This window comes from Caballeronia fortuita (assembly GCF_001544835.2).
In the GTDB taxonomy this organism is placed as follows: domain Bacteria; phylum Pseudomonadota; class Gammaproteobacteria; order Burkholderiales; family Burkholderiaceae; genus Caballeronia; species Caballeronia fortuita.
The window spans coordinates 342131-399194 of the sequence record NZ_FCNX02000004.1; the positions used below are offsets into that span (position 1 = coordinate 342131).

Genomic DNA, 57064 nt, shown 5'->3' on the forward strand with positions numbered 1-57064 from the left:
CACCGGCTTCGGCCGCACCGGTCCGCTCTTCGCGTGCGAAGGCGAAGGCGTCGAGCCTGACCTGATGACGGTCGCGAAGGGCCTCACCGCTGGCTATGCGCCGATGGGCGCGGTCCTCATGTCCGATGCGGTCTATCAGGGCATCGCCGATGGCGGCGATGTGTCCGCGCCCATCGGTCATGGTCACACGTATTCGGCGCATCCGGTGAGCGCGGCGATCGGCCTCGAAGTGATGCGGCTTTATCACGAAGGCGGACTGCTCGCGAATGCACAGTCACTCGCCCCGCGTTTCGCGCTTGGCCTCGATGCGTTGCTCGATCATCCGCTCGTCGGCGATTCGCGTCATCGCGGCATGCTCGGCGCGCTCGAACTCGTCGCCGATAAAGACAGCAAGCGCGGCTTCGATGCTTCGCTCAAACTGCCGGACCGCATCGCTGCCGCCGCGTATGGGAACGGCCTAGTGTTCCGCGCATTCGGCGACAACATCCTCGGCTTCGCGCCCGCGCTCTGCTATACGGAAGCAGACTTCGACATGCTGTTCGAGCGCCTCACGAAAACCCTCGACGATGTGCTCGCGCAAGGCGAAGTGCGCGCCGCGCTGGAAGGCGGATCGGGCTTCAAGTCCCGCGCGGCTGCGTGATAACATCGACCGACCGCCGACATGCGAGACCCGACCCGCCGCGATGAGCACCGACAGCAAGCTGGACCGAATCGATCTGCGCATCCTCGCGCAATTGCAGAAGCGCGGGCGCATCACGAACGTGGAACTCGCCGATGCGGTCGGTCTGTCGCCCAGCCCTTGCCTGATTCGCGTGAAACGGCTGGAGAAAGCGGGTTATATCGTCGGTTATGGCGCGCAGATTCAACTCGAAAAGCTCGGCGATGTACAAGTGGTCTTCACCGAAGTCACGCTCGCCGATCATCGCCGCGAAGATTTCATCAACTTCGTAAACGCGGTGAAGGATGTCGACGAGATCGTCGAATGTCATCTCGCGAGCGGCGGCTACGACTATCTGCTCAAGTTCGTCACGCGCAGCGTCAGTCACTATCAAAGTATCATCGAAGGGCTGCTGGAGCGCGGCATCGGCATCGAGAAATACTTCAGCTACGTCATCATCAAGACGTCGTTCGTGAAGACGCATTACCCGCTCGAAACGCTCTTCTCGCAGCACCATCACTGAGGCGCGCGCCTCCACTTTTGGCGCGAATGCACGCGCGCGCTTTATGCACGCGCGTGCTTTTTATCGTCGATCATTTTCACGCGGAGTAGCACATGTCCAGCACATATCGTATTGCCGTGATTCCGGGCGACGGCATCGGCAAGGAAGTGATGCCCGAAGCGTTGCGCGCGCTCGACGCGGTGAGCAAGCGCTTCGACATCGAATTCGAATACCGGCATATCGAATGGGCCAGTTGCGATTACTACGCGCAGTTCGGCCAGATGATGCCGGTCGACTGGAAGGCGCAACTGCAAGACGCCGATGCGATTCTTTTCGGCGCGGTCGGATGGCCCGACACCGTGCCCGACCACGTCTCGCTGTGGGGCTCGCTGCTCAAGTTCCGCCGCGAGTTCGATCAATACATCAATCTGCGTCCCGCGCGTCTCTTCGATGGCGTGCCCTCGCCGCTCGCCAATCGCAAGGCAGGCGATATCGACTTCATGATCGTGCGCGAGAACACCGAAGGCGAGTATTCGTCGGTCGGCGGCACGATGTTCGAAGGCACCGAGCGCGAGTTCGTATCGCAGACATCCATCTTCACGCGCAAGGGCGCCGAACGCGTATTGAAGTTCGCTTTCGATCTCGCGCAGAAGCGCGAGAAGACGATCACCGTCGCGACCAAGAGCAACGGCATTTCGATCAGCATGCCGTGGTGGGATGCGCGCGCCGCCGAAATCGCCGCGCAGTATCCCGAAGTGAAATGGGACAAGCAGCACATCGACATTCTGTGCGCGCGCTTCGTGTTGAATCCCGATCGTTTCGATGTCGTCGTCGCGACCAATCTCTTCGGCGACATTCTTTCGGACCTCGGTCCCGCCTGCACGGGCACCATCGGCATCGCGCCGTCCGCCAACATGAATCCGGAGCGCAATTTCCCCTCGCTGTTCGAGCCGGTGCACGGTTCCGCGCCGGACATCGCGGGCAAGGGCATCGCCAATCCGGTCGCGATGATCTGGTCCGCCGCGATGATGCTGGACTTTCTCGGCGAGCGCGACGCGCACGATGCGATGCTCGCAGCGATCACCGCCGTGTTGAAGGAAGGCCCGCATACCGGCGATCTCGGCGGCCGCGCGAACACGGCGGAAGTCGGCGCTGCCATTGCGCAAAGGCTCGCCTGACTTATCTGGAGAACATCATGGCGCAACGATACGAATTGAGCGAGCTGATTCGCGCGGACAATTTCATCGATGGCAAATGGGTGGCCGCTGCAAGCGGAAGACGCTTCGCCGTCACCGATCCCGCAACGGGCGAAATCATCGCGCAAGTGGCCGATAGCGGCCCCGCCGATGCCCGCGCCGCCACCGATGCCGCTGCACGCGCGTTCCCCGCATGGCGCGATACGCTGCCAAAGGATCGCGCCGCGGTGCTGCATCGCTGGCATGCGCTGATCGTCGAGAATGCGGATACGCTCGGGCGTCTCATCTCCCTGGAACAAGGCAAGCCGTTCGCGGAAGGCCGTGGCGAAGTGATGTACGGCGCGTCCTATGTTGCATGGTTCGCCGATGAAGCCGCGCGCATCTACGGCGACATCATTCCGCAGCAGCAACGCGGCAAGCGCATGAGCGCGGTGAAGGAACCGGTCGGCATCGTCGCGGCCATCACGCCGTGGAATTTTCCGCTCGCGATGATCGCGCGCAAGATCGCGCCCGCGCTTGCGGCGGGCTGCACGGTCATTGGCAAGCCGGCTGAAGACACGCCGCTCACGGCGCTCGCGCTCGTGATGCTCGCGCATGAAGCGGGCGTGCCGGCGGGCGTGTTGAACCTCATCAGCGCATCGCGCGAGCACGCGCAGGACGCGGTCGCGGACTGGCTCGAAGACGGCCGCGTGCGCAAGATCACATTCACCGGCTCGACGCCGGTGGGCAAGTATCTCGCGCGCGAATCGGCGGGCACGTTGAAGAAGCTCTCGCTCGAGCTCGGCGGCAATGCGCCCTTCATCGTGTTCGACGATGCGGATCTCGATGCCGCCGTTGCCGGATTGATGGCATCGAAATTCCGCAACGGCGGACAGACTTGCGTGTGCCCCAATCGCGTGTATGTCCAGTCGTCCGTGTACGACAAGTTCGCCGACATGCTCGCGAAGCGCGTCGCCGCGTTGAAGGTCGCGCCCGCAACCGATCCCGATGCGCAGATCGGCCCGATGATCAACGCGCGGGCGGTCGACAAGATCGAGCGTCATGTCGACGACGCGCTCAAACGCGGCGCACGCGCGCTCACCGGCGGCAAGCGTCTTGCAAATCGCGGGCCGAACTACTTCGCGCCGACCGTGCTCGTCGACGCCACGCCCGAGATGCAATTGAGCTGTGAAGAAACCTTCGGTCCGGTCGTGCCGCTCTTTCGTTTCGACGACGAAGCCGAAGCGATCCGCGCCGCCAACGACACGCCGTTCGGCCTCGCCGCCTACTTCTACAGCCAGAATCTGAAGCGCATCGAGCGCGTGTCGCGGTTGCTCGAATCGGGACTCGTCGGCATCAACGAAGGGGCGATATCGAGCGAAGCCGCGCCGTTCGGCGGCGTGAAGGAATCGGGCTACGGGCGCGAGGGCTCGAAGTACGGCCTCGACGATTACCTGTCGATCAAATATCTCTGCCAGGGCGGTCTCGAATGAACGCGTATCCGATCGAGATCGCAGTCCCCGATATCTCGGCCCATGCAGCGGGCAACGCGGGCGTGCCATATGTGCATACGTTCGATTCGGGCATCGACGGTCCGCACGTGATGATCAATGCGCTCACGCATGGCAACGAAGTGTGCGGCGCGATCGTCGTCGATGCCTTGTTGCGCGCCGGATTGAGGCCGCGACGCGGCAAGCTGACGCTCGCTTTCGCCAACGTCGATGCCTACGCGCGTTTCGATGCGGGCAAGCCCGATGCATCGCGCTTCGTCGATCAGGACTTCAATCGCGTGTGGACGGCGCAGGCGCTCGATGACACATCGCGCGATTCGAGCGAACTGCGCCGCGCCCGCGCGATGCGGCCTGTCATCGATACGGTGGACCTGCTGCTCGATCTTCATTCGATGCACGAGAAGAGCAAGCCGCTGATCGTCGCGGGGCCGCTCGATAAAGGCATCGATCTGTCGGCGAGGCTCGGCACGCCCGCAACGGTCATCTGCGACGAAGGCCATCCCGAGGGCCGGCGCATGCGCGATTACGAAGGCTTTGGCGATCCGTCGAGCGGCAAGAACGCGTTGCTCATCGAATGCGGACAGCATTGGGAAGCGAGCGCGGTCACGGTCGCGCAAGACGTCACTGCGCGCTTTCTGCTGTTGTCTGGCGTGATTGATAAGGAAGACTTGCCTGCTGGATGGATTCAGGCATCGCCGCAAGAGATGCTCGTCGTGCGCGTGACGGAACCGGTCGTCGCGAAGAGCATGGACTTCCGCTTCGCCGACGATTACACCGGGCTCGAAGTGTTTCCTGATGCGGGCAGCGTGATTGGCTGGTCCGATGGCGTTGCGGTTCAGACGCCGTATGACGATTGCATGCTCGTGATGCCGTCGTTGCGGCAATTGCGGCCGGGCGTGACCGTTGTACGGTTGGGGAAGATCGAACGGCGTGTTCGGGTTGCTTAGGGTCGCGTTGGGCGGGGGTTTTTGTTTGCCGGATCCCGATTTCTTTGTGGTCTATTAGCGTTGCCCCTGTGCGGGGCGGCAGTCACTTTCTTTGCTGCTGCAAAGAAAGTAACCAAAGAAAGCAGCTTTTCAAGCCCGCGGTCACACGCACGTTGAGTAGTTCTCTCGTCCGAGGCGGCACTCGCCTAAAGAGTGCCCTCACAATCCTACTCGGGCTTGGATCGCGCACGATCTGGCTAGCCATAACGCCAAAGGCACTGGTTCAGCACGAAATAGCATCGGCACAGCGCTACGCGCTGCCGCCGGGTATGCGAAGGAAACCGACGAGAAAGAAGCGCACGCAGACCCAGACAACCGGTCGGCCGCGTAGCGGGCCGGAGCTATTTGGTGCTGAACCAACGAGCCATGCGACGCGATGCGTCAGACCGTGCGCGATCCAAGCCGGGTGATTGTGATGAGGGCACTCGTTAGGCGAGTGCCACGGTGGACGAGAGGACTACCCAACGTGCGTGTGACCGCGGGCGTATCAGAAGCTGCTTTCTTTGGTTACTTTCTTTGCAGCAGCAAAGAAAGTGACTGCCGCCCCGCACAGGGGCAGTGCTAATAAACCACAAAGAAAACGGGATCCGGCAAAAAGCCCAAAAGCAAGAAAACCCAAAACCACCAAGGGTGGCGATACGCTCTTCTTCGCGGCGAACACCGAAGGCACATGGGAAGTCGATGAAACCATGCGCAAGCTCTAAGTGATCTTCTAAGCGCACGATTGGATAAGCCGATCACGCCGGCGTTGCTTCAGCCGAAAATCGAAGCGTCAAGCCACGCTCGCAGCACCGAACGCAAGAGCGCGTTTGCTCATGCCCGCATCGATTTCCGCGGAACGCGCTTTTCGTCTCGCACGTTCGACGAAGGCGCTCGGCGTCATGCCGCACAATCGCTTAAAATGCCGCGCCAGATGGCTTTGATCGAAGAAGCCCACTTCCGTCGCAACGACCGATCCCGGCACGCCCGCGAGCAACAACGTCTGCGCCCGCCGCACACGCAACTCGCACAGATACTTGTACGGCGACAACCCGAATCGTTCGCGAAACACGGTGGCGAAGCGCGATACGCTCAGCGCCGAAAGATCCGCGAGTTGCGCGAGGCTCACGGTCTTGTCGAAATTGGCTTCGATATAGGCGAGCGCGTCGACCAGATTGGCTTGGCTCATGGCGAAGTCTCGGAGGTTAGAGATTGCGCGTGCGTCGACGAAGCGCGCTGAAACCGGCTGATGGAGAACGACGAGAGATCGATCGGCGTACTGCCCGTATCGAGCAGTTCGGCCAGCGTTTCGCCGACACCCGGCCCGATCTGAAAGCCCGATCCGCTGAAGCCGAACGCATAGAACAGGCCATCGGCTTTCGAACTCGGACCGATCACCGGCTCCGAGTCCGGCAGATAGCTTTCAACGCCGCTCCACACACGAATTACATGCAACGGACGCATCGCGGGCACCATGCGGCGAAACTGCGCCATCTGCGCGATGGTGTTCGCGGGCAGCACGGATGCGCGCCGCGTGCTCGCATCGGCGGGACCGGGCGGGCCGCCGCCGAGCACGATATTGCCGCGCTCCACTTGCCGGAAATACACGCTCTCTTCCTTGATCGACGTGTACACGCCCATCGAAAACTTGAAGACGTAAGGCACGGGTTCGGTGACCGCCATTTGCGGGCCGCGCGCGACGAGCGGCACCGGCTCGCCGAATTGCGTCGATAACGTGTTGGCCCACGCGCCCGCGCAGATCAGCACTTGCTCCGCGCGATACACGTCCCCGCTCGCACTTTCCACGCGAAAACCGCCCGGCTCCTTTTCGATGCGCACGACCTCCGTGTTCTCGACGATGCGTGCGCCGAGCCGCGCCGCCGCACGCCCGAACGCGGGCGCGGCAAGACGCGGATTCGCATGACCGTCGAGCGGCGAAATGGATGCGGCGAGCACATCGCGGCCGAGAAACGGAAAGCGCTTGAACATGGCCGCGCCTTCGAGCACTTCGAGATCGAGATCGTGTGCGCGCGCATCGGCGGCATAGCGATGAAAGTACTCCGCATCGTGCGCGTGATAGCACACGCGCGTATGTCCCGATGGCAGGAACTCGATGTCTTCGCCGAGCAGTTCGCGCGAACGCCGCCACGTTTGCAGCGCGCGATTCGACATCGCGAGTTGTTCGAGCGCGCGGCCTTGCCGGCGCACGCCGCCAAAGTTCACGCCGCTCGCCTGCTGTCCCGTGAGACCGCGTTCGAGCAGGATCACCGAACGCTTGCGGCGGCGCAAGAAGAAAGCGGTCGTCGTGCCGACGATGCCGCCGCCGATCACGATCACATCGGCGCGCTCGTTCATTCGCTCGTCTCCATGTCTTCGTGCGGCGCGAGCGCCATCGGCAGCGGTTTGACCGGCGCCTGTCCGCGCAGACGTCCGACCGATTCGAGCGGCACGCACGCAGCCGCCGCGATGACTTCCGCGCCCGCATGCGCGCAGAAGCGGCCCTGGCATCGTCCCATGCCGACGCGCGAAAACGCCTTCGCGCGATTCGCCTCCTTCGCGCCCATCTCGCCCACGACGCGCCTCAGATCGCCTGCGGTAATCGCTTCGCATCGGCAAACGATGGCTTCATCGGGCAATGCGGCGGCAAAGCGCGCGGGCCACGGAAACGCGGTGCGCAAGCCCGATGCGAAACGTGTGAAACGATGCAATTGCAAACGCAACGCGCCCGCTGCGTCTTCGTTGCTCTCGATGCCGATATCCTTCAACACCGCGAGCGCGGCAAGACGTCCCGCGTGCTCGGCTGCATCGGCACCGCGCACGCGCGCGCCATCGCCTGCGAGATAGACGCCTTTCACGTCGCTGCGGCCGTCTTCATCGGCGATGGGAAGCCATTGCTGCAACGCCTGATCGAAGCGGAACCCGCAGCCCGCGAGATCGGCGAGTTGCGTTTCCGAACGCAGGTGATAACCGAGCGCGACGGCATCGCAATCCACTTCGAGCATCGCGCCATCGGCTTGTCTGACACGCACGCCCTGCACGCCATGCTCGGACGTGCCACGAATCTCGACCGGCGTGATACCGCGATGAACCGGCACGCGCGCATCCTTCAGCACGCGCATCAACGCGATGCCCTTCTTCAACGCCGATGGAATCGCGAGCAATTGCGGCAACGCGCGCAGACGATGCGCCATCGTGGATGTGTCGAGCACGGCGGCGACCGTCGCGCCCGCCTTCACGTACTGCGCGGCGACGAGATAGAGCAGCGGTCCCGTGCCCATCATCACGACGCGCGATCCGATTGCGCAGCCCTGCGATTTCAGCGCGACCTGCGCGCCGCCCAGGCTATACGCGCCCGCATGATGCCAGCCCGCAACCGGCATCGTCCGATCCGTCGCGCCGCTGCAAATGACGAGCGCATCGAACGCGATCTTGCGATGACGCGTGCCGCTCACCACATGCACCGCATTCGGCTCGATGTTCCATACGAGCGTATCGGGCACGTAATCGATCTTCGGTCGCAACGCATCGAACGCTGCATGCAGCGCACGCGCGCGCCCGGCTTCGGTGCCGTACAAGGTCTCATACGTGCGCGTGAACCCTTCCGGCTGCCGACGATAAATCTGTCCGCCATCGCGCCTGCCTTCATCGATCACAATGGGACGCAAGCCCGCTTCGACGAACGCCTGCGCCGCGCGCACGCCCGCCGGTCCCGCGCCGATCACGATCACGCTCGTGGCCATACGCCCTCCGCCGCCGAAAGACGCGTGACGATCGACATGCCTTCGACCGCCTGCGTCGTGCATGCGCGCACGCGATCGCCGCTTTCGGTCCACACCCAGCAGTCCTGGCACGCGCCCATCACGCAGAATCCCGCGCGGCGGCCATCGCCGAATTCGGAATCGCGCAAGGCTTCCTGCGATGTGAGCAGCGCGACCATCAACGTATCGCCTTCGGCTGCGAGCGCGCGCTTGCCGTCGATGACGATATCGAACATCCTGCGCCCCGTCTCCGCGACTCTCACGAAACGTCCGCTCATGCCGTCACCGTTTCGATCGACTGCATGCGCGCGAGATCGCCGGCGCTGTGATGACAAAGAATCTGCGCGCCCGATGGCAAGGTCTTCTTCGCGGGCGGCGTCACGTTGCACTTGCCGTCGATGCGCGCAGCACAACGCGAACGGAAGCTACACAGCTCGGGCACATCGCTTTCGGGGCCGAGCGCGGGCAATGCGCCGAGCGCCATTGCGCGGCGCGAATCGAGCCAGCCGGGACGCAGCGCGGGCACCGAATCGACGAGCAAGCCCGTATAAGGGTGATACGGCGGACGCGAAAGCGCATCGCGCTGGCCCGCTTCGACGCACTGGCCCGCATACAGCACGATGACTTCATCGCAGATCGCCCGCACCGTCGAGATGTCGTGGCTGATGAACATGTACGACACGTTCAGTTCGCGGCGCAATTCCGCGAGCAGATCGAGGATGGCCGCGCCGACGACCGTATCGAGCGCGGACGTGACTTCATCGCAAAGAATGAGTTCGGGATTCGCCGCGAGCGCACGCGCGAGATTCACGCGCTGCTTCTGTCCGCCCGAAAGACCGCCCGGCTGACGCTTCGCGATCGATGCGGGGAGCTTCACGAGATCGAGCAGTTCGAGCATGCGCTTTTGCGCTTGGGCACCGCGCAGGCCGTGATAGAAATTCATCGGCCGTGCGAGAATGTCGGCGATGGTGCGGCTCGGGTTCAGCGCGGTATCCGCGTTCTGAAACACGATCTGCACACGCCGGTACTGCTCCAGCGTGCGCGCCGACAACTTCGCGGGCAAGGGCTTGCCGTCGAGCAGCACGTCGCCGCGCGCGCGTTCGACGAGGCCCGCGATCACACGCGCGAGCGTCGTCTTGCCCGAGCCCGATTCGCCGATCACGCCGAGCGTGCTGCCGCGCGCGATCTTTAGACTCACGTCGTCGAGCACGCGCACGGCGGGCACGCCGTGCGCGTCGACGCGTCCATAGCCCGCGCTCAGATTGCGTATCTCGAGCAGCGGGACGGCGCGTGCCGCATCGGGCGTTGCGAGTTCCACTTCCGGGCGGCGCGTTGCGGCGAGCAACTGACGCGTGTATTCGTCGGCGGGCGCATCGAGCACTTGCGCGGTCGTGCCGTTCTCGCGCACGCGTCCGCCGTTCAACACGACGATGCGATCCGCCATCTGCGCGACCACCGCGAGATCGTGCGATACGTACACGGCCGTCGTGCCGAGTTCGCGCACCACGCTCTTGAACGCGGCGAGCACTTCGATTTGCGTGGTCACATCGAGCGCGGTGGTCGGCTCGTCGAACACGACGACGGCGGGATCGGTGATGAGCGCCATCGCCGCCATCAAACGCTGCAACTGGCCACCCGACACCTGATGCGGATATCTGTCGCCGATGCTCTCGGGATTCGGCAACGCAAGCGAGCGAAACAGGCCGATAGCTTTCTGACGCGCCGCGGCGGGCGTCATGAGCTTGTGCAGCAGCGCGGGCTCGGTGACCTGATCCATGATCGTGCGCGCCGGATTGAAGCCCGCCGATGCGCTCTGCGCGACATACGCGATCGTGCGCGCACGCAGCGCGCGGCGGCCCTTCGCGTCGAGCGACAATACATCCGTAGCGCCGATCTTCACCGAGCCGCCCGCGATCGAACATCCGCCGCGCGCATAGCCGAGCAGCGCGAGCGCGATGGTCGTCTTGCCCGAGCCCGACTCGCCGATCAGCGCGAGCACTTCGCCCTTCTTCACGTTGAAGTCGACGTCCTTCACGATCTCGACGACGGGATCCGGCGCCGCGCCCGCGACAACGCGCAAGCCTTTCACTTCGATCATGTTCGTCGTCATTGGCCACCTCCATGCGAACGCGCGCCATGACGACGCAAGCTGTCGATTAGCAGATTCACGCCGACGGTCAGCGTCGCGATGGCGACAGCCGGCATCAGCACGGCGGGCGCGCCTTCTGCAAGCCCGCCGATGTTCTCGCGCACGAGCGAGCCCCAGTCCGCGTTCGGCGGCTGCACGCCGAGACCGAGAAAGCTCAGGCCCGAGAGCAGCAACACGATGAACACGAAGCGCAGGCCGAAATCCGCGAGCATCGGATGAATCATGTTGGGCAGCACTTCCACACGCGCGATATAGAAGAGCTTCTCGCCGCGCGCCTTCGCGACCTGCACGTATTCGAGCGTCATGATGTTGACCGCGAGCGAGCGCGAAATGCGGAACGCGCCGGGGATGTAGGCGAGCGCGGCGACCATCATCAGCATCGGAATGGACGAGCCGAATGCCGCGATCACGACGAGCGCGAGAATCTTGCTCGGGATCGAGATGAGCGCATCGAACAGACGGCTCAGCACTTCATCGACCCATTGTCCCGACACGGCGGCGACGAGACCGAAGAACGTGCCGATGAGGCTCGCGGCGAGTGTCGCGGCGAGCGCGAGACCGACCGTGTATTGCGTGCCGTAGAGAATGCGGCTCAGCATGTCGCGGCCGAGATAATCGGTGCCGAGCAGATGCGCCGCGCTGAACGAGGCGAAAATTTCCGTCGACGTGAACGCGCCGCCTTTATACGGCGCGACGACGGGTCCGACGAACGCGACCACGAGCCAGAACACGACGATGAAAAGGCCGATCAGCCCCAGCACCGAAAAGCGGCTGACGAGGCGGCTCAACCGTCCGCGCCTGACGGCGACGTGCGCCTGCTCCTGAGGCGCATCGCCGGGAGGTTGATCGTATAGCACGGTCGTGGCGTGAGAAGAGACGTTCCGATTCATCGTTGACGCAGCCTCGGGTTGGAGACGATCTGAGCCAGATCGGCGATGAGCACGAGCGCGAGATAGGCCGCACAGAACACCATCACGCAGCCCTGCACGAGCGGCATGTCGCGATTGGTGACGGCATCGACCATGAGGCTCGCGAGACCGGGATAGTTGAAGATCGATTCGACGATCACCACGCCGCCGAAGAGATACGACAGCGACAGCGCAACCGCATTCGCAATCGGTCCGATCGTGTTCGGCAACACATGCCGCAACACGACGCGCACCGGCGACGCGCCCTTCAACAACGCCATTTCTACATACGACGCATTGAGCTGATCGAGCACCGCCGCGCGCGTCATGCGCGCCATCTGCGCGACGATCACGCAGCAGAGCGTCATCACGGGCATCGCATAGGTGCGCACGAGCGCGCCGAACGAAGAGACATCCGACAGATACGAGAGCGCCGGCAGCCAGCGCAGCTTCACCGCGAAGATCAGGACGGCGATGGTCGCGACGAGAAACTCGGGCACCGCCACCGTCGACAGCGTGAGCACGTTGAGCGCGCGATCGACGAGCGAGCCGCGATACATCGCCGACAGAATGCCGATGAACAACGCGACCGGCACCGACACCAGCGCGGTCAATCCCGCGAGCACGAGCGAATTCGGCAGGCGCGTGGCGATGAGTTCGCTGACCGGCAGATTGTTCGACAGCGACGTGCCGAAGTTGCCCGTCACGACATGCAGCAGCCATTGGAAATAGCGGGTGACGGCGGGCTGATCGAGGCCGAACTGATGACGCAGCGCGGCAACCTGCTCGGGCGTCGCCGCCTGGCCGAGCGCCTGCTGCGCGGCATCGCCGGGCAAGAGGCCGGTGATGCCGAACACGACCATCGACACGATCAGGAGCGTGAGCAGCGCGAGGCCGAGGCGCGCGGCGACGAGTCGTTGCGCATGAGCTTTCATCGGATATACGCCTCTCTCTCGTTGAAGGTTTGATTGCGCGCCACGAAGCCGTGGCGCGCGCGCTGCTAAAGCGCACTCATGCTTCGAGCCACACGTTCTCCGCGAACATCCATCCCATCAGCCCCGCGAGCGGAATGCCGCTCAGTCCCTTCAGCTTCGACGTATGCGCGTCAAGCGAGCTCTGGAACATCGGAATGCCGACGCCGCCATCGCTATGCACGAGCTCCTGCATGTCGCCGTAGATCTTCTTGCGCTTCGCATCGTCCGGCTCGCCGCGCGCGGCGACGAGCATCTGGTCGAACTGTGCGTTCTTCCAGTTCGCTTCGTTCCACGGTGCATCGGACTTGAAGAACTGCGTGAAGATCACGTCGGCGCTCGGGCGCGCGTTGATGTTGCCGAAGCCGAGCGGATGCTTCATCCAGTGATTCGACCAGTAGCCATCCGAAGGCACGCGCGTCACTTGCAGATTGATGCCCGCTTGCGGCGCGACCTGCTGCATCAGCACGGCCATTTCGACGGAACCTTCCGCCGCCGGCGATGCGTACAGTTGAATCGGCGCGCTGCCGAGCTTCGCCTTCTGGAAGTGGAACTTGGCCTTGTCCGGATCGAAGCCGCGTTGCGGCAGGCCCGCCATGTAGTACTTGTTGCTCGGATCGATAGGCTGATCGTTGCCGATCGCGCCATAGCCGCGAAAGATCGTCTTGCGCATCTGCTCACGATCCATCAGGTACATCATGCCGCGCCGGAAATCCGCATTGCCGGTGATGCCGCCGTCGTCGCGCATGATGAGGTCGGTGTACTGCCCCGTCTTCGTTTCCAGCACGTTGAAGCCAGGCGTGCCCTTGATGCGCTCGGTCGAGCGCGCGCTCACCGCGTTGATGAGCTGCACGTCGCCGGACATCAGCGCATTCACGCGCGCGGGTTCGTCCGCGATGCCGATGAGTTCCACTTCGTCCAGATGCGGCATGCCCGGCTTCCAGTACTTCTCGTTGCGCACGCCGACCGTGCGCACGCCCGGCGCGAATTCCTTGAGCTTGAACGGACCCGTGCCGATGGCCGTCTTGAAGTCCGTCGTGCCGTCCTTGATGATGAGAAAGTGCGAGTCCGCGAGAATCACCAGCAGGTCCGCATTCGCACCCGACAGCGTGATCGTGAGCTCGTTCGGGCCGGTGGCCTTGATCTCCTTGAACTGATCGGCGAGCGTCTTCGCCTTCGAGCCGACCGCCGGGTCCTTATGGCGCATCAGCGAATAGATGACGTCCTGCGGCGCGAGCGATTTGCCGTCGTGGAACTGCACACCGTTCCTCAGCTTCACGACCCACACCGTTGCGTCTTTCGTATCGAGCGATTCCGCGAGCGCCATCTTCGCGCCGAGATGATGGTCGAGCTCGGTCAGTCCGCTGTAGAACATGAACGCGCGCGCATAGTCGGTACCGAGCGCGCCCTTCGCGGGATCGAGCGTATCGGCGGCGGAGGACGATTGCGTCGCCACGCGGATGCGTCCGCCCTGCTTCGGCTTGTCCTGCGCGAAGGCCGCGCCGCTCGCGGTGAGCAACCCCGCGCCCGTCACGGACATGAGTCCGCCGGCGGCCATCGCGCGAAGGACGTTGCGCCGCGATGCGCCACGGCGCGTCAGCTCTTCCAGGCGTTTGCCGGCATCGGCGTGAACGAGTGCTTCAGGCGAGGTGTCGATGCTCATGAACTTCTCCGCGATAGGGACTGTGGGTATGCGACGGCTCGTTATTGAGTGAAGGCCGTCTTTCCTTACTGTCGATGCTTCAATAAAAGACGTCTTTGATCGAGTAGTACGCGCCGACGAGCGGCAGGAACCAGGGCTTGCCCGTATGGCCCGGAATCGCGGGCCAGTCGAAGTCGCGCCACGGGTTCGCATCGGCGTTGCCGTTCATCACGTCGGCCATGATCTGGCCCATGTGCGTCGACATCTGCGTGCCGTGGCCGCTGTAGCCCATCGAAAAATAAAGGCCGTCGTGCTGGCCCGCGCGCGGCAGGCGATCCGCGGTGATATCGACGAGACCGCCCCAGCAATAGTCGATACGCGCCTCGGCGAGACTCGGGAAAATCGCTGCGAGATTCGCTTGCAGTATGCGTCCGCTCTTTGCATCCGATGGACGCTCCGATGCAGTGAACCGCGCGCGCCCGCCGAGCAGCAAACGTGCATCGGGCGTCACGCGGAAATAGTTATGCATCAGGCGGCTCGTCGTGTACGAGCGGCGTTGCGGCAGCAGTTGCTTCAGTTGTTCCGCCGGCAGTGGCTCGGTCACGATGATGAACGAACCGACCGGCGCGAGCCTGCGCCGATACCACGCGAACGGGCCATGTTTCGAAGGGCCGGTCGCGATCAGCACCTGCTTCGCGCGCAAGGTGCCGCGCTTCGAATCGATACGATACGCGCCGCCTTCCTTCGTGATCGCCGCAACTGCGGCATGCTCGTAAAGACGCGCGCCTTGTCGTGCGGCTGCATTCGCAAGTCCGGCTGCAAACTTGCCCATGTGCATCTGTCCGCCGTGACGTTGCAGCAAGCCGCCGTGAAAGGCATCGGACTGCACTTCGTTGCGGACCTGATCGCGATCGAGCAGTTCGACGTCCGGATCGACTTCGCGCCGGATCAATTCGGCTGTGGTCGCGATGTGTTCGAGATGATGCGGCTTCGCGGCGAGCTTGAGCTTGCCCGACGCGAGATAGTCGCAATCGATGTTCTCTTCGCGTATCAGACGCTCGACCGTGCTCACCGCCGCCGCATACGCGCGATAACAGCCTTGCGCGCGCTCCACGCCAAGTTGCGAGCGCAGCGCCGCGTAATCCTGCGCGACGCCCGTGTTGCACTGGCCGCCATTGCGTCCCGACGCGCCGCCGCCGATGCGGCCGGCATCGAGCACGGCAACCGATGCGCCGTGCTTTGCCAGCGCGAGCGCCGCCGACAGGCCCGTGAACCCGCCGCCGATCACGGCGACATCGGCCTGACCATCGGCCGGGCCTTCGCACGTCGAGATGATCGAAGGCGCGGTATCGAGCCAGTAGGAGTCGAGTTTCATCGGCGTTGCTCGCGTGAAGTGGCTTGAATTACAGACCGAGCTGACCGGCCAGATCGCCGATGGTGTCCACTTCGTAATACTCGTAGTACGGCGTACCCGGCTCGTGGCCGCGCTTGACGAACGCCTTGTGCTTGATGCCCATGTCGTGCGCGGTCATGAGGTCATAGCGCAGGCTCGACGACACATGCAGCACGTCTTCCGGATTGCAGTTCAACTGATCGAACATGTATTCGAATCCCTGCATGCGCGGCTTGTACGACTGGGCCTGCTGCGCCGTGAACACGCGATGAAACGGCGCGCCCAGCTTGTCGACGTTGCTTTGAATCTGATCGTTCGATGCGTTCGACAGAATCACGAGCTTGTACTTCGTGGCAAGACGCGAGAGACCTTCCGGCACGTCCGGGTGCGGGCCCCAGGTCGGCACGGCGAGGTAAAACTTTTCTGCTTCCGCTTCGTTGAATTCGACATTCATGCGCGCACATGCACGGCGCACCGAATTGACGATCACATCGCGATACGGCTTCCATGCGCCGAGCACTTCGTCGCGGCGATAGCCCGCGAAGAACTTGACGAACTGCTCGAGGTCATCGCCTTGCAGGCGGTCGGCGTACATCTCGCGGGCCATGTCGGCCATGCGGAATTTCGTCAGCGTGCCGTAGCAGTCGAACGTGATGTACTTCGGCTCGAAATCGATCATGGTGTCAGTCCTGTCGTGTGTTGGTTGAGCAAGGAACAGCGTTGTGTCGAGAAAATTTAAACAAGGCAAAAATGACTGATGGCGTTGAATCGTGCCTCGCGACGACATAACTCATGCGTTCTGAGGCGTCGCCACAGCAGAAAATGCGGCGTACTTTTTTGCACGAACGTGCGCTTCAGACTTCCGTGTCGATGAGCACGCTCTTGAAGCGCAGATTCGCTTCGTAAGCCTGCCGCCCGAGATCCTTGCCGATGCCCGAGCGCTTGTAGCCGCCCGTCGGAATCACGAAATCGCTCGTGCGTCCATAGCGATTCACCCATACGGTGCCCGCCTCGATGCCGCGCACCATGCGCAACGCGCGGCCGATATCCGCCGTATGCACGCCAGCGGCCAATCCGTAGTCGGGATGCGACGAGAGTTCGAGCGCCTCTTCTTCCGTATCGAACGACTGCACAGTGAGCACCGGGCCGAAGATCTCGCTGCGCACGGCATCGCTTTGCTGCGTGACATCGCACAACAAGGTTGGAGCGTAAAACGCGCCAGGCGTCGCGGCATCGGCGCGCTTGCCGCCGTATCGCAAGGTCGCGCCGTTCGCGATGCTGCGTTGAACGATTCCATCGATACGTTGCGCCTGCTGCTCCGAGATGATCGGCGGCAAGGTCGTGCCCTCGGCCCACGTCGCACCCGCCTTCAGTTCGCCGAAGACCTGTGCGATGCGATCCGTCAGTTCATCGGCGATGTCGCGTTGCACGAGCAGGCGCGAGCCCGCGACGCACACTTGCCCCGCGTTGCCGGTGATCGCGCCCGCGATGCGCCGCGCGACTTCATCGATGCGCGGTGCATCGGCGAACACGATTTGCGGGCTTTTGCCGCCGAGTTCCAGCGTGACGGGCTTTGTGCCCGTTTCCGCGCACGCGGCCATGATCGCGGCGCCGGTGCGCGTCGATCCGGTGAACGTGACCTTGCCGATGCGCGTATGACGCACGAGCGCATCGCCGGTCGTGCGGCCATCGCCCTGAACGACGTTGAAGATGCCCGGCGGCACGCCCGCTTCGACTGCGAGTTCAGCGAGACGCAACGCGCTGAACGGCGTCAGCTCCGAGGGCTTGAGCACGACCGCGTTGCCCGCCGCGAGCGCGGGCGCGGTCTTCCATATGCCCATCACGAGCGGGAAGTTCCACGGTGCGATCGCGCCGATCACGCCATAAGGCTCGGCGATCGTCATCCCGAGATGCCGATGATCCGTCGCCGCCACATCGCCGCCGATCTTGTCGGCGAGTTCCGCATAAAAGCGGATGCTCTCGGCGGTGAACGGCACGTCCCAGTTGTAGGCATCGCGCACGGGACGCGTCGAGCCGATGGCTTCGAGCGGCGCGAGCGTGGCGGCATCGGCGGCGACGAGATCGGCAAACTTGCGCAGCACGCGTGCGCGCTCCCGCGGCGCGCGGCGTGCCCAATCGCTCTTCTTGAATGCGTCGTATGCGTTCTGCACGGCGTAGTCGATCATCGCGTCATCGGCGAGCGGCACCGATGCATACGCGAGTCCATCGGACGGACGCGTCACCTCGATACGCGACGCGCCCGCATCGATCAGTTCGCCGCCGATGAAATGCCCGCTCCTGATGACGACGCTGGCAGGATCGAACCGGTCCATTGCGTGAGTCCTCTTCCGTGATGTTGCGTTGACATGACTCCATCGTAGGACTAGCGCGCCGGCATTTTTCGCCGACAAAATTGCCGATACAGCACAGCGCGCGCGTTCTCGCCGCGATAACTCGCGGTTTTGCGTTGCACCACGCGAAACGCTCGGGCACCATGCGCGGACAGGAAGATCGTCCTAGCCATGCGCGTTTCGCGATGTCACAGTCACGGTAAATGTCATCAAAGTGAGGAGGCCGCGTGCCCCGCCCGAACAACCACGATCCGATCGAATACCGGGCTTTCACGCTCGACGACATCCCCGCGGCGCATGCGTTGTCGGCGTCCGTCAAATGGCGGCATCGCGCGGACGACTGGCGGTTCGCGGCGCGTATCGGCAGCGGCTTCGCGGCGGTCGACAGCGAAGGCGCGCTTGTCGGCACGGCGCTCGCATTTCAGTTCGGCACGGACGCGGCGACGCTCGGCATGTTCATCGTGGCGCCGGAGCATCAGCGGCGCGGCATAGGACGCGCCCTGCTCGACAGGCTTCGTGCGAAGTTCGATTCGCGCATGCTGCTGGTCCATGCATCGAACGAAGGCAGGCCCTTGTGCGAGGCACGTGGCTTCGCTTACATCGACACCGTTCATCAACATCAGGGCGCGGCGTTTCAGCCGCCGCTCGTTTCGCTGCCGCCGGGCGAACGGCTGCGCCCGATCGGCGCGAAAGATACGCCGCGTCTTGCCGCGCTGGCATCGCGTGCGAGCGGGCTGGACCGCACCGAGCTGATGCCGCCGTTGCTCGATATCGCGAGCGGCATCGCGCTCGATCGCGACGGCGAGCTGATCGGCTTCGCGCTCTTTCGGCGCTTCGGCGACGGTCATGTGATCGGCCCGGTCATCGCGCCCGAATCGCCCGGTCAGAGCCGTGCGAAAGCATTGATCAGCTACTGGCTCGCGCTGAACGCGGGCATGTTCGTGCGCGTCGATACGCCGTTGCGATATGGGCTATCGTCGTGGCTCGAAGGGCTCGGCCTGCCGCTCGTCGATACGATCGATCAGATGGCCGCCAATGGCAAGCCATCATCCGATGCGACGCTCGTGCAGTTCGCGCTGACGAGTCAGGCGGTGTGGTGATCGGGCTTCGCGCGCGCCGCCGAAGTCGAAACTACGATGCCGACACCGAACGCTCGCGCTGCCAGCAACGCAACCCGAACAGCGGCACGACGCCGTAAGCGTGATCGAGCATGTCGGAGAGCAGACTCTCGTAACGCTCCCAGCGTATCTCGTCGATGAAAAGGCATATCTCCAGCGCGACGACCGCGGTCGTCGATTGCACATGACGAATCACGAGCGGCATGTCGCGCCGCACCGCCGGATGCTCGCGAAAATACGCACCGAGATAGATGCGATATAAACCGAGATTCGTGCGGCGCTCGCCTTCCTCCATTGCGAGCGGTTGCGGAATCGATTCGCGCAGCCGCGCGAGCAATGCATCGTCGGGATAGCGGATGGTGTCCACGTCGAAGTGAATCGCGTGCCGCAGACGACGCGCGCCCGATGCGATCATCCCGCGCCAGTTCTTCACGCTGTTCGTCAACAGAAGCTGGCTCGGCAGCATGACGATGGTGTTGTCGAAGTTGCGCACCTTGATCGTGTTCAACGCGATGTCGATCACGACGCCATCGGCGACATAACCCGGCACTTCGATCCAGTCGCCCACGCGCAGCATGTCGTAAGCCGCAAGCTGAATGCTCGCGACGAAACCGAGCAGCGAATCGCGAAAGATGATGATGAGCAGCGCCGTGATCGCCGACAGACCCGTCAGCAGATAGACGGGCGATCGTTCCAGCAATAACGACACGACCGCGATCAGCGCGATCAGATATACGACGATCGTCGCGATCTGCAGAAAGCTCTTGATGGGCCGCTCGCCCGCGGACGGGAAGTGACTGTATCGCTCGTCGATGCTGTCACGCAATGCAAGCGCCGCGCGCACCAGCGTGTACACCATGTAGCAGGCCGCGAGAATCGCAAGGGGCTTGCCGAGCGCGGGGATGATCGGAAACGTGAGACCGGTGAGCAGCGGCGCGGACGCGTAGATGATTCCCGCCGGCACGAGCGGCGCAAGCCGATGAAACACGCGATGACGCTGTGCCGCGACCAGCCACATGCGCCCTTTCTTGCGTGCGAGCCGGCTGACGACAAGAAGCATGACCGAACGGGTCACGTAGTAGCAGATGACGCTCGCGAGCAGAATGCCCAGCAGCATCGCGGCCACGATCAGGGTCGCGACGAGCCAGCTCTCGGTGGCGACGTGGACCTGCCAGTCCGGTCCCACTTCGAAATGCAAGGTGTTGCCGAACATGGACGCTCCCCGTGGGCGAACCGATGTGATTGTTCAGGCGAATCGGACGTGACGCTTGCTGTGCGGAATATTGTAGTAGTGTCGCTGGCATTATCGACAGTGAAACGATGCCTGCGCGCCCCTTCGCTTCTCACGATTTTCCCGCTACAATTCGGTCCCCTTGCCCAGGTGGCGGAATTGGTAGACGCACTATCTTGAGGGGGTAGCGCCGCGAGGCGTTCGGGTTCGAGTCCCGACCTGGGCACCAGTCTTCTTCTCTTCCTTGCGGCCCGCTCGCGCCTTGGGCGTCTCCGGCGGCGCGGTCAACCCCGCGACAGCCGCGCCCGACTGCATCAAGAACTCCCTGAACGCATTCGCGACCTGAGGCAGCCTGCGCTCCGACATATGCACGACATGCCACGCGCGTTCTATCGGCGTCGCCGGCACGGGCAATGTCGCGAGCAGACCGGCCTGCATCTCGAGCGCGCACGCATGCAGTGATAGAAACGCGACGCCGAGCCCCGCTTCGACGAGCTGCTTGATCGCCTCGTTGCTCGATAGCTCCGATGCAGCATGCAGCTTCAATCCCGCTTCCTTGAAAAGCCCTTCGATCGCGACGCGTGTGCCCGAGCCGCGCTCTCTCACGAGCAGATTCGCCGCTTCGACATCGGTCAGATCGAGACGCTTCGCGCGCATCAACGGATGCGACGGCGCGGCGACGAACGCCATCGGATGCTTCGCGAACGCGGCGGCGCTCGTACGCAATTCGCGCGGCTGCCGGCCCATGATCGCGAGATCGATCTCGTTCGTCGCGAGCATGCGCACGATGTCATCGCGATTGCCGATGCGAAATTGCAGCTTCACGCCAGGCCGTTCCTTCGTGAAGCGCACGAGCAGCGGCGGCACGAGATATTCCGCCGTCGTGATCGCACCGATGCGCAACGTGCCACCCAGTTCGCCGCGCAATGCCGCAACCTCTTCGCCAGCCTCGTTCCACAGGCTCAGAATTTCGTTCGCATAGCGCGCCATCACTTCGCCCGCGGCCGTGAGCTGCACTTCGCGGCCGACGCGGCGCAAGAGCGGCGTGCCCGCCGCCTCGCCCAAGAGCGAAATCTGCAGCGACACGGCCGGCTGCGTGAGATGCAGTTCATCGGCCGCGCCCGAAATGCTGCCCACGCGCGCGACGGTCTGCAGCGTGCGCAATTGACGGAAGGTCGTCGTCTTTAACATTAGTGAAAACTTATGAGTCGGCGATAAATACTAAATAGCGCAAATGTTTTCGCGACCTTATATTTTTTCCGACGAGGTAGTCAAGCATTCAGACAGCACTTCCGGGAGAGCCATGATGTTGAATTCTTATGCACGGCGCCAGGTGGATTCGCCCCATCGCATCGTCATCGTGGGCGGCGGCGCAGCCGGTCTCGAACTCGCGACGCGTCTCGGCAACAGCGCCGGCAAGCGCAAGCGCGCGGACGTGATTCTCGTCGACCGCTTTCCGACGCACTTCTGGAAGCCGCTTCTGCACGAAGTCGCTTCAGGACAGATCGATGCGTCGAGCCATCAGATCGATTACGCCGCGCACGCGAAGTGGAATCACTTCCGCTTCGAACAAGGTGCGCTCGCGAACATCGATCGCGGCCGACGGGAAATCGTCATCGGCGAGACGACCGATAGTGACGGCCGCCCGCTGTTGCCGAAGCGCACGCTCGCATTCGATACGCTCGTGCTCGCGCTCGGCAGCGTGACGAACTTCTTTTCGATTCCGGGCGCGGAGCAGCATGCGCTGACGCTGGAAACCGTGGAGCAGGCGGAGACGTTCAGGCGGCGTCTCTTGTCGAGCCTGCTGCGTTCGAGCCGCGCGCGGCAGGCGGCGCCCGGCGCGGCGAGCGCGCCCGTTTCGGTGACGGTGATCGGCGGCGGTGCGACGGGCGTCGAACTGGCGGCGGCGTTGCGCGGCTCGGCGGAAATGCTGCGCGACTATCACCTCGCATCGCTCGATCCGGCGCGCGACATCCGCATCCGTCTGCTCGAAGGCGCGCCGCACGTGCTGCCCGCGCTGCCCGAGCGCATTTCGACGCGCGCTCAGGACGTGCTCGCGGGACTCGGCGTGGAAGTGCGGCTCGGTTGCCGCGTGCGTTCGGTCGATGCGAATGCCGTGTCGACGGCGGACGGCGAGACGCTCGCGAGCGACATCACGATCTGGGCCGCGGGCGTCGAAGGTCCGCCCGTGCTGCGCACGCTCGCGGGCTTGCCGCTGAACCGGCTCGGACAAGTGATCGTCGATGCAACCTTGCAGATCGAACCCGGCTCAGGCATCTACGCGATGGGCGATTGCGCCGCGTGCCCCGCATCGAAAGGCGATGCGCTCGTACCGCCGCGCGCGCAGGCCGCGTGGCAGCAAGCCGTCTATCTCGCCGATGCCCTGGCACGCCGCCTCGACGATCGCGCCGTGCCGCGCTTCGCTTATCGCGATCAAGGCACGCTGATATCGTTCGGGCGCGCGGGCGCGGCGGGCGCGCTGATGAGCGAGCTTCTGCGCCGGCCGCTGTTCATCGACGGATGGTTCGCGGCCTCGTGCTACCGGCATCTGTATCGCCGGCACATCATGGGGCTCACCGGCGTGAAGCGCGCGGCAATGTACGCTGCGAGCCAATGGCTGCGCGAACGCGTGCGGCCGACGGTAAAGCTGAACTGACGCGAACTCAGCGCATCGCGACGGCTTCGCCGGACTGCGTGCGGCCGGACACGAGGCATTGCGATCTGAACGCGTCGCGCTGGCTGCTCGCGGCAGCCTGGCTGAAGCCCTTGCCGAGCGCGTCGAACTCGACCTGCGCCGCGCTCTGCGCACACGACGACGCGGCGATGTCGCGTCCCTGCGCGTGTAGCATGGCGCGATCGGCGACGAGATAAGCAACGAGCGCGATTACGACGGCCTTGAATGTTCTCTTCATGCTTGTCTCCTTGCGTTCTAGGCTAAGGGCCGCGCGGCTCCGGGCAAATCAGGGCAACCCCGGAGCGAACGCACGGTTTTTTCGACGCCGCGCCCGCCAAAGCGCCGATCCATGCGGGGATCGGCAACACTGTCAAGCCCGTTCGGCGCAATGAATTTGATACGCCGCAACGCACAAAAATCTTTTCTTTTAGGGTATGCTCGTTAACCCTTAGGAATACGCCCAGACTGCGCACCCGCGAGCACGCCCCGCGCACTCTTCCCGCCTTACATTCCACTGTCACCGCGCCCGTTTCGCGAATAACCGTTCGCGCGATGGCCGCGCTTTGCGTCTGATTTCGACCAAGCCCATGCACCTGCCGTCAGTTCTCAGCTTTCTCATCTGGATTCCCGTCGTGTCGGGCATTTTCGTGCTGACGTTCAGCGCGTCGGCCACGCTCTCGCGCGCCGTCGCCCTGTTCGGCGCGGTGCTCGGCCTGCTGCCGGTCGTGCCGCTGCTGTCGCGCTTCGATGCCGCGTCGGGCGCGATGCAGTTCGTCGAGCGCGTCGAATGGCTGCCGCAGTTCGGCATCTCTTACCACCTGGGTGTCGACGGCATTTCGCTGTGGTTCACCGTGCTGACCGCCGTGACGACGCTCATTATCTTCGTCGCGTCGTGGAAGTCGGTCACGAAGCAGGTCGCGCAGTACTACGGCGCGTTTCTCGTGCTCTCGGGGTGCATGCAGGGCGTGTTCGCATCGCTCGACGGCATGCTGTTCTTCGTGTTCTTCGAGGCGTCGCTGATTCCGCTGTATCTGCTGATCGGCACGTGGGGCGGCGAGCGGCGCGTGTACGCGGCCATTCGCTTCTTCTTTTTCTCGCTGCTCGGCTCGCTTGCAATGCTGGCCGCGCTGATCTATCTGTGGACGCAGGCCCATACCTTCGACATCGACGCATGGCGTCAGCTCAAGCTTGGCTTCACGCCGCAGATCGTCGTCTTCATCTGCCTGCTCGCGGCTTTCTCGGTCAAGGTGCCGATGTGGCCGGTGCATACGTGGCTGCCCGACGTGAACTCGGAAGGCCCGACGGGCGCGGCAGTGCTGCTCGGCATGCTGAAGATCGGCGGCTACGGCATGCTGCGCTACGTGTTGCCGATCGTGCCCGATGCCGCGCACTTCTTCGCCCCGGCGATGATCGCGCTCGCGCTCGTCGCCGTGATCTACGGCAGCCTCGTCGCGCTCGCGCAAACCGACATGCGCAAGCTGCTCGCGTATTCGGCGGTGGCGCACATGGGTCTCGTGACGCTCGGCCTCTTCACTTTCGACCGCCTCGGCACCGAAGGCGCGGTCGTGCAGATGCTGTCGTACGGCATCGTGTCCGGCGCGATGCTGCTGTGCACCGGCGTGCTCGTCGAGCGCACCAAAAACGGCTCGATCGATGCCTACGGCGGCGTCGCCAACACGATGCCCCGCTTCGCCGTCTGCGCGATGCTGTTCTCGATGGCCAACGTCGGCCTGCCGGGCACGTCGGGTTTCGTCGGCGAATTTCTGGTGCTGATGGGCGCAATCCGCCTGAACTTCTGGATCGGCGCGGCGGCTGCGACGTCGCTGATCCTGAGCGCGGCCTACACGCTCTGGATGGTCAAGCGCGTGATCTTCGGCGCGGTGAAGAACGAGCGCGTGGCGGGCCTGCGCGATCTCGGCAAGCGCGAACTCGTGCTGTTCGGCGCGATGGCCGTGCTCGTGCTCGGCATCGGCGTGCATCCGAAGACGTTCACGGACGCGATGGGCCCGTCCGTCGAAAGCCTGCTCTCCGCGGTACAAAGCTCGACGCTGCCGGACGACGCCAGCGCGCCGTCCTACAACGCGCGCCGCGACGCCGCTTCAGAGCGCACGCCGGGCTGATCTCCGGCAGAACTCGTAGGACGCCGCTAACATTTCCGGTGTTCGCGGACACATGCTGCCGCGGCGCCGCTCTATACTGAACGGCGCCGCTTTCGTTTTGCGCGCCCGTTCCATCCGAATTTGAAATTGCAATCGTACGATTCGCAGTCAATGGAGGCCTGGACATGAAGAAGAATTCCGCAGCCATCTGGATTCTCGCCGCGATGATCATCGGTATCGGCGTCGGCTACATGATCTTCACGAGCTTCCCCGACAAGAAAACCGCCACCGAGATCGCCGGCTACATCTCACTCGTATCCGACGTCTTCCTGCGCCTCATCAAGATGCTGATCGGGCCGCTCGTGTTCTCCACGCTCGTCGTCGGCATCGCGCACATGGGCGACGCCGCCTCGGTCGGGCGCGTGTTCGCCAAGGCGCTCGGCTGGTTCCTGACCGCGTCGCTCATCTCGCTGCTGCTCGGCCTGCTGATGTCGAATCTGCTCAAGCCCGGCGACAACCTCGGGCTGCCGCTGCCGGATATCGGCGCGTCGGCGAATCTCGCCACGTCGAAGTTCACGTTGAAGGATTTCGTGAGCCACATGGTGCCGCGCTCGTTCGCCGAAGCGATGGCCAACAACGAGATCCTGCAGATCGTCGTGTTCTCGATGTTCTTCGGCGTCGCGCTCGCCGCGCTCGGCGAACGCGGCAAGATTCTGCTCGCCGCGATCGATCAGCTCTCGCACGTGATGCTCAAGATTACCGGCTACGTGATGAAACTCGCGCCCCTTGCGGTGCTCGCCGCGATGGCCGCCACCGTCGCGGTCAACGGGCTCACCATTTTGCTGAAATTCGCCGTCTTCATGGCCGATTTCTACGTGAGCCTCTTTCTGCTGTGGGGCCTGCTCGTGCTCGCGGGCTTCGTGTTCCTGCGCAGGCGCGTGTTCAGGCTGCTGTCGCTCATCAAGGAAGCGTTCATGCTGTCGTTCGCGACCGCGAGTTCCGAAGCGGCGTATCCGAAGATCCTCGACGCGCTTGACCGCTTCGGCGTGAAGCGCAAGATCTCCAGCTTCGTGATGCCGATGGGTTACTCGTTCAACCTCGACGGCTCGATGATGTACTGCACCTTCGCGACGCTCTTCATCGCGCAGGCATACAACATCCATCTGCCGATCAGCACGCAGATCACGATGCTGCTGATCCTCATGCTGACGTCGAAGGGCATGGCGGGCGTGCCGCGCGCATCGCTCGTCGTGATCGCGGCCACGCTCAATCACTTCAACATTCCCGAAGCCGGCCTGCTGCTGATACTCGGCGTCGATACGTTCCTCGACATGGGACGCTCCGCGACGAACGCGGTCGGCAACTCGATCGCGAGCGCAGTGGTCGCGAAGTGGGAAGGCGAACTGCTGCCGGAATCGGAGGCGGCGGCGAACGCGGCGCGCATCGAGGCCGAACAGGAAGCCTCGATCGCGCATCCCGCCGAAGTCTGACGGAGGCGAGCCATGAAGACGCTGCACTTCCTGGCGGCGCTGGCCGTGGCCGGCGTCATCGCCTTTGCATCGACCGCGCGCGCGGCCGACGATGCACCCACGCCGCCGCAGAACGCCGACGCCTACGCGCCCGCGACGCTTACCGGCACGCTCGCGAAGGTGCGCGACACGGGCACGATCGCGCTTGGCTATCGCGATGCTTCGGTGCCGTTTTCGTATCTCGACGCGCGCAAGAAACCCATCGGCTATTCGATCGAATTGTGCAAGTCGCTCGCCGCCGCGATCGGCAACGCGGTGCACAGAAACCTGAGCATCCGCTGGGTGCCCGTGACGCCGGAGAATCGCATCGATGCGCTCGTCGATGGCCGCGTCGATCTCGAATGCGGATCGACCACGAGCAACCTCGAGCGGCAGAAACGCGTGGCCTTCTCGCCGATATTCTTCGTCGCCGGAACGAAGGTGATGGTCAAACAAGGCTCGCCGATCCGCTCGTTTCGCGATCTCGCAGGCAAGAAAGTCGCGGTGACGGCGGGCACGACGAACGAGAGGGCGTTGCGCGAGCTCGACAAGAAGTTCGGCCTCGGCATGCAGTTGCAGGTGGTGCCGGACCATGCGGAAGGCTTCGCGCGGGTGGCGAACGGACAGGCCGATGCCTTCGCCACCGACGACGTGCTGCTGTACGGCCTCATTGCGGAGAACGCGTCGAAGGGCGGCGCGTATCAGGTGATCGGCGATTATCTGTCGTACGACCCCTACGGCATCATGTATCGCAAGAACGATCCGCAGCTCGCGCAAGTGGTGAAGGACACGTTCCAGGAACTCGCCGCCGATGGCGAGATCGAGCGGCAATACAAGCGCTGGTTCCTGCAACGTCTGCCATCGGGCACGAGCCTCGACATGCCGATGAGCGCGCAACTCGAAAGCATCATCGAATCGATGGCGGGCGGCGAGGCGCAGTGAGCGCGCGCTTTCAGACGGAGCTTGCCGGCATGACGCGGTTGCGGCCACGCGCTTTCGCGTCGTAGAGCGCTTCGTCGGCGGCGCGGATGAGCGCGCTCACGTCGTCATCGCGTTCGGGCCGCCAGCTTGCAAGGCCGATGCTCGCCGTGACGCGGCCGAATTCGCTGCCCGCGTGCTCGATCGACAGATCGCTGATGGCCGCGCGAATCTTCTCCGCGATTTTCGCGGCGCCGTCGGCTGGGGTGTCGGGCAGCACGACGACGAATTCCTCGCCACCATAGCGCGCGGCCGTGTCGGCGGGCCGCCGGATGTTGTCGCCGATGCAGCGCGCGACCGCCGCGAGCGCATCGTCGCCGGCCTGATGACCGTAGGCGTCGTTGAAGGCCTTGAAGCGGTCGATATCGACGAACAGCAGCGAAAAGAGGCTGCGCGTGCGGCGCGCGCGGCGCCATTCCTGATCGAGAATTTCGCCGAGCGTGCGGCGGTTGTGCAGGCCCGTGAGACCGTCGGTGCGCGCGAGCAATTGCAGTTCAGACTCCGCGCGCATGCGCCGCCTGAATTGCGCGGCGAGCACAAACGACAGCGCGATGAAGCCGATCGCGAGCACGCCCATCGACGAGCCGATGATGATCGCGCGATGCCGCCACGCCGCGTAGATATCCTCTTCCCCTTCGGCCACCATGATGATGAGCGGCAGGTTCGGAAAGTTGCGGAAATAATAGAGCCTGCGCCGGCCGTCGATCGACGATGTCTCGCTGAAACTGCCCTGCTCCGCCGCGCGGAAATGTTTGAAGGTATCGGCGTGGCTGATGTCGCGGCCGATGACGTGCGCATCGAAAGGCTGGCGCATGATCATGAGGCCGTCGTGACTGATGAGCGACACGGCGCCGTGCGGCCCGAGCGAAAGCCCCGCGAAAAGATTGCGAAAGTATTCGAGGTTGATGGCGAGCATCGCGACGCCCGCGAACGAGCCGTCGGGATGCGAGAGCCTGCGCGAGAGCGCGATGCTGAGCGCGCCCCCGCGCAGCCGCGACGCGTAAGGACCGCTGATGTAAAGCCCCGCATTGGGGTTGTCGCGCTGAACGGTGAAGTAGCTCCGATCCGCGAAGTTGCCCGGTCGCGGTTCGAGGCTGCCCGAATCGATGACGATCTTGCCGCTCTCATCGAGCACGAGGATCGAGCCTAGATCGCGGGCGGTCGCTGCGCGATCGAACAGCACGTCGTTGCGCAACTGCGGCGGCAGGCCGATCACATCGTCGCGCTGCACGCCTTCCACGACGGCCTGCAATGACAGCTCGTACAACTCGAAATTACGTTCGATGTCGCGTTCGGCGAGCAGCGCGAGATTGCGCGACGTGTCGCGTGCGCGGTCGAGCGCATCGAGCCTCGCCTGATAGAGCACCAGCGCGCACAGCGCCACCATGACGAGCGCGATGAGGGTGCCGCACAGCACGATGACATTGGGCGTCGACGATTGCGCACGCGCCGGCGGAGGGATTCTGACACTCGGGTTGTAGATATTTTCGGTGGCCACTATTTGGAAGTCCCGGAAATCTGGCTCGCGAGTTGTCTTTGCTCTGCACGGTCCTCGGTCAGCGAGCTAGCGCGATATTCTCTCCTATTTGTATGAGTTGGGGGTGATGGGGCGTGCCAGGGCAACATACCGCGCAAGATGATGATCCTCATCCCCGAGTTGATGATCGATCATCACGAGCCGCTTCGCATAGTGAGCCAGCGGCAATTCCCACGTCATGCCGATGCCGCCATGCATCTGGATCGACTCTTCCGCGACGCGCGCGCCGATGTGCCCAATCGAATACTTCGCCGCCGACAACGCACGCTCACGCTCGATGCCCGCTTCACCAACCGCCGCCGCCGCATTGATCGCGGCCGAACGCGCCTGCTCGATTTCCAGCAGCACATCGGCCATGCGATGCTGCAGCGCCTGGAACGCGCCGATCGGCATGCCGAACTGCTTACGCGTGCGCAGATATTCGAGCGTGTGCTCTTTCGCAACATCCATCGCGCCCACGGCTTCCGACGCGAGCGCGACGAGCCCGTAGCCGATCGCATGCGTGAGCGTCGCGTATGCATCGCCTTCGTTGCCGACGAGCGCATCGGCATCGAGCGTCACGTCATCGAAAGACACGTCCGCCACACGTCCGCCATCGATCCTCCGATGACCGCGCACGTTCACGCCTTGCGCATCGCGTGCAACGATGAAGAGCGACATGCCCGCCTCGTCATCTTCGCCGCCCGACGTGCGCGCCGACACGAGCAGCACGTCCGCATGTTCGCCCTGCCGCACGACGCTCTTCACGCCATTGAGCGTCCAGCCGTCGCCGTGCCGCGCGGCGCGCGTGTTCACGCGTGCAAGCTCGTAGTGCGAGCCCGGTTCGTCGTGCGCGAACGCCGCGATGACATCGCCCTCGATCATCTTCGCAATGAGCGCGCGCTGCTTCTCGTCGCCCGCATGCGCGAGCGCGCGCCCAACGATCAGCGCATCGAGAAACGGTTCGACGACGAGCCCGCGCCCGAGCGCTTCGAACACGACGGAGACATCGAAGCCATCGCCGCCGAAGCCGCCGACGGAGTCATCGAAGAACGCGCCGATAATGCCAAGCTCGCAAAAGCGCCGCCACATGTCGCGGCTGAAGCCTTCCTGCGATCGCGCGATCTTGTTGCGCGCATCGAATCCATATTGCTCGACGATGAAGCGGTTCAGCGAATCCGCGAGCATCCGCCGGTCTTCCGTATGCTGGAAATCCATCGTGCGCTTCCTTTAGAGTCCAAGCATCATCTTCGCGATGATGTTCTTCTGTATTTCGTTGGAGCCGCCGAAGATCGACAGCTTGCGGTTGTTGAAATACTGCGCCGCCGCGTTCGATACTTCGCCATCCTGACTGTCCACCGACTGCATCGCATGTGGCCCCATCGCGCGACGCATCAGCGACGAGATTTCCTGACGAATCTCCGTGCCGCGAATCTTCAGCATCGAGCTTTCCGCACCCGGCGCGCCGCCGCCCGCGACCGCCGCGAGCACGCGCAGATTCGTCGTCTTCATGTTCTCCAGATCGATCTCGACACGGGCGAGCCGCGCGGCGAACAGCGGATCGTCGATGAGCGCGCGGCCATTGCATCGCGCCTCGGCCGCCGCCGCCTTCAGCCGTTGCAGCGCCGCGACCGAAAAGCCCACGCCCGCGATATTCGTGCGCTCGTAGGTCAGCAGATACTTCGCGTAGGTCCAGCCCTTGTTCTCTTCGCCGACGAGATTCGCCGCGGGCACGCGCACATCCGTGAAGAAGACTTCGTTGACTTCGTGCTCGCCGTCGAGCGTGACGATGGGCCTCACTTCGACGCCCGGCGTGTTCATGTCGATGAGCAGAAAACTGATGCCCTCCTGCTTGCGTGCTTCCTGCGACGTGCGCACGAGGCAGAAGATCATGTTCGCATAGTGCGCAAGCGTGGTCCACGTCTTCTGTCCGTTGACGATGTAGTGCTCACCTTCATCGTCGATACCCCGCACCGCCGATGTCCGCACCGCAGCGAGATCGGATCCCGCGCCCGGTTCCGAATAACCCTGGCACCACCAGTCGGCGCCATCGAGAATACGCGGCAGCCAGTGACGCTTCTGCGCATCGCTGCCGTATTTGATGAGCACCGGCGCAAGCATGTTCACGCCGAACGGCACGATGCGCGGCGCGCCCGCAATAGCGCATTCGTTCTCGAAGATGAACCGCTGCACCGCGCTCCAGCCAGGGCCGCCGTATTCCTTCGGCCAGTGGTTCGCGAGCCAGCCTTTCGCGTTGAGTATGCCGTGCCATTGCGCCATGTCGTCGCGCGTCAGGCGCTCGCCCGTGCGTGCCTTTTGCGCGACATGTTCAGGAAGCGACGTGCGCAGAAACGCGAGCACGTCGGCGCGAAACGCTTCTTCGTCTGCGGTGAATTTGAGGTCCATGACTGCGGTTCCATGAAGAGAATCAAAGCCTGCTTCAAGCCGTCCGGTTCAGGCTTGCGAAATCCGCGCCGCGTTCGACGAGATCGACGAGCAACGGCGATGCGCGCCAGAAGAGCGGATCGTCCTTCGCGAATGCGCGGATATCGGCGAGCACGTTGGCGAGGCCCACCGTATCGGCGTAATGCATCGGGCCGCCGCGATGACGCGGAAAACCGAAGCCGTGCATCAACGTGGCATCGACATCGAGCGGACGCTGCGCGATGCCTTCGTGCACGATGTTCGCGCCTTCGTTGATCATCGCGGCGAGATAGCGGCGCACGATCTGCTCATCGCTGAATGTACGCGGTTCGACGCCCGCGCGCTTGCGCTCGGCTTCGATGATCGCTTCGACTTCGGCATCGGGCTGGCCGATGCGCGCGCCATCGTCGTAACGATAGTAGCCGCGTCCCGTCTTCTGGCCGAACCAGCCGCGCTCGCACAACATATCGCCGATACGCACATAGCGCGCATCCGGATCGCGCGTCGCGGCGCGGCGCTTTCTTGCTGCCCAGCCGATATCGCCGCCCGCGAGATCGATGACCTGATACGGTCCCATCGGAAAGCCGAAGTCGCGCACGGCGCGGTCGATCTGATACGGCGATGCGCCATCTTCCATAAGTTGATCCGCCGCCGCGCGATACACCGCGAGCATGCGATTGCCGATGAAACCGTCGCACACTCCAGCGCGCACTGCGACCTTCTTCAGCTTCTTCGCGAGCTCGAAACCGGTCGCGACGACATCGGGCAAGACGCGCGGGGGCACGACCACTTCGAGCAGTTTCATGATGTTCGCGGGCGAAAAGAAGTGCAGCCCGAGCACGTCTTGCGGGCGCGAGATGCTGGCCGCGATTTCGTCGATGTCGAGATAGGACGTGTTGGTCGCGAGCACGGCGCCCGGCTTGCAGACGCGATCGAGTTGCGCGAACACGGCCTTCTTCACCTCCATGTCCTCGAACACGGCTTCGATGACGAGGTCGGCATCGGCGAGCGCATCGTAATTCGTCGCACCTTCGAAGCGGCTCAGCGCCCGCTCCTTCGTTTCGTGCGTGATGCGCTCTTTCGCGATCAGCGCGTCGTAGACCTTTTCGATGTGCGCCCGCCCGCGCTCGAGCGATGCCTCGTCGCGCTCGATCATCTTCACCGCGAGGCCCGAATCGAGCAGCGCGACGGCGATGCCAGCGCCCATCGTGCCGCCGCCGATCACGCCGATCGTGTTCAGCGCGCGCGGTTGCGCAACGCGCGTTTCGGGCGACTTCTGCGTTTCGCGCTCGGCGAAGAACGCATGCACGAGACCCGCGCGCTGCGGGCTTTCGCGGCATTCGACGAATCGTTCGCGCTCGAACCGCAAGCCTTCATCGAACGGAAGCTGGAGCGCCGCTTCCACGCAATCGACGATCTTCAACGGCGACAGCAATCCGCGCGACTTCTTCTGCGTTTCGGCGCGCGCTGCGGCGATGGCGGCTGCGCCAGCCTCCTTGTCCGCGAGTCCGCGCGCGTGCTTCGTGCGGCGCGGCGCGGCCTTCGTCGCGATCAGTTCGTGCGCGTAAGCGAGTCCTTCGGCGAACACGTCATCGCTCTGGCCGACGCGATCGACGAGTCCGAGGCGCAGCGCTTCCTGAGCGCCGGCATGACGTCCGCTCAGCATCAACGAAAGCGCCGCTCGTGCGCCGATCAGCCGCGCCGTGCGCTGCGTGCCGCCCGCGCCGGGCAAGAGGCCCAGTTGCACTTCGGGCAGGCCGAGCTTCGCGCCCTCGACCGCGATCCGGTAATGCGACGCGAGCGCGACTTCCAGCCCGCCGCCGAGCGCCGCGCCGTGAATCGCCGCGACAACGGGCTTGCCGCACGCCTCGATGCGATTGCACACCTCCGGCAGCGACGGCGGCACGGCAGGCTTGCCGAACTCGCGGATATCCGCGCCCGCGATGAAGTTGCGCCCGGCGCCGACGATCAGCACCGCGCGCACGGACGCATCGGCATCGGCGGCTTCGATCGCGTCGATGAGACCGCGCCGCACGGCGCCATCGATCGCGTTCACGGGCGCATGGTCGATCGTCACGACGAGGACGCCGCCGCGCGATGCATGTTGGACGGTGGCTGCTGCGTCGGGCGCGCTCGAAAGCGTCATGGGCGAAGTCTCCTGAGTCGATATTTTCAGTTTGGCGTGAAAGCATTTTCGCGGGGACAGGCTTCCTTGACAATCACAGCACCGATTGACAGACTGTCAAATCACCTTTGACAATCGAGCCGATGTGGACGTCAACGAACTCACGCTGCTGGTCGAAATTCTCGATGCTGGCAATCTGAGCGAAGCCGCGCGACGCCTCAAGATGAGCCGCGCCAATGTCAGCTATCACCTGAATCAGCTCGAAAAATCCGTCGGCTTGCAGCTCGTGCGGCGGACCACGCGCCGCGTCGAACCGACCGAACTCGGCCTCAAGCTCTACGAACACGGCCTTTCCATCCGCAACGCGCTGCTCGCCGCGCAGGAATCCGTGTCGACGCTCGGGCAACGGCTGCAAGGGCGCGTGCGTCTGTCGGTGCCGAGCGGTTACGGGCAGCTCGTGATGTCGGAATGGCTGATTGCGTTCAAGCGCGAATACCCGGATATCGTGCTCGACGTGATGTTCGAAAATCGCGTGGAAGATTTGATGCGCGACGAAATCGATATCGCCGTGCGCGTGATGCCCGAGCCGCCGCCGAGTCTCGTCGCGCGCGACATGGGGCCGGTGCGTTACGTAGCGTGCGCATCGTCCGCTTATGCCGATGTCCACGGCATGCCAACGAAGCTCGAAGAACTGCGCGTCGTGCCGGTAATTACCGCGACGGTCGTCGGCAAACAGACGCGCGTCGCCGCCTATCTCGACGACGAGCGTCACGAAGTGCTTCTCGAACCGAGCCTCATCTCCGAGAACTTTCTCTTTCTGCGCGATGCGATTCTCGCGGGTCTGGGCGTCGGCATCGTGCCGGATTACGTCGTGTCGGAGGACATGAAGCGCGGCGCGGTCGTCACGGCGCTCGACGAATGGCGTCTCAGCATCTTCGGCACGCACATGTATATGCTGTACATGCCGAACCGGCATCACACGCGCGCGACGCTCGCGTTCATCGACTTCATGCTCGACCGCGCGCACATGGCGGGGCGTGGCCGGCGTTAGAGCGCCCTCGTTACGCCTTGCGTCTGCGCTCCGCAAACCAGATCGCCGCCGACATCAACGCGATGCCCGCCATCTGCACGCCGCTCAGGCGCTCGTCGAACACCAGCCAGTCGATGACGATCGCCACCGCCGGATAGACGAACTGGAACAGTGCGACGCGCGCGGTATCGAGCCGCGCCACGCCGATATACATCAGCGTGTACGCGAGGCCCGTGTGGATCAGCCCGAGGCCCCCGAGCCACGCCCACGACATGCCCCATGCGGGCCAGCCGTGCTGCATCGGCCAGAAAAACAGCAACGACGTGCCGATCGCGCATTGCCACCACGCGAGCACGCCGGCGGGCAGCGCATGCAACCCTTTCGCGATGAGCGTCACGCCCGCCATGCAGAGCGATCCCGCGAGACACGCGGTCACGCCGAGCCAGTACCCTGCCTGCGAAGCGCCGCCCGCCGTATGCTCGGCGATGCCCGTCGCGAGCACGAGCCCGCCCATCGCCACCGATACCGCGACGATGCGCTGGGCACCGATCGCTTCCTTGAGCCACAGCGCCGCGAACACGAGCACCCACATCGGCTGAACGTGGAACAACACGATCGCGACACCCGTCGACATGCGTTCGATCGCGCCGAAGAAGAGCGCCCAGCTCGCCACCATCAGCACGCCGGCGGCCAGCACGCGCGGCGCCTGCGCTCGCGTCACGCGCAAGAAGCTTATCTGCCGACGCGCGATCAGCCACGCACTCATGCCAATGAGGCCGAACGCGCAGCGAAACCATGTCGCGGTCAGCGGATCGGCCTTCGCTTCATGCAGAAAGACGCCGATCGTGCCGAGCAGCGTGCAGCCGAGCAGAAAGGGCAACGCGCCCGGCGCGTACCGCGTTTCATCGCGCGTGGCGACTTGATTGATGGAAGTGTTCGTGTTCATGCGGCCAGCGTGTGCCGCGACGGACCGGACGAAAAGCGCATAATTCGAAGCTCATCCATTCGATTTTCGAAAGCAGTATTCGAACGATGAAACAAAACGATCTGCAAATGGACTGGCTCAAGTGCTTCGTCGCCGTCGTCGACGCGGGTTCGCTGTCGAGCGCGGCGGGCGAGGTGCATCGCTCGCAATCGGCGGTGAGCATGCAGTTGAAGAAGCTCGAAAGCGCGCTGGGGCTGCGTCTCATCGAACGCGGCTCGCGCACGCTCGAACTCACGCACGACGGCCGGACGCTGCTCGGCTATGCGCGGCGCATCCTCGATCTGCACGCAGAAGCGCAGGTCGCGCTGCAAGGCGACCATCTCACGGGCCGCGTACGCCTCGGCGTGCCCGACGACTACGCGGCGAAATATTTGACGCCCGTGCTCAGGCGCTTTGCGCCACGGCATAGCGGCGTCGAGATTGAGTTGATCTGCGAGCAATCGACGTCGCTGATTCCGCGCATCGCGAATAACGAACTCGATATCGCGCTCGTCTCGCGCGATCACGGCCGGCGCGGCACGCTTCTGTTCCATGAGCCGATGGTCTGGGTCGGCGCAACGCAATTCGAGCTATGGCGACGCGATCCGCTGCCCATCGCCGTCTATGAAAGCACGAGCCTCGCGCGGCGCAGCGCGATTCATTCGCTCGCGCAACAGGGGCGCAGATACAAGGTGGTCTACAACAGTTCGAGTCTGGCGGGGCAGATTGCCGCTGTCGAAAGCGGGCTGGCGGTCGCCGCGCTGACGCAATGCAGCGCGCCGGAGTATCTGCACGTGCTCGGCAGCGATGAAGGCCTCGGGCCGCTCGAACCGATGGAAGTCGCCGTCTATCGCAGCCGCGACTCGCGCGGCTCGAAAGCGGTGGACAGCCTGCATAGCCTGCTCGTGAAGACGCTCAGGCAATCGGCATCAGTCTGATCGATGCCGATGTGACGCGATGCCTTCGATCTCGACGAGCAGGTCGGCACGGCAGATATCGGCGTGCAGGAAGCGGATATTCGCATCGCGATGAAACGCCGCGCGCGCCAGGTCCTTCACGCGCGGCAAATCCGCGAAATGCCGGTAATAGACCTTGATCTGATCGAGATCGTGCAGCGCAAACCCATCATGCGCGCCCTGCGCCCGTAGATTGTCCGCGCCGATCAGATGCGCGATGTTGCCGGTCGCGACGCGCCATTGCGCATCGAGATCGCCTTCGTGCATCGTTTCGTGTCCGAGGATGCTGGCCGTGCCCGACACGAACAGCGCGTCGCGCAACAAGGTGCCGCGCGCGAAGCTCGGCGGCTTCGGACCATAGCGCTGCGGATACGCATACGCGGGCGTCTGACGCGAGTTCTCGATGTGACGCGGCGACGCGTTGCGGCACGCCAGAAAATAGAAGCCGACGCCCTCGCCTCGCGTGCCGATGCCCGTCGCGGCCGGCATGCCGAAGGCTTCCGCGTAAGCCTGCTCGAACGCGAGCGCGCGTCCACGGCAGAAATCGCGATACACCTCGAGCCCTTCGCCATTCGCACCGTTGATATGCGCGATGAAATTCCACATGCGGAATATCTTCGGAAAACCGAGCTGTTCGACGAGCGCAAACGCATCGCCGTAAGCCTCGCGCGTGGCATCGGTGTAGTGCGCGGATGACGCAATGTTGCCCGCGCAAAAGAGAAACGCGTCGTCGTGCGCGAAGACGAGATCCTTGAAGCGTCCGCTGCTCACAGGTCCGGCGCTCGTCCAGATTTCGGCGAAGGCGTCGCGCGCATCGTCCGACATCGCGAGATGCAGCGTCGGCACACCGTGTTCGATGCGCGCCGGCCCGCTCGTCGCGCCGAAGACGACACGCGCGAGCGCGTTGGCGCCGGCTTCAGCGTCGCAACCGATGAACCGGGATCCGATCATCGCGCGCATCGGCTATTCATCGTCCTGATCGCCGAAGAGATCCGCGGTCGCGGTCCGGTCCTGCTGCAAAGGCGGCAATGCGCCGCTCTTCACCTGTTCGAGCACGTCCGGCGGCAGCCACGTCTCTTCCATCGCGGCAATGCCGTTCTCGATCATCTGCTGGAGGAAGAACGATTGCTTGCGCCCCGTTACTTCCGCCAGGAGTCGCAGCCGTTGTTCGAATTGTGGATCGACCCGCACCGCGACCACCTTCAGCTTGTTTTCGGCGGTCCTTCTCACTGCATGCTCCTGTCACGTTCGTTGCGCGCCGCAAGCGGCGCGTGCATGCGGTGCTTATACCACAGCCCGATTGCGCGGCGACTCGCGCAGCCGTCCATGCACGATCGTGCGCGGCTTGCGAAGACCTGCGTGCTACCATCGAAACGAGCGTTTTGCACCTTTCCGGCGAGGCCCGCGCCGGCGCTCGCGTACGCGTGGCACCGCGCCATGAATGAATCGGAAGAACACGCCGCATCAGGCACCGCAGAGTCGTTGCCTTCGCTGCCTCCGCTCGACTTTCGCGCCGCGCGCAGGCGGCTCTTCGCTGCGCTCGTTGCGTCGATCGTCATTCCGTTCGCATTTTTTTGCCTGTACGGTTACTACACTTACGGACGCGCGCTCGCCGAGACGAGCGATGCGCTGGTGCGTCTCGTGCGCGTCGTCGATGAGAAAGCGAACGCAGTTTTCGGCATCAATCGCGAGTTGATTTCGCGTATCGACGACATGCTCGGCAGCGGCGACGCCGATTTCATCGCGCGCAGCGAGTCCGATCTGCACGAAAGACTTGCACGTCTCGCGCAGGATCATGCGCAGATCGCCGCGCTCTCGGTGCTCGACAGCCGCGGCCGCCTCGTGCTCAGCAGCCGCTATTTTCCCGCGCCGAATGTGTCGGTCGCCGATCGCGCCGATTTCATCGCGGCTCGCGACGCGCACGCAATCTTTCACGTCTCCACGCCCGAACGCGGACGCGTGAACAACACGGACATCGTCAATACGCTGAGCGCGCGCTATGCAAAGGACGGGCGCTTTCTCGGCGCGATATCGATCGCGGTGCGGCGCGACTTTCTGATCGACTTCTTTCGCGAACTCATTGCAAGCGATCCCACGCTCACGCTCGCGCTGCATCGCGACGACGGCGCCGTGCTCGCGCGCTATCCTCCGAGCGCGCCCAATGCGCCCGATCGGCATTCGGTGCTCGCCACGGCTTTCGCGCAAGGCGAACGCACCGGCATCATGCGCTACGTGTCCCCGCTCGACAACGACGAAAAGATCGCGGCGTGGCGGCGCGTCGGCGACTATCCCGTCTACGCCGCCGTCGGCTTTTCGCTTCACGACGTGCGCCTCGCATGGTGGCGGCGCGACGTGTCGATCGGCTCGATCGGGCTGATTCCGTGCATCGCATTGTGGCTGCTGATCGGCTTTACGCTGCGGCGCCTGAAGGCCGAAGAAGCCGCGTGGCATAGTTGGCGCGGCGAACTCGCGCTGCGCCGTTCCGCCGTCGCGGCCACGCGGCGACTGCAACGAATGGGCGCGCTCGGCAATCTGGTCGCGAGCGTTGCGCACGACTTCAACAATCTGCTGATGGTCGTCACGTCGAACATGGAGATGGCGCGTCGCAAGGGCTTCAACGGCCTCGAAAAGGAAGTAAGCGCGGTCGAGCGCGCATCGCGCAATGCGCAATCGCTCGCGCGCCGGCTGATGAGCGTCGCGCGCCGTCAGCCTTTGCAGATGCAGGTGATTCGTCTCGATCGATGGATGACGGAATCGGAGCCGCTCGTGCGCGCATCGGTCGGCGAGAAGGTCACGCTCGGCACGCGCGTATCCGATGCGACGTGGCCCGTGCGCGTCGATGCGACGGAACTCACCTCCGCGCTCATCAACATCGCCGTGAATGCGAAGGATGCGATGCCGCACGGCGGCGACTTTCGCATCGATTGCAGCAACGTGCGCCATGCCGATGCACGCGAAGGTCTCGCGCCAGGCGAATACGTGCTGATCTCATGCAAGGACAGCGGCATCGGCATGCGGCCCGACGTTGCGCGTCAGGCGTTCGAACCGCTCTTCACGACGAAGAGCGCGGGCGCGGGCACCGGCCTCGGGCTTGCGCAAGTGCTCGCGATGGCGGAGCAGGCGGGCGGCACCGCGCGCGCCAATTCCGCGTTGGGCTTCGGCACGACCATCGACATCTATCTGCCGCACTGGACGGGCGCAGCCGACGCGCCCGCCGATACGCCGCCTGTCGAGACCATCGTGCGCGATGCACCCTCGTCCACCGTGCTGCTCGTCGAAGACAACGACGAAGTCGCGGCGGGCTTATGCGCGGTGCTCGACGTGCTCGGCTGGCGCGCGCGCCACGCATCTTCCGGCGATGCCGCAAAGCAGTTGCTCGAAGCCGGCAACGACTTCGATCTCGTGCTCTCCGACATCCAGATGCCAGGCCAATGCGACGGCATCAAGCTCGCGGAATGGATCAAGTCGACGCGCCCCACGCAGCCCGTCACGTTGATGACAGGCTATGCCGATCAGCTCGATGAAGCGCGCCGCACGGGCTTTGCGATTCTCGCGAAGCCCTTCAACATCGACGATCTACAAAGGCTGCTCAACAGTCTTTCGGTGCGTCCGGGCAAATAGCGTTCAGCCCGCATCGCTCCATCCGCCGAACTGCGCGATCTCATCGAGCGAAAGACGCGCGCGGGGCGCAAGCTCGCGCTCGGCCAATGAAGCGGGCAATGCGCGCGCATCGCCATGATGCGCGACCGAAATCACGGACAGCGCCGCGAACCGCTCGGGAATCGCGAACGCCTGTTTCAGGCCCTGTGCATCGAATCCGCCCATCGCGTGCGCGGCGAGTCCTTGCGCATGCGCTTGAAGCAACAGCGCCATCGCGGCGGCACCTGCGTCGTAGGCCGCGCTCGGGTTGGCCGCGCCTTTCGCGTCGAGCGTGTCGGCGAGCACCGCGATCAGCACTTGCGCGTTCTCGTTCCACGATCGATTGAAAGGCACGAGCAACGCGAACGCACGCGCGAAGGCTTCGGGATCGCGCGCCTTCTCGAACACGACGAAGCGCCAGGGCTGCACGTTATACGCCGATGGCGCCCAGCGCGCCGCTTCGAGCAACGCGAGCACCTGCGCATGCGAGATATCGCGATCCGCATACGCGCGCGGACTCCATCGTCCGGCGATCAGCGGATGAATGGCGATATCGGTGGGAGCAGGTCGATGTGTCATGGATGAATCGAAGGAATATGAAGTCATGAAATGCGATGACGCGCGCCCGGATGCGTGGCGTTCAGATGCGGCCCGCGCCCGTCGAAGAGCTTCTCGCGCAGCGTGCCCTGCGCATACGCGGTGCGATAACGCCCGCGGCTCTGCAACTCGGGCACGACGAGATCGACGAACGATTGCAGGCTTTCCGGCATCACGAGTCTGCGCAGATTGAAGCCGTCGACGCCGGTTTCATCGGCCCATGCGATGAGCTGATCCGCGACCTCGTGCGCATCGCCGACGATGAACGGCCCGCGCCCGCCGATCTGATCGAAGCGCGCCATGTCGCGCGGCGTGATCGGCCGGCCCGCGCGCTTCGTGAGATTCTCGACCGTCGATTGCAGCGCGTTGCTTTTCACATAACGAATCGGCTCGTCGATATCGAGCGCCGCGAAATCGATGCCCGTCCAGCCCGAAACGAGCGTGAGCTGCCCGAGCGTATCGACGTACTCCGCATACTCGGCGTGCAGCTCGCGCGCTTCGTTCGCCGTGCGCGTGACGATGACCGTTGCACCGAGATACAGCAGGATGTCGTCGGCGGCGCGGCCCGCGTCGACCGCATGGCGGCGAATGTCGCGCGCGGCTTGCGCGACGATCGCGGGCGTCTGTCCTTCGAGAAACACGCATTCGGCATGCTTGCCCGCGAACGCCTTGCCGCGTCCCGACGCGCCCGCTTGATACAGAACCGGCGTGCGTTGCGGCGATGGATCGGCGAGATTGAAACCGTCGACGCGATAGTACGGTCCTTCGTGCCGCACACGGCGAACGCGCGACGGATCGGTGTACCGGCCCGCGCGTTTGTCGCGCACGAGCGCGCCATCGGCCCAGCTTCCTTCCCACAGCTTGTAGACGGCTTCCAGAAAGTCTTCGCCCGCTTCATAGCGTTCGTCGTGCTCGCGCGCGTGGTCGAAGCCCATGCCGCGCGCCGCGCTTTCCAGATAACCCGTGACGACGTTCCATCCCGCGCGCCCGCCTGTCAGATGATCGAGCGTCGAGAAGCGCCGCGCGAACTGATACGGATGTTCATACGTGAGATTGGCCGTCACGCCGAAGCCGAGATGCTGCGTTGCATAGGCCATCGCGGGCACGGTCAGCATCGGATCGTGGGACGGCGATTGCGCGGCCGCATGCAGCGTGGCGTCGCTGTTGCCGCCGTAGACATCGTAGATGCCGAAGACATCGGCGAGAAAGACGCCGTCGAAGAGACCGCGCTCGGCCGTCCGCGCGAGATCGACCCAGTAAGCGAGCGTGTTGTGCTCCGTCGAGCGGTCTCGCGGATGCCGCCAGAAACCCGCCCAAGAATGCGCGGGAGCGTTCATGTGGAATGCGTTGAAATGAAGGTGCCTGCTCATGTGCGCGATGTGCCGCCGGATATGCCAACGATCAAGCATAGAAGACGCGCTCGCGGCGAGGAACCAATTTACGCTGCTAACCAAAGCATCGAATCGATCAATAGCATCCGCGAAATGATCGGTTTCTGTTGCAGGCACGCGAGACGAAGATGGCTTCCTTTCATCGTCACGCTTCGCTTCATGTCGACCACGCCCGCTCTCGATACCTCTTCACGCCGCCCCGCGCATGCGAGCCTGCGCGTATTCGCATCGCGCGGCACCGGCGGCACGCGCCGCATCGCACCCGTCGAACTCACGCGCGTCGTCTTTCCAGTCGTGCTGCTGCTCGTCTGGCAATTCGCTTCGTCCGCGGGGTGGATCGATCCACGCGTGCTCGAAGCGCCGCTCGATGTCGCCGCCGCGCTCGTCGATCTCGCGCGCAGCGGCGTGTTGTGGGACAGCCTCGCCGCGTCGCTGCAACGCGCGGTGGCGGGCTTTCTGATCGGTGGCGGCATCGGCTTGTCGCTTGGGCTCGTCGCGGGGCTGTCGCGCATCGGCGAACGCACGTACGACGCGCTGTTGCAGATGCTGCGCATGATTCCCTTTCTCGCGCTGATCCCGCTCTTCGTGATCTGGTTCGGCGTCGACGAGAAGCCGAAGATCCTGCTCATCGCGATCGCGTGCGTGTTTCCCGTCTACCTCAACACGTTCTCCGGCGTGCGTCATGTCGATGCGAAGCTCGTCGAGGCGGCGCAGGTCTTCGGCATGTCGCGCGCGGCGATCGCGCTGCGCATCGTGCTGCCGCTCGCGATGCCGTCGATACTCGTCGGCGTGCGCTATGCGATGGGCACCGCGCTGCTCGCGCTCGTCGCCGCCGAACAGGTCAACGCGACATCGGGCATCGGCTATCTCGCGCTGAATCCGCGCGCCGCGCTGCGCACCGACATCATCCTTGGCGTCGTGCTCGTCTACTCGCTGCTCGGCCTCACGATCGATGCCCTGCTGCGCGCCGCCGAACGCATCGTCCTGCCGTGGCATCGCACGCTCGCGACGGAGCGGCGCACATGAACGATCAACTCGCTGTATCGATCCAGGACGCGGGCAAGCGCTTCGGCGAGCGCGTCATCTTCGAGCATCTCGATCTGGAAATACGACGGCGCGAATTCGTCGCGCTGCTCGGCGCATCCGGTTCCGGCAAGACGACGCTCCTGCGCACGCTGCTCGATCTCGACTCGCTCGATTCGGGCGTCGGCTATGTCGCGACGCCGCGCGCCGCCGTGTTCCAGGAACCGCGTCTGATTCCGTCGCAGCGCGTCTGGCAGAACGTGCTGATGGGCGTGGCGCGCACGCCGCGCACGCGCGAACTCGCGCGCGCGACGCTCGCCGAAGTCGGACTCACGCGTCATGTCGATGCATGGCCCGCGACGCTCTCGGGCGGCGAAGCGCAACGCGTCGCACTTGCACGCGCGCTGATCCGCGATCCCGCGCTGCTGCTGCTCGACGAGCCCTTCGCCGCGCTCGATGCGCTCACGCGCCTGCGCATGCAGGACCTCGTGCGCCAGCTCGTCGCGCGGCATGGGCCAGGCGTGCTGCTCGTCACGCATGACGTCGACGAAGCGCTGCGTCTCGCGGATCGCATCGTCGTCTTGCGCGACGGCCGTCTCACGCTCGACGTGAACGTATGCGCGAACGAACGCGATGCCGATACCGACGCCTTGCGCGAGCGTCTCTATGCCGAACTCGGCGTGCCGCGCGCCGTGGCCGCCTGATCTCTTTCCAACTCCATCCATCGATCCATGCGTTCGCTCTTTACCGCTCTCTTCAGCGCCGCCATGTTCGCGACGTCCACGGCCCACGCCGCGCAAACCGTCTTGCGTGTCGGCATCTTCCAGGACGTGACGCGCGAAGCCATCGAGGCCACCGGCTTTCTCAAGGACACGCCATATCGCATCGAATGGGCGCGGCTCAACGGTGCGGGGCCGACCGTGCAGGCGCTCGGCGGCAATGCCATCGACATCAGCTGGGGATTGAGCGACACGGCCGCGCCGAAGGCATCGTCGGAAGACCGGCGCAACTGGACCGCCGACAACGCGCCGATCAAGCTGATCGGCCTGCTCGCGCCCGTCGACAGTAAACGCTATTCGCCGATGCTCGTGATCGCGGGCAAGAACTCGGGCATCACGAAGCTCGCCGATCTGCGCGGCAAAAGCTATGCATACAACGAAGGCGGCAATGCGAACGCGGTGGGCCTGCTCGCGCTCGACAAGGCGGGCCTCTCCGTGAAGGACATCAAGCTGCGCCTGCTCACGTACGACGCGACCGCGCCGGCCGTGGTCGCGGGCGCCGTCGATGCCGCGCCCGCCACGCGCTCGCGCGTCGCCGATGCGCTTGCGAACGGCTCGGTGCGCGAACTCGCGACGGAGAACGAGGTGGGCTTTCCAGGCTTCGTATCAGTGACGGCGCGCACGGCCGCGCTGAAAGACCCGCAACTGAACGAGGCGATCGGCGACTTCATGACGCGTCTTGCGCGCTATCTCAACTGGGCCGCGACGCACGACGCCGAAACCGCCGCCGCCTACGTCAAGACGCAGCAGCTCACGCAGGAACAGGCGCTGTTCGCGGCGAAAAGCGGCGCATACCGGCTCGTTCCCGTGAATCGCGACGGCGCGCCCTATAAGGCCGAAGTCGCGGCGACGAAGAAGCTCGGCGAGATCGGCTTCTATCCGCGCGCCGTCGATTTCTCGAGCGTCGTCGACGATCGCTACACCGCGCAGATCGAAGCGGGCAATCGCTGAATTCATCATCGGAGCACAGCATGGGTTGGAGTTTCGCAGACCGCGTCTATTGGGTGACGGGCGCATTCGGCGCGTTGGGCGCGGCCACGGTCACGCGTCTCGCCGATGCGGGCGCGCACGTGATTGCGTCCTCTCGTCACGTCGACGACAAGCGCTTCGCCGATTTTCCGCGCGTCGTGCCGCTTGCCGTCGATGTCGCCGACGATGACAGCGTGCGCGCCGCGTTCGCGCATATCGAAGAGCGCTTCGACAGGCTCGACGGTCTCGTCGTGAGCACGAACGTCGCCGCATTCGGCGATTTTCTCGATCTCACCGACGACGACTGGCAACGCGTTATCGATGCAAAGCTGCTCGGTTCCGTGCGGCCGATCCGCGCCGCGCTGCCGCGATTCATCGAACAGGCGCGCGGCGCGATCGTCGCGATCAGCGGGCGCGGCGGCATCGCGCCGCCGCCGAATCACTTTCCCGGTTCGAGCGTCAACGCCGCGCTCGATCTGCTCGTGCAAGGGCTCGGGCGCAGGTACGGCCCGCACGGCGTGCGCGTGAATGCGGTCGCGCCCGGACCGATCCGCTCGCCGCGCTTCGATGCAATGGCGACCGCGCAAGTCGAAGACGAGCCTACGCGCCTCACCGCGCTCGATGGTCCCGGCACGCCGGAAGACGTCGCGGCAGCGGTCGCCTATCTCCTCTCCGACGATGCGCGCTTCGTCACCGGCACGCGGCTCTATGTCGACGGCGGCGGCCCGCCTTACGCCTGATACGCCGATTCCACAACAATCTACGAGGATTCATCGCTCATGTCCCGCTTCGTTACACCCGCGCAGTTGCGCACGCTCATCGCGCAACGATCCGAACTCGCCGTGCTCGACGTGCGCGAGGAAGGCGTGTCGTCGAGAAGGCGTCTGTTCTATTCGTCGGTTGCGCCGGTCGGGCGGCTCGGACTCTCGATCGGGCGGCTCGTGCCGCGGCGCGGCACGCCCGTCGTGCTCGTCGATACGCACGGCGAGCACACGCCGCGCGCCGCTGCCCTGCTCGCGCGCTGGGGCTACACGGATGTGTCGATACTCGATGGCGGCATCGACGGCTGGGAGAAAGCGGGCTTCGAAGTCTTCAGCGGCACCAACGTGCCGGGCAAGGCATTCGGCGAAGTCATCGAACACGAACTGCACACGCCGAACATCGACGCCGAAACGCTGAAGGCGCGGCAGGACGCGGGCGAGGATCTCGTCGTGCTCGACTCACGCCCCTTCGGCGAATTCAACACGATGAACATTCCGGGCGGCATCGATTGCGCGGGCGCGGAGCTCGTCTATCGCGCGCTCGCGGCGGCGCCTTCGCCGGATACGTTGATCGTCGTGAATTGCGCGGGCCGCACGCGCAGCATTCTCGGCGCGCAATCGCTCATCAACGCGGGCGTGCCGAATCCGGTCGCGGCGCTGACGGGCGGCTCGATGTCGTGGCTGCTCGCGGGTCTCGAACTCGAACACGGCGAGATCCGCACCGCGCCGCGTCCCGATGCCGCCACGCTCGCCGCCGCGCGCGAACTCGCGATTGCGGCCGCACGCAAGGCCGACGTGCCTGTCATCGATCGCGAGACGCTTGCCTCGCTGGAACGTGAACGCGGCGAGCGCACGTTGTATCGCTTCGACGTGCGCGATCCGCTCGAATACGAAGCGGGTCATCCTTCGGGATGGCGTTCGGCGCCGGGTGGACAGCTCGTGCAGGCGACCGACGAGTACATCGGCACATTGCATGCGCGCGTCGTGTTGCGCGACGACGATGGCGTGCGCGCGCGCATGACGGCATCGTGGCTCAGGCAGCTCGGCTATCTCGACGTGCGCGTGCTCGACGATGCCGCGAGCGCCGCGCTCGTCACCGATGCGTTCGAAGCCGGTCCCGAACCGCTCGCGATTCGTCCACACGGCGCGCGCGTGCAATGGATCGAAGCGGATGCGCTGCGCGCGTCGATCGAGGGGGGCAAGGCGCAGGCGATCGACATCGACAGCAGTCTCGCTTACAGGCGCGGCCACGTGATGGGCGCGCGCTTCGTCGCGGCGAGCGAACTGCTCGCGCATCTCGACGAGTTTCCGCACGGCACGCAACTCGTGCTGACCTCCGACGATGGCGTGCTCGCCGGTCTCGTCGCGGCGGAACTCGCGCAGCATCGCGCGGATGTGGCGGCGCTGATCGGCGGAACGCGCCGCTGGAGCGCGCTCGGCCTGCCGCTCGAAGCGGGCGACGCGCACAACCTCACCGGCGACGACGACGCGTGGTACAGCCCGTATCATGCCGCGCCCGGCCACGTTGCGGAACAGATGAACGCGTATCTCGCGTGGGAACTGCAACTCGTCGCGCAAGTGGAGCGCGACGCGATCGCATCGATCAACGTGCTCGACTTCGATACCGCGACCGCGCAACGCAGCCGCGAACGCCTGGACGCGCTCAGGGAGAGCGCCGTATGAGCGCATCGTTCGACGGCACGGCGAGCCCCGCCGACATCCCCGGCAGCCCCTTGCACGCCGCGTTTGAGCAGCCGCTGATGCTCGGCCTCTTCCTGCCGATCCAGAACGGCGGCTGGTCCATCTCGACGCTTGCTCGCGGCACCGACTGGCGCTTCGACTACAACGCGCGCCTCACGAAACAGGCCGAGGCGCTCGGCTTCGATCTCGTCTTCGGTCTCGCGCAATGGCTCGGCAAGAACGGACACGGCGGCGCGCTCAAGTATCGCGAGCAATCACTCGATGCATTCATCGCGACCAGCGCTCTCGCCGCGATCACCGAGCGCATCTTGCTGATCTCGACGGTGCATGCGCTCTATGGCCCATGGCACCCGCTGCATCTCGCGAAATTCGGCGCGACGCTGGATCACATTTCCAACGGCCGCTGGGGCATCAATCTCGTGACGGGACACGTCGCGAGCGAATGGGCGATGTTCGGCCAGCCGATGATCGAGCACGACGAACGCTATGTGCGCGCAGCGGAATTCGTCGCCGTGCTCGATACGCTGTGGCGCAGCGACGCGAACCTTCACATCAGGACGAAGCACTGGCAACTCGACGATGCGTTCGTGAGCCCGCGTCCGCGCTTTCATCGGCCGGTGCTCGTGAACGCGACGGGATCGGCTGCGGGCATCGACTATGCCGTGCGGCATTCGGACCTCATCTTCATCACGAGCCCGGCGGGCGCGGACTTCAACGACGCGATCGGCGCCTTGCCCGCGCACACCGCGACGATTCGCGATGCCGCGCAACGCGTGAAGCGGCGCGTGCGCACGCTGATCAATCCGACCATCGTGTGCCGTCCGACCGAACGCGAAGCGCGCGCGTATCACGATGCCATCGTCGCGCATGCCGATGAAGGCGCGCTCGACGGCTTCGTCAACATGCACGGCAAGAGCGATGCAAAAGCGTGGGCGAAGCACAAGCGCGAGCAGCGCATTCTCGGCGGCAATCTGCATCTGATCGGCTCGCCCGCGCAGATCGTCGATCAGTTACTCGCCTTGAAGCGCGCCGGTTGCGATGGCGTGCAGCTCACCTTCTTCGACTTCGAGCCCGACCTCGCGTACTTCGGCGATGCCGTGCTGCCGCTGCTCGCCGATGCAGGCCTGCGCATTCCGGCTTCGACACATCAACCGCTTCTTCACACGACGTCATGAGCCATACGCGACAATTGCACCTGAACACCAACGTCACCGGCGTCGGACGTCATCCCGCCGGATGGCGCACGCTCGACAATCCGCGCTCGATCATCGATCTGAACTTCTTCAAGGAGATCGCCGCGATCGCGGAGCGCGGCAAGCTCGATGCCGTCTTTCTCTCCGATCTGCTCGCGCTGCGCAATCATGCGGAAGGCCCGTCGCAGGCGCTGGAGCCGACCGTGCTGCTGACCGCGCTCGCGGGCGCGACGACGCATATCGGTCTGATCGGCACGGCATCGACGACGTTCAACGATCCGTTCAATCTCGCGCGGCGCTTTGCATCGGTCGATCATCTGAGCGGCGGGCGCATCGCTTTCAATGCCGTAACGACCTACGATGCCGCCGCTGCCGCGAACTTCAGCCACGACGTGCCGCTCACGACCGACGAGCGCTATGCGCGCGCGCAGGAGTTCGTCGAAGTGGTGACGAAGCTGTGGGATAGCTGGGAAGACGACGCCTTCATCGCGGATACGGATACGGGCCGTTATGCCGATCCGTCGCGCGTGCATGCGATCGAACATCGCGGCGCGTACTTCTCGGTGCGCGGACCGCTCACCGTGCCGCGCAGTCCGCAAGGGCGGCCGGTGCTCGTGCAGGCGGGTTCGTCCGAAGGCGGCCGTGCGCTCGCCGCGCGTTTCGCCGATGCCGTGTTCACCGCGCAAACGACGCTGCCCACCGCACAGGCGTTCTATGCGGAGATGAAGGAACGCGTGCGCGCGCATGGCCGCAATCCCGATCACTTTCTGTTGCTGCCTGGCCTCTATCCGGTGATCGGCGGCACGGAGCGCGAAGCGCGCGAACGCAAGGCCGAACTCGATGCGTTGCTCGATACCGATCGTGAAGTCGCGCGTCTTGCCGGCGCGCTCGGCCTCGCGCCCGACGATCTGCACATCGATGCGCCCTTGCCCTACGAACTCATCGCGAAAGTGACGCGCACGGATCTCTCGCGCGGTTTCATCGATTCGACGGTGGCGCTCGCGAAGAGCGAGAACCTCACGGTGCGCGATCTGCTGGACCGCAATCCGGGCGCGCATCGCATCATCGTGGGCACGCCGGAACAGATCGCCGACGATATCGCGCGCTGGTTCGACGAGCGCGGCGCCGATGGCTTCAACCTCAACGCCGACGTATTTCCTTCGGGCCTCGCCGCATTCGTCGATCATGTCGTGCCGATCCTGCAACGCAAGGGCATCTTCCGTCGCGAGTACGAAGGCACGACCTTGCGCGAGCATCTCGGCTTGCCGCGCCCCGAGAGTCAATTCGCGCGCGCGGCGCGGGCGGCGTGAGGTGAGCATGACTACGACAACGCGCGCAAACATCATCCGTTCGGAGCAGGAAGCAATCGAGATCGCGCGCCGCCTCGCGCGCGAATTCGCCGTCGATGCATCCGCTCGCGACCGCGAACGCCGCCTGCCCTTGAACGAAGTGGAAACGTTCAGTGCATCGGGCTTGTGGGGCATCGGCGTGCCGCGCGCGTTCGGCGGCGCGGATGTATCCGTGCGCATCATCGCTGACGTGTTCGAAGCGATATCCGCGGCGGATTCGTCGCTCGGACAGATTCCGCAGAATCATTTCGCTACGCTCGAACGATTGCGTCACGACGGCACGCCGAGCCAGCAAGACTTCTTCTTTTCGCGCGCGCTTGCCGGAGAGCGTTTCGGCAATGCAACGGCCGAACCGGGCGACCGCTTGCCATCGGAACACGAGACGCGCGTGCGTCGCACGGCCGGCGGCTTCGTGCTGACAGGCCGCAAGGTTTATTCGACAGGCGCGCTTTTCGCGCACTGGATACCGGTCGCCGCACGCGATGACGATGGCCTGACCGTCACCGCGTTCGTCGCGCGTCATGCACGCGGTGTCGAAGTCATCGACGACTGGTCGGGCTTCGGCCAGCGCACGACGGCGAGCGGCCAGGTGCGGCTCGACGATGTCGTCATCGACGAACTGCAGATCGTGAAGCGCGGACGACGCGAGCGTATCGACGCGGCCAACGCGGTATCGCAACTGATTCACGCGGCAATCGATCTCGGCATCGGACGCGCGGCACTCGACGATACGAAGCGCTTTCTGAGGGAGCTTTCGCATCCAGCGCGCGGCAGCGCGGTCACGCGTGCGCTAGAGGATCCGTTCACGCTGCGCGATATCGGCTCGCTGACGGTCGACTATCACGCGGCGCAGGCGTTGAAGGCGCGTGCTGCCTTGCTGATCGATGCGGCACGCGGCGACGCTGAGCATCGCGATGTAGCGGCGGCCATCGTCGCCACGGCCGAAGCCAAGATACTCACGACACGCTTTGCGCTCGATGCGTCGAACAAGCTGTTCGAACTGGCGGGAACGCAGTCGACACTGCAATCGCATAACCTCGACCGGCACTGGCGCAACGCGCGAACGCATACGTTGCATGACAGCGTGCGGTGGAAATATCATGCCGTGGGCCAATACGAGTTGAACGCTTTGTTATGCGATCCGTTCACGTACGCGCATCCGTATAAGGCCATCGAGGAATGAAACAAGAAGGCGCCGCGCAAACGCATCACGCCGCCGCGGCGCTTTTCACCTGATCCAGGTCTGCTGCCGCAAGCCAGTGGCAATAACCGCCGAGCGTATCGCGATCGATGTCTTCCAGCTTCATTCCTGAATATTTTCCGCCGCGAAAATGGTGCTTCGACCAGTAAGAGTCGGTGTGCCAGGCGTGGATGTGCAGGACATCGCTTCCCAGGCGGCGATCCGCGCGCGTGAAGTGATCGAGGAAACCAACGGAGCACGCCTGCGGATAAGTTTGACGGAGCGCGAGTTCGCCGGCATACATCGTCAGGACCTGCTTCGACCAGAAAGGCCACTCGCCCTGGAAGTCCTTGAACTCCTCTTCCAGCAAACGATCGCAACATTGCATATGTGCCTGCAGATAGTTGCGCACCATCTCCGACGGACCGAGCACCGATGCCCCGACATTATGCAGGCCGCCGTGAGGATAGCCCCATCGACGGCTGCATTCGGAAAGTTTGATGCGGACCGAGTCTTCGTAGGCGTAGGCGCCGAAGCCGAAGCAAAGGGCCGAAGGACGGAACGAATTCATCGCCGGTGTCACGAAGGTATCGCAGTCCGTCTTCAGGATCACATCGAAGTCCTCACAGACGTTCAGTACATCCTGCTCCGCCAGACTGCCAACCGAATTGATGAATTTGTAGTCGTTCCACTCGCTGTGAAGACTTGCGAACGGCAGCTTCTCGACCGCGAGTATGCGTGAATCCGACGGCAATCGATCGCGCACTTCGGGATGACAAACGGCGATGATGGTGCTGCTTTGCAACACACCGGAGTAAATGGCGCTTTTGTAGAGCCACGAAAACTCCTCGACCATTGAATCGCTGTTGTCAACGTAGACAAGGATTCCAAGCTTATTCGACACGGCTTTTCCCTCTTTCTTGCTATCCAGGCAGCATGATATCCGCTCGGATACGCGAGAAACACGCGAGGGCTCTACCTTGCAAACGATACGCCAAGAATCCAGAGTTTTCTCAAGAAGGACGCTCGTCGCCGAAAGCGCCCTTCGTCATTTTCCCACTCGCGCGCCCTACTTCGCCGCCACCGCCTGCGCATCGAACACCGGATTGAACTCGACATCCACCTTGATCTTGTTCTTGATATCTCCCGATCGATAAAGCGTATCCGCGATCTTCTGTTCTCTCGCAACGAGTTGCTTGTCGAGCGGATAGAAAACCGATCTGCCGTTCTCAGCGGAGAACTTCGCGCGCGCGGGGCTTTGCTTCATCTTCTCCAGATAGATCTTTTCCACCGCCGGCACGTTTTGCGCCCACCATGTCCACGATTGCTTCAGCCGCCCGAGAAAGTCGCCGAGCGCGCGGCTCTTTGCGGGATCGCGCAGCACGTCGGTACGCGCCGTGAATACCGACAGCGCCGGAATATCCAGCTCATCGCTCTTGATGACGACGCGCGCATCGCCCTTGTCGACGGTCTCTTTCACCGGACCATAGCCGCCCGAATACACGGCGACCTGTCCCGCGTTGAACGCCGACGCCGACACGTTGCCATCGCCGAACTTCACGCCCTGAAAATCCTTCGGCCGCAAATCCGCTTTGTTATACGACAGCACGTATTGCAGATAATTGAAGCCGCCGAAGTTATAGCCCCAGGTCTTTCCGCGCAGATCGGCGAGGTTCTTTACATCGGCGTCCTTGCGCACGACGGTCACGATCGGCGGATAGCTGCTATCGGGATTGCGCCATCCCGCGATGATCTGCAACGGCGCGGTCTCGGGCGTCCACTGCGTGCGCGCGTTGCCCTGCTCGATGATGAGCGACGTATCGCCCATCAGCCCGACATCGAGCACTTTCGAATAGAGCGCGGACAATTGCGCGGCAGGCCCCGTGAGCACGGCCCATTTCACCTTGTACGGCGCGCCGTCGAGCACGTGCGATGCCTCGACGATATGCGGCCACGCTGCATCCTGTGTGCCGATGGTCAACGTAAGCGGATCATCGGCGAATGCGGATGCCGACGCCGCGAAAAGGCTCGCGACGAATAATGCGGTGAGGCGTTTCCTGATGCGCATGAGTGTGTGGTGAGTGAAGGAAAAGTTATGCCGCTTCGCGCGGCGCATCCTGCGTCACGCCAAGCTCGGCGAGAAGCCGCGTTCTGAGCGCGATGGCGGCTTCGTCACTGCGCGAACGCGGACGTTGAAAATCGACGATGACATCTGCGCTGATCTCGCCTTGCGACAGCACGACGATGCGATCGGACAACAGTATTGCTTCGTCGATATCGTGTGTGACGAGCACGACCGCCGGCGTATGCGCGCGCCACAAACGCGCGACGAGCTCGTACATGCGGATGCGCGTGAGCGCATCGAGCGCGGCGAACGGTTCGTCGAGCAGCAAGAGCTTCGGCTCGCGCACGAGCGCGCGTGCCAGCGCAACACGCTGCGCTTCGCCGCCCGAAAGCGTCTTCGGCCAGCCGTCGGCGTGACGCGCGAGGCCCACTTCATCGAGTGCGGCGAGCGCGGAAGACTTTGCTGCGCCAAGCCGGTCATGGCCGATCACGACGTTTTCCCACACGCGCTTCGCGGGCACGAGGCGCGGCTCCTGGAACACGACGGAACGCGCGCCCGCCACGCGCACGCGGCCGCTGTCGGCCTGATCGAGCCCGGCGAGAATGCGCAGCAGCGTGGTCTTGCCCGCGCCGGACGCGCCGAGCATCGATACGAACTGGCCGCGCTTCACATCGAGCGATACGTCCTTCAACACCGCGCGGCCTGCGAAGACGCGGCTCACACCATCGAGTTCGAGCGCGTTCTCGCGTTCGCTGGCGAAGCCTTTATCAAGCGAGTTCAAAGCGCGGCCTCCACGGAAGCGCGACATGTTCGAGCGCGCGCATGATGAGATCGGTGGCGATGCCGAGCGCCGCATACACGAGAATGCCCGCGATGATGATGTCGGCGCGCTGATTCTGGTTCGCGTTTACGAGGATGTAGCCGATGCCGTTCTGCGCGTTGATCTGCTCCGCGACGACGAGCGCGAGCAACGCCACCGCCGACGAATAGCGCACGCCGACGAGAATCGAAGGCAGCGCCGTCGGCAAGATGATGCGCAACGCGATCTGTCGGCTCGACAAGCCGAACACGTGCGCCGCTTCGAGCAGCTTCGGATCGACGCCGCGCACGCCGGCATAGGTGTTGAGATACATCGGGAAGATCGTGGCCGCGAGGATCACCGCGACCTTCGCGCCTTCTCCGATACCGAACCACGTGATGAAAAGCGGAATCAGCGCGATGAACGGAATCGTCCGCAACATCTGCAGCGGTGCATCGACGATCTCTTCGCCCACGCGCCACAGCCCGGCGAACAGTCCCGCGAACAAGCCGATGCCGCCGCCGATCGCGAGTCCCGTCGCCGCGCGCACGAGCGATACGCCGATCGCGCTTTGCAGTTCGCCATCGGCAATCAGTTCCTTCAGCGCGTCGATGATGACCGTCGGCGGCGGCAACGTTTCGGGCGCGACCACGTGCAGCGACGACGCAAGCTGCCACAACACGATGAGCGCGAGTGGCACACCGACACGCAACGCGCGCGAGCGCAGCAGGGACCATTGCCGCGCGCTGCCGCGGCGGGCTTCGCGCGTCGGCAGATCGATGAGCGCGCGCGGATCGGCGGCGCGCGCCGCTTCGTCATCGTTGCGCCGGGACGCCGTGCCCGGATCGAGGCCGAGCGTGGCGGATGGAAAGCGAGGGACGTTCATGGGCGTTCGCGGAACCGGAAAAGGTGTAGAACATCCGATGGTACGGTCGCATGTGCGTGCATCAAACGAACCCTTTGCAAGATGCAATGCGCAGCGCGCGTCATTTGGATTCCACACGATTCGATAAGGGCATCCGCCGTGCTTTGCTTAGCACATTCGCTTCGTTGAAGAATGGGCCGCGCTCCCATAACGTATGCGGATGACGTTTTCCGGATTACACGCGCTCATGGGAAAAATTGAATCGAACCTGCCGACGGGCCTCGACGCGCAAGCCGTCACACCCGGCTCGACGGCCTTGCGTGAACTCGTCGCCGCGATCGCACGCGAGGCGCACGCCCGCGCCAATGGCGAAGCCGACGCGCACGATGCCATCGCGCGCGTGCGTGCCGCGCGGCTTGGCTTATATCGCTTGCCCGTCGACGAAGGCGGCGGTGGTGCAAGCCTTCCGCAACTCTTCGAACTCGTGCTCGATCTTGCGGAAGCGGACTCGAACATTCCGCACATCCTGCGCAATCACTTCGCGTTCGTCGAACGCGCGCGGCGCACGCCGGATCGGGCGCCCTATTCGCGCTGGCTGGCATCGGTGAAGGAAGGCGCGCTGTATGGCATCGGCGCGAGCGAAACCGGCAATCAGAATATCGGCGACGGCGATGGCGCAACATCGCTGCAGCCGCATGGCGACGGCTACGTGCTCGATGGCGTGAAGTACTACAGCACGGGCAATCTCTATGCCGATTACATCGTCGTCAATGCGAAGACCGGCGACGGACGCTTCGTCGCCGCGCGCGTCGCGGTCGGTCAAAAGGGCGTCGACGTGCGCGACGACTGGGACGGCATCGGCCAGCGGCGCACAGCGAGCGGGACGACGGTCTACGAACGTGTAGCCGTATCGCGCGATGACGTGCTCTATTACGACGACGAATTCAAGGTGCCGTGGCAGGCGACATTCTCGCAACTATGGCTCACGACGATCATCGCGGGCATTCTGCGGGCCGTCGTCAAAGATGCGATTGCGTTGTTGAAGCGCCGCGAGCGCAACTACTATCACGCGATCGACGCGCGCCCCGCTCACGATCCGCTGTTGCAGGAGATCGTGGGCCGCCTCGACAGCGCCGCGTATGTAGCGGAATCGAGCGTGCTGCGCGCCGCCGATGCGTTGGGCCGCGCCTACGATTCGGCGCTCGCCGGCACGCCCGACGAAGCGCTTTTTCTGGAAGCGGCGCTCTTCTCGGCGCGCTCGAAAGTGCTCATCGACGAACTCGCGCTCGATGCCGCCACGAAACTCTTCGACGTAGGCGGCGCATCGGCGGGCAAGCAAAGCGCCGCGCTCGATCGTCACTGGCGCAACATCCGCACCATCGCTTCGCACAATCCGGTGGCTTACAAGGCGCGCGTGCTCGGCGCGCATGCGTTGCACGGCACGGCGCTGCCGAACGGCGCGTTCTTCTGACAGCCCATCTTCCAGGGAGTATCGATCTTGTCTCGAACCATTTCATCGCGCGGGCCACGCGTGGTCGGCATCGGCGGCACGACGCGGCCACAATCGTCGACCGAACGGGCGCTCGCATTCGCATTGCGCGGCGCGCAGGAAGGGGGCGCGAGCGTGCAGCTTTTCGGCGGCGCCTTTCTGCATAACCTGCCGCATTACGCGCCCGAATCGCGCGAACTCACCGACGAGCAGCACGAGCTTATCGAAGCGGTGCGCGCCGCCGACGCGCTCGTCATCGCGACGCCCGGCTATCACGGCGGCATCTCGGGTCTCGTCAAGAATGCGCTCGACACGCTCGAAGAACTGCGCCTCGACGAACGTCCTTATCTCGACGGCCGCGCGGTAGGCAGCATCGTCACGGCTTATGGGTGGCAGGCGGCGGGCACGGTGCTCACGTCGCTGCGCTCGATCGTGCATGCGTTGCGCGGCTGGCCGACGCCGTTCGGCGCGGCGGTCAATACACTGGAGACGCGTTTCGATTCCGCCGATACGTGTTCGGACCCGAAGGTCGTCGAGCAGCTTCGCACCGTGGGGCGCCAGGCGTCGAGCTTCGCGCTCGCTTTCGGCGCGGCCCGCGCGGACGAGTATCACGCGGTGACGCGGCGCGCCGAACTCGCGCCGCATTGAGTCGGGCGAT

Annotated in this window: 50 protein-coding genes, 1 tRNA gene and 1 pseudogene (1 of these 52 only partly in view); 24 read left to right on the forward strand and 28 right to left on the reverse strand. The window is 64.2% G+C overall.

The features are described from left to right. From AWB77_RS10630 to AWB77_RS10650, 5 genes are all read left to right on the forward strand, one after another. Positions 1–640 carry the 3' end of an aspartate aminotransferase family protein gene (locus AWB77_RS10630; RefSeq protein WP_061134376.1) on the forward strand. It extends 770 nt beyond the left edge of the window, so 640 of the gene's 1410 nt are visible here — the last part of the coding sequence; its start codon lies off the left edge, out of view; its stop codon occupies positions 638–640. A 43-nt stretch (positions 641–683) separates the two neighbouring features. Next, positions 684–1181: an Lrp/AsnC family transcriptional regulator gene (locus AWB77_RS10635; RefSeq protein ID WP_061134377.1), complete on the forward strand. Its 498-nt coding sequence runs from the start codon at positions 684–686 to the stop codon at positions 1179–1181. Positions 1182–1273: 92 nt separating this feature from the next. After that, entirely contained in the window at positions 1274–2338 is a 1065-nt protein-coding gene (locus AWB77_RS10640) for a tartrate dehydrogenase (protein ID WP_061134378.1), read from the forward strand. A 17-nt stretch (positions 2339–2355) separates the two neighbouring features. Then, a complete protein-coding gene (locus AWB77_RS10645; RefSeq protein WP_061134379.1) occupies positions 2356–3828 on the forward strand; it encodes an NAD-dependent succinate-semialdehyde dehydrogenase in 1473 nt (490 codons plus the stop codon). Further along, a complete protein-coding gene (locus AWB77_RS10650; RefSeq protein ID WP_061134380.1) occupies positions 3825–4793 on the forward strand; it encodes a M14 family metallopeptidase in 969 nt (322 codons plus the stop codon). Before AWB77_RS10645 ends, AWB77_RS10650 begins: the two co-directional genes overlap by 4 nt. Before the next feature lie 526 nt (positions 4794–5319). On the opposite strand, the gene AWB77_RS37425 is transcribed toward AWB77_RS10650, so the two are convergent. The 12 genes from AWB77_RS37425 to AWB77_RS10705 form a co-directional block, all read right to left on the reverse strand. Further along, on the reverse strand, positions 5320–5523 hold the full coding sequence (locus AWB77_RS37425; RefSeq protein ID WP_167354134.1) for a hypothetical protein: 204 nt from the start codon (positions 5521–5523) through the stop codon (positions 5320–5322). A gap of 81 nt (positions 5524–5604) precedes the next feature. After that, on the reverse strand, positions 5605–6000 hold the full coding sequence (locus tag AWB77_RS10655) for a helix-turn-helix domain-containing protein (protein WP_061134381.1): 396 nt from the start codon (positions 5998–6000) through the stop codon (positions 5605–5607). Then, positions 5997–7166 (reverse strand): NAD(P)/FAD-dependent oxidoreductase, encoded by a 1170-nt coding sequence (locus tag AWB77_RS10660; RefSeq protein ID WP_061134382.1) that lies wholly within the window; start codon positions 7164–7166, stop codon positions 5997–5999. The genes AWB77_RS10655 and AWB77_RS10660 overlap by 4 nt, the downstream gene beginning before the upstream one ends. After that, complete coding sequence (locus AWB77_RS10665; RefSeq protein WP_061134383.1) at positions 7163–8551, reverse strand: FAD/NAD(P)-dependent oxidoreductase; 1389 nt, start codon at positions 8549–8551, stop codon at positions 7163–7165. The genes AWB77_RS10660 and AWB77_RS10665 overlap by 4 nt, the downstream gene beginning before the upstream one ends. Continuing rightward, complete coding sequence (locus AWB77_RS10670) at positions 8536–8847, reverse strand: (2Fe-2S)-binding protein (RefSeq protein WP_061134384.1); 312 nt, start codon at positions 8845–8847, stop codon at positions 8536–8538. Before AWB77_RS10670 ends, AWB77_RS10665 begins: the two co-directional genes overlap by 16 nt. Next, positions 8844–10679, reverse strand: coding sequence for an ABC transporter ATP-binding protein (locus AWB77_RS10675; RefSeq protein ID WP_061134385.1), 1836 nt, complete (start codon positions 10677–10679; stop codon positions 8844–8846). The genes AWB77_RS10670 and AWB77_RS10675 overlap by 4 nt, the downstream gene beginning before the upstream one ends. Further along, the gene (locus AWB77_RS10680) at positions 10676–11608 is read right to left on the reverse strand and encodes an ABC transporter permease (RefSeq protein ID WP_061134386.1); all 933 of its coding nucleotides are present in this window, start codon (positions 11606–11608) and stop codon (positions 10676–10678) included. The genes AWB77_RS10675 and AWB77_RS10680 overlap by 4 nt, the downstream gene beginning before the upstream one ends. Further along, a complete protein-coding gene (locus AWB77_RS10685; RefSeq protein WP_061134387.1) occupies positions 11605–12561 on the reverse strand; it encodes an ABC transporter permease in 957 nt (318 codons plus the stop codon). Before AWB77_RS10685 ends, AWB77_RS10680 begins: the two co-directional genes overlap by 4 nt. Positions 12562–12637: 76 nt before the next feature. Then, positions 12638–14260, reverse strand: a complete 1623-nt coding sequence (locus AWB77_RS10690) for an ABC transporter substrate-binding protein (protein ID WP_061134388.1) — start codon at positions 14258–14260, stop codon at positions 12638–12640. A 79-nt stretch (positions 14261–14339) separates the two neighbouring features. Further along, entirely contained in the window at positions 14340–15614 is a 1275-nt protein-coding gene (locus tag AWB77_RS10695; protein ID WP_061134389.1) for an NAD(P)/FAD-dependent oxidoreductase, read from the reverse strand. A 28-nt stretch (positions 15615–15642) separates the two neighbouring features. Next, complete coding sequence (locus tag AWB77_RS10700) at positions 15643–16311, reverse strand: haloacid dehalogenase type II (RefSeq protein ID WP_061134390.1); 669 nt, start codon at positions 16309–16311, stop codon at positions 15643–15645. A 175-nt stretch (positions 16312–16486) separates the two neighbouring features. Beyond that, positions 16487–17965, reverse strand: a complete 1479-nt coding sequence (locus tag AWB77_RS10705) for an aldehyde dehydrogenase family protein (RefSeq protein ID WP_061134391.1) — start codon at positions 17963–17965, stop codon at positions 16487–16489. Between the two features lie 245 nt (positions 17966–18210). Between AWB77_RS10705 and AWB77_RS10710 the strand changes: the two genes are divergently transcribed. After that, the gene (locus AWB77_RS10710) at positions 18211–19083 is read left to right on the forward strand and encodes a GNAT family N-acetyltransferase (RefSeq protein WP_061134392.1); all 873 of its coding nucleotides are present in this window, start codon (positions 18211–18213) and stop codon (positions 19081–19083) included. A 31-nt stretch (positions 19084–19114) separates the two neighbouring features. Here the strand turns inward: AWB77_RS10710 and AWB77_RS10715 are convergent, their stop codons facing one another. Next, positions 19115–20314, reverse strand: coding sequence for a mechanosensitive ion channel family protein (locus tag AWB77_RS10715; RefSeq protein ID WP_061134393.1), 1200 nt, complete (start codon positions 20312–20314; stop codon positions 19115–19117). A gap of 162 nt (positions 20315–20476) precedes the next feature. Here AWB77_RS10715 and AWB77_RS10720 point away from each other — a divergent pair. Continuing rightward, positions 20477–20561 (forward strand) — tRNA-Leu (locus AWB77_RS10720). A gap of 44 nt (positions 20562–20605) precedes the next feature. Here AWB77_RS10720 and AWB77_RS10725 read toward each other — a convergent pair. Next, positions 20606–21523 (reverse strand): annotated as a pseudogene (locus AWB77_RS10725) (LysR family transcriptional regulator); the annotation flags it as partial. A gap of 112 nt (positions 21524–21635) precedes the next feature. Between AWB77_RS10725 and AWB77_RS10730 the strand changes: the two are divergent. Beyond that, complete coding sequence (locus tag AWB77_RS10730) at positions 21636–22988, forward strand: NAD(P)/FAD-dependent oxidoreductase (protein WP_061134394.1); 1353 nt, start codon at positions 21636–21638, stop codon at positions 22986–22988. A gap of 7 nt (positions 22989–22995) precedes the next feature. Here the strand turns inward: AWB77_RS10730 and AWB77_RS10735 are convergent, their stop codons facing one another. Then, positions 22996–23244, reverse strand: a complete 249-nt coding sequence (locus tag AWB77_RS10735) for a hypothetical protein (RefSeq protein WP_061134395.1) — start codon at positions 23242–23244, stop codon at positions 22996–22998. A gap of 349 nt (positions 23245–23593) precedes the next feature. Between AWB77_RS10735 and AWB77_RS10740 the strand changes: the two genes are divergently transcribed. The 3 genes from AWB77_RS10740 to AWB77_RS10750 all read left to right on the forward strand — a co-directional run bounded on the left by AWB77_RS10740 (position 23594) and on the right by AWB77_RS10750 (position 27555). After that, positions 23594–25126: a complex I subunit 4 family protein gene (locus tag AWB77_RS10740; RefSeq protein WP_061134396.1), complete on the forward strand. Its 1533-nt coding sequence runs from the start codon at positions 23594–23596 to the stop codon at positions 25124–25126. 164 nt (positions 25127–25290) lie between these two features. Then, positions 25291–26595 (forward strand): dicarboxylate/amino acid:cation symporter, encoded by a 1305-nt coding sequence (locus AWB77_RS10745; RefSeq protein WP_061134397.1) that lies wholly within the window; start codon positions 25291–25293, stop codon positions 26593–26595. A gap of 12 nt (positions 26596–26607) precedes the next feature. After that, positions 26608–27555: an amino acid ABC transporter substrate-binding protein gene (locus AWB77_RS10750; protein ID WP_061134398.1), complete on the forward strand. Its 948-nt coding sequence runs from the start codon at positions 26608–26610 to the stop codon at positions 27553–27555. A gap of 10 nt (positions 27556–27565) precedes the next feature. Here AWB77_RS10750 and AWB77_RS10755 read toward each other — a convergent pair whose 3' ends face one another. From AWB77_RS10755 to AWB77_RS10770, 4 genes are all read right to left on the reverse strand, one after another. Beyond that, positions 27566–29089 carry a sensor domain-containing diguanylate cyclase gene (locus tag AWB77_RS10755; RefSeq protein ID WP_061134399.1) on the reverse strand — a complete coding sequence of 508 codons (1524 nt, stop codon included), beginning with the start codon at positions 29087–29089 and terminating at the stop codon, positions 27566–27568. An 84-nt stretch (positions 29090–29173) separates the two neighbouring features. Next, positions 29174–30325 carry an acyl-CoA dehydrogenase family protein gene (locus AWB77_RS10760; protein WP_061134400.1) on the reverse strand — a complete coding sequence of 384 codons (1152 nt, stop codon included), beginning with the start codon at positions 30323–30325 and terminating at the stop codon, positions 29174–29176. Between the two features lie 12 nt (positions 30326–30337). Beyond that, positions 30338–31513, reverse strand: a complete 1176-nt coding sequence (locus tag AWB77_RS10765) for an acyl-CoA dehydrogenase family protein (RefSeq protein ID WP_061134401.1) — start codon at positions 31511–31513, stop codon at positions 30338–30340. A 34-nt stretch (positions 31514–31547) separates the two neighbouring features. Next, positions 31548–33677 (reverse strand): 3-hydroxyacyl-CoA dehydrogenase NAD-binding domain-containing protein, encoded by a 2130-nt coding sequence (locus AWB77_RS10770; protein ID WP_061134402.1) that lies wholly within the window; start codon positions 33675–33677, stop codon positions 31548–31550. A 124-nt stretch (positions 33678–33801) separates the two neighbouring features. Between AWB77_RS10770 and AWB77_RS10775 the strand changes: the two genes are divergently transcribed. Then, complete coding sequence (locus tag AWB77_RS10775) at positions 33802–34707, forward strand: LysR family transcriptional regulator (protein ID WP_061134403.1); 906 nt, start codon at positions 33802–33804, stop codon at positions 34705–34707. 10 nt (positions 34708–34717) lie between these two features. Here AWB77_RS10775 and AWB77_RS10780 read toward each other — a convergent pair whose 3' ends face one another. Beyond that, positions 34718–35632 carry a DMT family transporter gene (locus AWB77_RS10780; RefSeq protein WP_082852631.1) on the reverse strand — a complete coding sequence of 305 codons (915 nt, stop codon included), beginning with the start codon at positions 35630–35632 and terminating at the stop codon, positions 34718–34720. Positions 35633–35718: 86 nt separating this feature from the next. Between AWB77_RS10780 and AWB77_RS10785 the strand changes: the two genes are divergently transcribed. Continuing rightward, positions 35719–36588: a LysR family transcriptional regulator gene (locus AWB77_RS10785; RefSeq protein WP_061134404.1), complete on the forward strand. Its 870-nt coding sequence runs from the start codon at positions 35719–35721 to the stop codon at positions 36586–36588. Here the strand turns inward: AWB77_RS10785 and AWB77_RS10790 are convergent. Together AWB77_RS10790 and AWB77_RS10795 are read right to left on the reverse strand one after the other, a co-directional pair. Further along, positions 36580–37557, reverse strand: a complete 978-nt coding sequence (locus AWB77_RS10790) for an FkbO/Hyg5 family chorismatase (RefSeq protein WP_061134470.1) — start codon at positions 37555–37557, stop codon at positions 36580–36582. The genes AWB77_RS10785 and AWB77_RS10790 overlap by 9 nt on opposite strands. Positions 37558–37569: 12 nt before the next feature. Next, the gene (locus AWB77_RS10795) at positions 37570–37836 is read right to left on the reverse strand and encodes a YlcI/YnfO family protein (RefSeq protein WP_061134405.1); all 267 of its coding nucleotides are present in this window, start codon (positions 37834–37836) and stop codon (positions 37570–37572) included. 207 nt (positions 37837–38043) lie between these two features. Here AWB77_RS10795 and AWB77_RS10805 point away from each other — a divergent pair, with 207 nt between their 5' ends. After that, positions 38044–40227, forward strand: coding sequence for a hybrid sensor histidine kinase/response regulator family protein (locus AWB77_RS10805; protein WP_061134407.1), 2184 nt, complete (start codon positions 38044–38046; stop codon positions 40225–40227). A 3-nt stretch (positions 40228–40230) separates the two neighbouring features. Here the strand turns inward: AWB77_RS10805 and AWB77_RS10810 are convergent, their stop codons facing one another. Together AWB77_RS10810 and AWB77_RS10815 are read right to left on the reverse strand one after the other, a co-directional pair. After that, on the reverse strand, positions 40231–40824 hold the full coding sequence (locus AWB77_RS10810; protein ID WP_061134408.1) for a nitroreductase family protein: 594 nt from the start codon (positions 40822–40824) through the stop codon (positions 40231–40233). Positions 40825–40847: 23 nt separating this feature from the next. Beyond that, positions 40848–42179 (reverse strand): LLM class flavin-dependent oxidoreductase, encoded by a 1332-nt coding sequence (locus tag AWB77_RS10815; RefSeq protein WP_374728683.1) that lies wholly within the window; start codon positions 42177–42179, stop codon positions 40848–40850. A 213-nt stretch (positions 42180–42392) separates the two neighbouring features. Between AWB77_RS10815 and AWB77_RS10820 the strand changes: the two genes are divergently transcribed. Genes AWB77_RS10820 through AWB77_RS10855 form a run of 8 tightly spaced genes read left to right on the forward strand, consistent with a single transcriptional unit; the run spans position 42393 to position 51191 of the window. Next, complete coding sequence (locus AWB77_RS10820) at positions 42393–43259, forward strand: ABC transporter permease (protein WP_082852632.1); 867 nt, start codon at positions 42393–42395, stop codon at positions 43257–43259. After that, positions 43256–43960 carry an ABC transporter ATP-binding protein gene (locus AWB77_RS10825; protein ID WP_061134409.1) on the forward strand — a complete coding sequence of 235 codons (705 nt, stop codon included), beginning with the start codon at positions 43256–43258 and terminating at the stop codon, positions 43958–43960. The genes AWB77_RS10820 and AWB77_RS10825 overlap by 4 nt, the downstream gene beginning before the upstream one ends. Positions 43961–43987: 27 nt before the next feature. Then, positions 43988–44986: an ABC transporter substrate-binding protein gene (locus AWB77_RS10830; RefSeq protein WP_061134410.1), complete on the forward strand. Its 999-nt coding sequence runs from the start codon at positions 43988–43990 to the stop codon at positions 44984–44986. 20 nt (positions 44987–45006) lie between these two features. After that, positions 45007–45744, forward strand: coding sequence for an SDR family NAD(P)-dependent oxidoreductase (locus tag AWB77_RS10835; protein ID WP_061134411.1), 738 nt, complete (start codon positions 45007–45009; stop codon positions 45742–45744). Positions 45745–45783: 39 nt separating this feature from the next. Continuing rightward, on the forward strand, positions 45784–47448 hold the full coding sequence (locus AWB77_RS10840) for a rhodanese-like domain-containing protein (RefSeq protein WP_061134412.1): 1665 nt from the start codon (positions 45784–45786) through the stop codon (positions 47446–47448). After that, complete coding sequence (locus AWB77_RS10845) at positions 47445–48641, forward strand: LLM class flavin-dependent oxidoreductase (RefSeq protein WP_061134413.1); 1197 nt, start codon at positions 47445–47447, stop codon at positions 48639–48641. The genes AWB77_RS10840 and AWB77_RS10845 overlap by 4 nt, the downstream gene beginning before the upstream one ends. After that, positions 48638–49969 (forward strand): LLM class flavin-dependent oxidoreductase, encoded by a 1332-nt coding sequence (locus AWB77_RS10850; protein WP_061134414.1) that lies wholly within the window; start codon positions 48638–48640, stop codon positions 49967–49969. The genes AWB77_RS10845 and AWB77_RS10850 overlap by 4 nt, the downstream gene beginning before the upstream one ends. Before the next feature lie 7 nt (positions 49970–49976). Next, entirely contained in the window at positions 49977–51191 is a 1215-nt protein-coding gene (locus AWB77_RS10855) for an SfnB family sulfur acquisition oxidoreductase (RefSeq protein ID WP_061134473.1), read from the forward strand. Between the two features lie 25 nt (positions 51192–51216). Here the strand turns inward: AWB77_RS10855 and AWB77_RS10860 are convergent, their stop codons facing one another. From AWB77_RS10860 to AWB77_RS10875, 4 genes are all read right to left on the reverse strand, one after another. Then, positions 51217–52092 carry a DUF7164 domain-containing protein gene (locus tag AWB77_RS10860; RefSeq protein ID WP_244158515.1) on the reverse strand — a complete coding sequence of 292 codons (876 nt, stop codon included), beginning with the start codon at positions 52090–52092 and terminating at the stop codon, positions 51217–51219. Positions 52093–52257: 165 nt separating this feature from the next. Continuing rightward, on the reverse strand, positions 52258–53256 hold the full coding sequence (locus AWB77_RS10865; RefSeq protein WP_061134416.1) for an ABC transporter substrate-binding protein: 999 nt from the start codon (positions 53254–53256) through the stop codon (positions 52258–52260). Positions 53257–53281: 25 nt separating this feature from the next. Continuing rightward, positions 53282–54034: an ABC transporter ATP-binding protein gene (locus AWB77_RS10870; RefSeq protein WP_061134474.1), complete on the reverse strand. Its 753-nt coding sequence runs from the start codon at positions 54032–54034 to the stop codon at positions 53282–53284. After that, a complete protein-coding gene (locus AWB77_RS10875; protein WP_061134417.1) occupies positions 54021–54938 on the reverse strand; it encodes an ABC transporter permease in 918 nt (305 codons plus the stop codon). Before AWB77_RS10875 ends, AWB77_RS10870 begins: the two co-directional genes overlap by 14 nt. A 226-nt stretch (positions 54939–55164) precedes the next feature. Here AWB77_RS10875 and AWB77_RS10880 point away from each other — a divergent pair, with 226 nt between their 5' ends. Both AWB77_RS10880 and AWB77_RS10885 read left to right on the forward strand, forming a co-directional pair. Continuing rightward, positions 55165–56388, forward strand: a complete 1224-nt coding sequence (locus AWB77_RS10880; RefSeq protein WP_061134475.1) for an acyl-CoA dehydrogenase family protein — start codon at positions 55165–55167, stop codon at positions 56386–56388. A gap of 27 nt (positions 56389–56415) precedes the next feature. After that, the gene (locus AWB77_RS10885) at positions 56416–57054 is read left to right on the forward strand and encodes an NADPH-dependent FMN reductase (RefSeq protein ID WP_061134418.1); all 639 of its coding nucleotides are present in this window, start codon (positions 56416–56418) and stop codon (positions 57052–57054) included. Positions 57055–57064 lie beyond the last annotated feature (10 nt).

What these genes read in the sequence shown, in the direction of transcription:
- AWB77_RS10735 (WP_061134395.1), bottom strand. Translation starts at nt 23,244, where the DNA reads ATGAAGAGAACATTCAAGGCCGTCGTAATCGCGCTCGTTGCTTATCTC.
- AWB77_RS10830 (WP_061134410.1), top strand. Translation starts at nt 43,988, where the DNA reads ATGCGTTCGCTCTTTACCGCTCTCTTCAGCGCCGCCATGTTCGCGACG.
- AWB77_RS10810 (WP_061134408.1), bottom strand. Translation starts at nt 40,824, where the DNA reads ATGACACATCGACCTGCTCCCACCGATATCGCCATTCATCCGCTGATC.
- AWB77_RS10785 (WP_061134404.1), top strand. Translation starts at nt 35,719, where the DNA reads ATGAAACAAAACGATCTGCAAATGGACTGGCTCAAGTGCTTCGTCGCC.
- AWB77_RS10680 (WP_061134386.1), bottom strand. Translation starts at nt 11,608, where the DNA reads ATGAATCGGAACGTCTCTTCTCACGCCACGACCGTGCTATACGATCAA.
- AWB77_RS10825 (WP_061134409.1), top strand. Translation starts at nt 43,256, where the DNA reads ATGAACGATCAACTCGCTGTATCGATCCAGGACGCGGGCAAGCGCTTC.
- AWB77_RS10675 (WP_061134385.1), bottom strand. Translation starts at nt 10,679, where the DNA reads ATGACGACGAACATGATCGAAGTGAAAGGCTTGCGCGTTGTCGCGGGC.
- AWB77_RS10645 (WP_061134379.1), top strand. Translation starts at nt 2,356, where the DNA reads ATGGCGCAACGATACGAATTGAGCGAGCTGATTCGCGCGGACAATTTC.
- AWB77_RS10790 (WP_061134470.1), bottom strand. Translation starts at nt 37,557, where the DNA reads ATGATCGGATCCCGGTTCATCGGTTGCGACGCTGAAGCCGGCGCCAAC.
- AWB77_RS10705 (WP_061134391.1), bottom strand. Translation starts at nt 17,965, where the DNA reads ATGGACCGGTTCGATCCTGCCAGCGTCGTCATCAGGAGCGGGCATTTC.
- AWB77_RS10750 (WP_061134398.1), top strand. Translation starts at nt 26,608, where the DNA reads ATGAAGACGCTGCACTTCCTGGCGGCGCTGGCCGTGGCCGGCGTCATC.
- AWB77_RS10840 (WP_061134412.1), top strand. Translation starts at nt 45,784, where the DNA reads ATGTCCCGCTTCGTTACACCCGCGCAGTTGCGCACGCTCATCGCGCAA.
- AWB77_RS10700 (WP_061134390.1), bottom strand. Translation starts at nt 16,311, where the DNA reads ATGATCGATTTCGAGCCGAAGTACATCACGTTCGACTGCTACGGCACG.
- AWB77_RS10865 (WP_061134416.1), bottom strand. Translation starts at nt 53,256, where the DNA reads ATGCGCATCAGGAAACGCCTCACCGCATTATTCGTCGCGAGCCTTTTC.
- AWB77_RS10815 (WP_374728683.1), bottom strand. Translation starts at nt 42,179, where the DNA reads ATGAACGCTCCCGCGCATTCTTGGGCGGGTTTCTGGCGGCATCCGCGA.
- AWB77_RS10655 (WP_061134381.1), bottom strand. Translation starts at nt 6,000, where the DNA reads ATGAGCCAAGCCAATCTGGTCGACGCGCTCGCCTATATCGAAGCCAAT.
- AWB77_RS10740 (WP_061134396.1), top strand. Translation starts at nt 23,594, where the DNA reads ATGCACCTGCCGTCAGTTCTCAGCTTTCTCATCTGGATTCCCGTCGTG.
- AWB77_RS10650 (WP_061134380.1), top strand. Translation starts at nt 3,825, where the DNA reads ATGAACGCGTATCCGATCGAGATCGCAGTCCCCGATATCTCGGCCCAT.
- AWB77_RS10715 (WP_061134393.1), bottom strand. Translation starts at nt 20,314, where the DNA reads ATGTTCGGCAACACCTTGCATTTCGAAGTGGGACCGGACTGGCAGGTC.
- AWB77_RS10770 (WP_061134402.1), bottom strand. Translation starts at nt 33,677, where the DNA reads ATGACGCTTTCGAGCGCGCCCGACGCAGCAGCCACCGTCCAACATGCA.
- AWB77_RS10855 (WP_061134473.1), top strand. Translation starts at nt 49,977, where the DNA reads ATGACTACGACAACGCGCGCAAACATCATCCGTTCGGAGCAGGAAGCA.
- AWB77_RS10765 (WP_061134401.1), bottom strand. Translation starts at nt 31,513, where the DNA reads ATGGACCTCAAATTCACCGCAGACGAAGAAGCGTTTCGCGCCGACGTG.
- AWB77_RS10695 (WP_061134389.1), bottom strand. Translation starts at nt 15,614, where the DNA reads ATGAAACTCGACTCCTACTGGCTCGATACCGCGCCTTCGATCATCTCG.
- AWB77_RS10880 (WP_061134475.1), top strand. Translation starts at nt 55,165, where the DNA reads ATGGGAAAAATTGAATCGAACCTGCCGACGGGCCTCGACGCGCAAGCC.
- AWB77_RS10690 (WP_061134388.1), bottom strand. Translation starts at nt 14,260, where the DNA reads ATGAGCATCGACACCTCGCCTGAAGCACTCGTTCACGCCGATGCCGGC.
- AWB77_RS10660 (WP_061134382.1), bottom strand. Translation starts at nt 7,166, where the DNA reads ATGAACGAGCGCGCCGATGTGATCGTGATCGGCGGCGGCATCGTCGGC.
- AWB77_RS10835 (WP_061134411.1), top strand. Translation starts at nt 45,007, where the DNA reads ATGGGTTGGAGTTTCGCAGACCGCGTCTATTGGGTGACGGGCGCATTC.
- AWB77_RS10670 (WP_061134384.1), bottom strand. Translation starts at nt 8,847, where the DNA reads ATGAGCGGACGTTTCGTGAGAGTCGCGGAGACGGGGCGCAGGATGTTC.
- AWB77_RS10875 (WP_061134417.1), bottom strand. Translation starts at nt 54,938, where the DNA reads ATGAACGTCCCTCGCTTTCCATCCGCCACGCTCGGCCTCGATCCGGGC.
- AWB77_RS10820 (WP_082852632.1), top strand. Translation starts at nt 42,393, where the DNA reads ATGTCGACCACGCCCGCTCTCGATACCTCTTCACGCCGCCCCGCGCAT.
- AWB77_RS10845 (WP_061134413.1), top strand. Translation starts at nt 47,445, where the DNA reads ATGAGCGCATCGTTCGACGGCACGGCGAGCCCCGCCGACATCCCCGGC.
- AWB77_RS10805 (WP_061134407.1), top strand. Translation starts at nt 38,044, where the DNA reads ATGAATGAATCGGAAGAACACGCCGCATCAGGCACCGCAGAGTCGTTG.
- AWB77_RS10745 (WP_061134397.1), top strand. Translation starts at nt 25,291, where the DNA reads ATGAAGAAGAATTCCGCAGCCATCTGGATTCTCGCCGCGATGATCATC.
- AWB77_RS10850 (WP_061134414.1), top strand. Translation starts at nt 48,638, where the DNA reads ATGAGCCATACGCGACAATTGCACCTGAACACCAACGTCACCGGCGTC.
- AWB77_RS10665 (WP_061134383.1), bottom strand. Translation starts at nt 8,551, where the DNA reads ATGGCCACGAGCGTGATCGTGATCGGCGCGGGACCGGCGGGCGTGCGC.
- AWB77_RS10640 (WP_061134378.1), top strand. Translation starts at nt 1,274, where the DNA reads ATGTCCAGCACATATCGTATTGCCGTGATTCCGGGCGACGGCATCGGC.
- AWB77_RS10760 (WP_061134400.1), bottom strand. Translation starts at nt 30,325, where the DNA reads ATGGATTTCCAGCATACGGAAGACCGGCGGATGCTCGCGGATTCGCTG.
- AWB77_RS10635 (WP_061134377.1), top strand. Translation starts at nt 684, where the DNA reads ATGAGCACCGACAGCAAGCTGGACCGAATCGATCTGCGCATCCTCGCG.
- AWB77_RS10780 (WP_082852631.1), bottom strand. Translation starts at nt 35,632, where the DNA reads ATGAACACGAACACTTCCATCAATCAAGTCGCCACGCGCGATGAAACG.
- AWB77_RS10685 (WP_061134387.1), bottom strand. Translation starts at nt 12,561, where the DNA reads ATGAAAGCTCATGCGCAACGACTCGTCGCCGCGCGCCTCGGCCTCGCG.
- AWB77_RS10730 (WP_061134394.1), top strand. Translation starts at nt 21,636, where the DNA reads ATGATGTTGAATTCTTATGCACGGCGCCAGGTGGATTCGCCCCATCGC.
- AWB77_RS37425 (WP_167354134.1), bottom strand. Translation starts at nt 5,523, where the DNA reads ATGGTTTCATCGACTTCCCATGTGCCTTCGGTGTTCGCCGCGAAGAAG.